This window comes from Formosa agariphila KMM 3901 (genome assembly GCF_000723205.1).
GTDB lineage: Bacteria > Bacteroidota > Bacteroidia > Flavobacteriales > Flavobacteriaceae > Formosa > Formosa agariphila.
In genome coordinates this window covers 3,751,507-3,809,177 of sequence record NZ_HG315671.1, presented here as the reverse complement: position 1 = coordinate 3,809,177, position 57,671 = coordinate 3,751,507, and the positions used below count along the sequence as shown (strand labels likewise).

53 protein-coding genes and 2 tRNA genes (1 of these 55 running past the window's edge) are annotated in these 57,671 nt (G+C 34.0%); 33 read left to right on the top strand and 22 right to left on the bottom strand.

Annotation, left to right across the window (positions count from 1 at the left end):
* Positions 1–281: the final stretch of a zinc metallopeptidase gene (locus tag BN863_RS16050; RefSeq protein WP_038532268.1), read on the top strand. It extends 415 nt beyond the left edge of the window; the window shows 281 of its 696 coding nt (coding positions 416–696); its start codon lies beyond the left edge, outside the window; its stop codon occupies positions 279–281.
* Between the two features lie 71 nt (positions 282–352).
* Here the strand turns inward: BN863_RS16050 and BN863_RS16045 are convergent, their stop codons facing one another.
* The 3 genes from BN863_RS16045 to BN863_RS16035 all read right to left on the bottom strand — a co-directional run bounded on the left by BN863_RS16045 (position 353) and on the right by BN863_RS16035 (position 2,972).
* Positions 353–973 carry a superoxide dismutase family protein gene (locus tag BN863_RS16045; protein WP_051774902.1) on the bottom strand — a complete coding sequence of 207 codons (621 nt, stop codon included), beginning with the start codon at positions 971–973 and terminating at the stop codon, positions 353–355.
* Positions 974–1,072: 99 nt separating this feature from the next.
* Positions 1,073–1,543, bottom strand: coding sequence for an Lrp/AsnC ligand binding domain-containing protein (locus BN863_RS16040; RefSeq protein WP_038532267.1), 471 nt, complete (start codon positions 1,541–1,543; stop codon positions 1,073–1,075).
* 64 nt (positions 1,544–1,607) lie between these two features.
* Positions 1,608–2,972, bottom strand: coding sequence for a saccharopine dehydrogenase family protein (locus BN863_RS16035; protein WP_038532265.1), 1,365 nt, complete (start codon positions 2,970–2,972; stop codon positions 1,608–1,610).
* A 98-nt stretch (positions 2,973–3,070) separates the two neighbouring features.
* Here BN863_RS16035 and BN863_RS16030 point away from each other — a divergent pair, with 98 nt between their 5' ends.
* Both BN863_RS16030 and pckA read left to right on the top strand, forming a co-directional pair.
* The gene (locus BN863_RS16030) at positions 3,071–3,466 is read left to right on the top strand and encodes a DUF423 domain-containing protein (RefSeq protein WP_038532263.1); all 396 of its coding nucleotides are present in this window, start codon (positions 3,071–3,073) and stop codon (positions 3,464–3,466) included.
* Positions 3,467–3,567: 101 nt separating this feature from the next.
* On the top strand, positions 3,568–5,184 hold the full coding sequence (gene pckA / locus BN863_RS16025) for a phosphoenolpyruvate carboxykinase (ATP) (protein ID WP_038532262.1): 1,617 nt from the start codon (positions 3,568–3,570) through the stop codon (positions 5,182–5,184).
* Positions 5,185–5,269: 85 nt separating this feature from the next.
* Here pckA and BN863_RS16020 read toward each other — a convergent pair whose 3' ends face one another.
* Together BN863_RS16020 and BN863_RS18345 are read right to left on the bottom strand one after the other, a co-directional pair.
* Positions 5,270–6,019 carry a uroporphyrinogen-III synthase gene (locus tag BN863_RS16020; protein WP_038532261.1) on the bottom strand — a complete coding sequence of 250 codons (750 nt, stop codon included), beginning with the start codon at positions 6,017–6,019 and terminating at the stop codon, positions 5,270–5,272.
* 24 nt (positions 6,020–6,043) lie between these two features.
* The gene (locus BN863_RS18345) at positions 6,044–6,691 is read right to left on the bottom strand and encodes a DUF4271 domain-containing protein (RefSeq protein WP_084817565.1); all 648 of its coding nucleotides are present in this window, start codon (positions 6,689–6,691) and stop codon (positions 6,044–6,046) included.
* Positions 6,692–6,799: 108 nt separating this feature from the next.
* Between BN863_RS18345 and BN863_RS16015 the strand changes: the two genes are divergently transcribed.
* Genes BN863_RS16015 through BN863_RS16005 form a run of 3 tightly spaced genes read left to right on the top strand, consistent with a single transcriptional unit; the run spans position 6,800 to position 9,337 of the window.
* The gene (locus BN863_RS16015) at positions 6,800–7,516 is read left to right on the top strand and encodes a polyprenol monophosphomannose synthase (protein WP_038532259.1); all 717 of its coding nucleotides are present in this window, start codon (positions 6,800–6,802) and stop codon (positions 7,514–7,516) included.
* A gap of 13 nt (positions 7,517–7,529) precedes the next feature.
* Positions 7,530–8,876, top strand: coding sequence for a dihydroorotase (locus tag BN863_RS16010; RefSeq protein WP_038532258.1), 1,347 nt, complete (start codon positions 7,530–7,532; stop codon positions 8,874–8,876).
* On the top strand, positions 8,873–9,337 hold the full coding sequence (locus tag BN863_RS16005) for a DUF4296 domain-containing protein (protein WP_038532257.1): 465 nt from the start codon (positions 8,873–8,875) through the stop codon (positions 9,335–9,337). Before BN863_RS16010 ends, BN863_RS16005 begins: the two co-directional genes overlap by 4 nt.
* A gap of 2 nt (positions 9,338–9,339) precedes the next feature.
* On the opposite strand, the gene BN863_RS16000 is transcribed toward BN863_RS16005, so the two are convergent.
* The gene (locus BN863_RS16000) at positions 9,340–10,347 is read right to left on the bottom strand and encodes an NAD-dependent epimerase/dehydratase family protein (RefSeq protein WP_038532255.1); all 1,008 of its coding nucleotides are present in this window, start codon (positions 10,345–10,347) and stop codon (positions 9,340–9,342) included.
* A gap of 86 nt (positions 10,348–10,433) precedes the next feature.
* Here BN863_RS16000 and tyrS point away from each other — a divergent pair, with 86 nt between their 5' ends.
* Positions 10,434–11,738 (top strand): tyrosine--tRNA ligase, encoded by a 1,305-nt coding sequence (tyrS, locus tag BN863_RS15995; protein ID WP_038532254.1) that lies wholly within the window; start codon positions 10,434–10,436, stop codon positions 11,736–11,738.
* Positions 11,739–11,972: 234 nt separating this feature from the next.
* Here the strand turns inward: tyrS and BN863_RS15990 are convergent, their stop codons facing one another.
* Positions 11,973–12,953: a LuxE/PaaK family acyltransferase gene (locus BN863_RS15990; RefSeq protein WP_038532253.1), complete on the bottom strand. Its 981-nt coding sequence runs from the start codon at positions 12,951–12,953 to the stop codon at positions 11,973–11,975.
* Between the two features lie 126 nt (positions 12,954–13,079).
* The gene (locus tag BN863_RS15985) at positions 13,080–13,412 is read right to left on the bottom strand and encodes a T9SS type A sorting domain-containing protein (RefSeq protein WP_038532250.1); all 333 of its coding nucleotides are present in this window, start codon (positions 13,410–13,412) and stop codon (positions 13,080–13,082) included.
* Between the two features lie 199 nt (positions 13,413–13,611).
* On the opposite strand from BN863_RS15985, the gene BN863_RS15980 reads away from it, so the two are divergent.
* Together BN863_RS15980 and BN863_RS15975 are read left to right on the top strand one after the other, a co-directional pair.
* Complete coding sequence (locus tag BN863_RS15980) at positions 13,612–14,286, top strand: response regulator transcription factor (protein ID WP_038532248.1); 675 nt, start codon at positions 13,612–13,614, stop codon at positions 14,284–14,286.
* Positions 14,286–15,329, top strand: a complete 1,044-nt coding sequence (locus BN863_RS15975; protein WP_038532246.1) for a sensor histidine kinase — start codon at positions 14,286–14,288, stop codon at positions 15,327–15,329. Before BN863_RS15980 ends, BN863_RS15975 begins: the two co-directional genes overlap by 1 nt.
* On the opposite strand, the gene BN863_RS15970 is transcribed toward BN863_RS15975, so the two are convergent.
* On the bottom strand, positions 15,312–16,358 hold the full coding sequence (locus BN863_RS15970; RefSeq protein WP_038532245.1) for a glycosyltransferase: 1,047 nt from the start codon (positions 16,356–16,358) through the stop codon (positions 15,312–15,314). The two genes, BN863_RS15975 and BN863_RS15970, sit on opposite strands and share 18 nt — an antisense overlap.
* Before the next feature lie 218 nt (positions 16,359–16,576).
* Here BN863_RS15970 and trmB point away from each other — a divergent pair, with 218 nt between their 5' ends.
* The 9 genes from trmB (at position 16,577) to BN863_RS15925 (ending at position 25,227) form a co-directional block, all read left to right on the top strand.
* Positions 16,577–17,251, top strand: coding sequence for a tRNA (guanosine(46)-N7)-methyltransferase TrmB (trmB, locus tag BN863_RS15965; RefSeq protein WP_038532244.1), 675 nt, complete (start codon positions 16,577–16,579; stop codon positions 17,249–17,251).
* A gap of 3 nt (positions 17,252–17,254) precedes the next feature.
* Positions 17,255–17,890: a LysE family translocator gene (locus tag BN863_RS15960; RefSeq protein WP_038532243.1), complete on the top strand. Its 636-nt coding sequence runs from the start codon at positions 17,255–17,257 to the stop codon at positions 17,888–17,890.
* Positions 17,890–18,237: an MGMT family protein gene (locus tag BN863_RS15955; protein ID WP_038532242.1), complete on the top strand. Its 348-nt coding sequence runs from the start codon at positions 17,890–17,892 to the stop codon at positions 18,235–18,237. The genes BN863_RS15960 and BN863_RS15955 overlap by 1 nt, the downstream gene beginning before the upstream one ends.
* A gap of 58 nt (positions 18,238–18,295) precedes the next feature.
* The gene (locus BN863_RS15950; protein ID WP_038532241.1) at positions 18,296–20,845 is read left to right on the top strand and encodes a M1 family metallopeptidase; all 2,550 of its coding nucleotides are present in this window, start codon (positions 18,296–18,298) and stop codon (positions 20,843–20,845) included.
* 210 nt (positions 20,846–21,055) lie between these two features.
* Positions 21,056–22,192 carry an Mrp/NBP35 family ATP-binding protein gene (locus BN863_RS15945; RefSeq protein WP_038532240.1) on the top strand — a complete coding sequence of 379 codons (1,137 nt, stop codon included), beginning with the start codon at positions 21,056–21,058 and terminating at the stop codon, positions 22,190–22,192.
* A 3-nt stretch (positions 22,193–22,195) separates the two neighbouring features.
* The gene (locus BN863_RS15940; RefSeq protein ID WP_038532239.1) at positions 22,196–22,435 is read left to right on the top strand and encodes a NifU family protein; all 240 of its coding nucleotides are present in this window, start codon (positions 22,196–22,198) and stop codon (positions 22,433–22,435) included.
* Between the two features lie 34 nt (positions 22,436–22,469).
* Positions 22,470–23,531, top strand: coding sequence for an NAD(P)/FAD-dependent oxidoreductase (locus BN863_RS15935; RefSeq protein WP_038532238.1), 1,062 nt, complete (start codon positions 22,470–22,472; stop codon positions 23,529–23,531).
* A 62-nt stretch (positions 23,532–23,593) separates the two neighbouring features.
* Positions 23,594–23,929, top strand: a complete 336-nt coding sequence (locus BN863_RS15930) for a 2Fe-2S iron-sulfur cluster-binding family protein (protein WP_038532235.1) — start codon at positions 23,594–23,596, stop codon at positions 23,927–23,929.
* Positions 23,930–24,030: 101 nt separating this feature from the next.
* The gene (locus BN863_RS15925) at positions 24,031–25,227 is read left to right on the top strand and encodes an IS256 family transposase (RefSeq protein WP_038527458.1); all 1,197 of its coding nucleotides are present in this window, start codon (positions 24,031–24,033) and stop codon (positions 25,225–25,227) included.
* Positions 25,228–25,368: 141 nt separating this feature from the next.
* Here BN863_RS15925 and BN863_RS15920 read toward each other — a convergent pair whose 3' ends face one another.
* The 5 genes from BN863_RS15920 to BN863_RS15900 all read right to left on the bottom strand — a co-directional run bounded on the left by BN863_RS15920 (position 25,369) and on the right by BN863_RS15900 (position 29,452).
* Complete coding sequence (locus BN863_RS15920; RefSeq protein WP_038532234.1) at positions 25,369–26,268, bottom strand: metallophosphoesterase family protein; 900 nt, start codon at positions 26,266–26,268, stop codon at positions 25,369–25,371.
* A 34-nt stretch (positions 26,269–26,302) separates the two neighbouring features.
* Positions 26,303–27,481, bottom strand: a complete 1,179-nt coding sequence (locus tag BN863_RS15915) for an acyl-CoA dehydrogenase family protein (protein ID WP_038533815.1) — start codon at positions 27,479–27,481, stop codon at positions 26,303–26,305.
* Between the two features lie 97 nt (positions 27,482–27,578).
* Positions 27,579–28,292 carry a tRNA1(Val) (adenine(37)-N6)-methyltransferase gene (locus BN863_RS15910; RefSeq protein WP_038532233.1) on the bottom strand — a complete coding sequence of 238 codons (714 nt, stop codon included), beginning with the start codon at positions 28,290–28,292 and terminating at the stop codon, positions 27,579–27,581.
* Positions 28,293–28,329: 37 nt separating this feature from the next.
* Complete coding sequence (rimM, locus tag BN863_RS15905; protein WP_038532230.1) at positions 28,330–28,860, bottom strand: ribosome maturation factor RimM; 531 nt, start codon at positions 28,858–28,860, stop codon at positions 28,330–28,332.
* 67 nt (positions 28,861–28,927) lie between these two features.
* Positions 28,928–29,452: a 30S ribosomal protein S16 gene (locus BN863_RS15900; RefSeq protein ID WP_038532228.1), complete on the bottom strand. Its 525-nt coding sequence runs from the start codon at positions 29,450–29,452 to the stop codon at positions 28,928–28,930.
* A 148-nt stretch (positions 29,453–29,600) separates the two neighbouring features.
* On the opposite strand from BN863_RS15900, the gene BN863_RS15895 reads away from it, so the two are divergent.
* From BN863_RS15895 to BN863_RS15870, 6 genes are all read left to right on the top strand, one after another.
* Positions 29,601–30,101 (top strand): DUF6252 family protein, encoded by a 501-nt coding sequence (locus BN863_RS15895; RefSeq protein WP_038532226.1) that lies wholly within the window; start codon positions 29,601–29,603, stop codon positions 30,099–30,101.
* Positions 30,102–30,236: 135 nt separating this feature from the next.
* Complete coding sequence (dnaE, locus tag BN863_RS15890; protein ID WP_038532225.1) at positions 30,237–34,625, top strand: DNA polymerase III subunit alpha; 4,389 nt, start codon at positions 30,237–30,239, stop codon at positions 34,623–34,625.
* A 132-nt stretch (positions 34,626–34,757) separates the two neighbouring features.
* A complete protein-coding gene (trxA, locus tag BN863_RS15885) occupies positions 34,758–35,075 on the top strand; it encodes a thioredoxin (RefSeq protein WP_038532223.1) in 318 nt (105 codons plus the stop codon).
* 83 nt (positions 35,076–35,158) lie between these two features.
* Positions 35,159–36,088 (top strand): DUF58 domain-containing protein, encoded by a 930-nt coding sequence (locus BN863_RS15880; protein ID WP_038532221.1) that lies wholly within the window; start codon positions 35,159–35,161, stop codon positions 36,086–36,088.
* A gap of 82 nt (positions 36,089–36,170) precedes the next feature.
* A tRNA-Asp gene (locus BN863_RS15875) sits at positions 36,171–36,244 on the top strand.
* A gap of 752 nt (positions 36,245–36,996) precedes the next feature.
* Positions 36,997–37,070: transfer RNA gene (locus tag BN863_RS15870), tRNA-Asp, on the top strand.
* Positions 37,071–37,355: 285 nt separating this feature from the next.
* Here the strand turns inward: BN863_RS15870 and BN863_RS15865 are convergent.
* The 5 genes from BN863_RS15865 to BN863_RS15845 form a co-directional block, all read right to left on the bottom strand.
* The gene (locus tag BN863_RS15865) at positions 37,356–37,544 is read right to left on the bottom strand and encodes a hypothetical protein (protein ID WP_038532220.1); all 189 of its coding nucleotides are present in this window, start codon (positions 37,542–37,544) and stop codon (positions 37,356–37,358) included.
* A 99-nt stretch (positions 37,545–37,643) separates the two neighbouring features.
* Positions 37,644–38,027 (bottom strand): DUF3037 domain-containing protein, encoded by a 384-nt coding sequence (locus BN863_RS15860; RefSeq protein ID WP_038532219.1) that lies wholly within the window; start codon positions 38,025–38,027, stop codon positions 37,644–37,646.
* Complete coding sequence (locus BN863_RS15855; RefSeq protein ID WP_038532217.1) at positions 38,014–38,799, bottom strand: HipA family kinase; 786 nt, start codon at positions 38,797–38,799, stop codon at positions 38,014–38,016. The genes BN863_RS15860 and BN863_RS15855 overlap by 14 nt, the downstream gene beginning before the upstream one ends.
* A gap of 86 nt (positions 38,800–38,885) precedes the next feature.
* Positions 38,886–41,132, bottom strand: a complete 2,247-nt coding sequence (tamL, locus tag BN863_RS15850) for a translocation and assembly module lipoprotein TamL (RefSeq protein ID WP_449404104.1) — start codon at positions 41,130–41,132, stop codon at positions 38,886–38,888.
* A 73-nt stretch (positions 41,133–41,205) separates the two neighbouring features.
* Positions 41,206–46,137, bottom strand: coding sequence for a translocation/assembly module TamB domain-containing protein (locus BN863_RS15845; RefSeq protein ID WP_242404044.1), 4,932 nt, complete (start codon positions 46,135–46,137; stop codon positions 41,206–41,208).
* A 320-nt stretch (positions 46,138–46,457) separates the two neighbouring features.
* On the opposite strand from BN863_RS15845, the gene BN863_RS15840 reads away from it, so the two are divergent.
* On the top strand, positions 46,458–46,796 hold the full coding sequence (locus BN863_RS15840; protein ID WP_038532214.1) for a cupin domain-containing protein: 339 nt from the start codon (positions 46,458–46,460) through the stop codon (positions 46,794–46,796).
* A gap of 56 nt (positions 46,797–46,852) precedes the next feature.
* Here BN863_RS15840 and BN863_RS15835 read toward each other — a convergent pair whose 3' ends face one another.
* The gene (locus tag BN863_RS15835) at positions 46,853–47,581 is read right to left on the bottom strand and encodes a DUF2490 domain-containing protein (protein ID WP_197539162.1); all 729 of its coding nucleotides are present in this window, start codon (positions 47,579–47,581) and stop codon (positions 46,853–46,855) included.
* 187 nt (positions 47,582–47,768) lie between these two features.
* On the opposite strand from BN863_RS15835, the gene BN863_RS15830 reads away from it, so the two are divergent.
* Together BN863_RS15830 and BN863_RS15825 are read left to right on the top strand one after the other, a co-directional pair.
* Entirely contained in the window at positions 47,769–50,660 is a 2,892-nt protein-coding gene (locus BN863_RS15830; protein ID WP_038532208.1) for a PEP/pyruvate-binding domain-containing protein, read from the top strand.
* Positions 50,661–50,662: 2 nt separating this feature from the next.
* Positions 50,663–51,925 carry a serine hydrolase gene (locus BN863_RS15825; protein WP_038532206.1) on the top strand — a complete coding sequence of 421 codons (1,263 nt, stop codon included), beginning with the start codon at positions 50,663–50,665 and terminating at the stop codon, positions 51,923–51,925.
* On the opposite strand, the gene BN863_RS15820 is transcribed toward BN863_RS15825, so the two are convergent.
* On the bottom strand, positions 51,922–54,771 hold the full coding sequence (locus tag BN863_RS15820; protein ID WP_038532205.1) for an NTP/NDP exchange transporter: 2,850 nt from the start codon (positions 54,769–54,771) through the stop codon (positions 51,922–51,924). The genes BN863_RS15825 and BN863_RS15820 overlap by 4 nt on opposite strands.
* Complete coding sequence (locus BN863_RS15815) at positions 54,749–55,786, bottom strand: serine hydrolase (RefSeq protein WP_084817564.1); 1,038 nt, start codon at positions 55,784–55,786, stop codon at positions 54,749–54,751. Before BN863_RS15815 ends, BN863_RS15820 begins: the two co-directional genes overlap by 23 nt.
* A 680-nt stretch (positions 55,787–56,466) precedes the next feature.
* Here BN863_RS15815 and BN863_RS18565 point away from each other — a divergent pair.
* From BN863_RS18565 to BN863_RS18540, 6 genes are read left to right on the top strand one after another with little or no spacing between them, the layout of a single operon-like run.
* Positions 56,467–56,616 carry a hypothetical protein gene (locus BN863_RS18565; protein ID WP_158409042.1) on the top strand — a complete coding sequence of 50 codons (150 nt, stop codon included), beginning with the start codon at positions 56,467–56,469 and terminating at the stop codon, positions 56,614–56,616.
* A gap of 56 nt (positions 56,617–56,672) precedes the next feature.
* Positions 56,673–56,822 carry a hypothetical protein gene (locus BN863_RS18560; protein ID WP_158409044.1) on the top strand — a complete coding sequence of 50 codons (150 nt, stop codon included), beginning with the start codon at positions 56,673–56,675 and terminating at the stop codon, positions 56,820–56,822.
* Positions 56,823–56,878: 56 nt separating this feature from the next.
* Positions 56,879–57,028 carry a hypothetical protein gene (locus tag BN863_RS18555; protein WP_158409043.1) on the top strand — a complete coding sequence of 50 codons (150 nt, stop codon included), beginning with the start codon at positions 56,879–56,881 and terminating at the stop codon, positions 57,026–57,028.
* Between the two features lie 56 nt (positions 57,029–57,084).
* Positions 57,085–57,234: a hypothetical protein gene (locus BN863_RS18550; protein ID WP_158409041.1), complete on the top strand. Its 150-nt coding sequence runs from the start codon at positions 57,085–57,087 to the stop codon at positions 57,232–57,234.
* Positions 57,235–57,290: 56 nt separating this feature from the next.
* Positions 57,291–57,440, top strand: a complete 150-nt coding sequence (locus BN863_RS18545) for a hypothetical protein (protein WP_158409041.1) — start codon at positions 57,291–57,293, stop codon at positions 57,438–57,440.
* Between the two features lie 56 nt (positions 57,441–57,496).
* Positions 57,497–57,646 (top strand): hypothetical protein, encoded by a 150-nt coding sequence (locus BN863_RS18540; RefSeq protein ID WP_158409041.1) that lies wholly within the window; start codon positions 57,497–57,499, stop codon positions 57,644–57,646.
* The last annotated feature ends 25 nt before the right edge of the window (positions 57,647–57,671 follow it).

Here is a 57,671-nt window from a genome sequence, read left to right as displayed (position 1 = left end):
GTGCAGCTGCTGGAGCAGGTTTAGGATTTTGGGTGTCTGTTGTAGGTTTGCTTATGATGGGTATGGCTACAATTTTTAGTTTTGTTACTTTACCTGTAGAATACGATGCTAGTAATCGTGCTTTGGCTTGGTTGAAAAATAAAAACATGTTAGCACCTAACGAATATGCTGGTGCAGAAGATGCTTTAAACTGGGCAGCAAGAACGTATTTGGTAGCGGCAATTGGAGCTTTAGCTTCGTTATTATATTGGGCTATGCAAATTCTAGGCGGTCGCGATTAAATAGAATATATACCATATAAAAAAGGTCGAATTTTTAAAATTCGACCTTTTTTTTGTGTAATTTTAGTTTGTTATTTTTCAATTTCTAAACCACCACAAGCAATACGTTTTCCAGCGTTACCAGTTGGTTGTGTCTTAAAATCGTCTTTACCTTGGTGTATTATAAGTCCTCTACCAGAAATAGTTCTAGTGCTGTCTTCGCAATCTAAACACCATTCGTCTGTTTTAAAAGTTACGGTGGCGTTACCGTTTTCATCACTAGTGAAATTTCCTATATCTCCACGGTGATACCCTTCAGAGTCTCCCCATTTTCCATGTTTAGAATCGGTAGGATTCCAGTGTCCTCCAGTAGATTTTGCATCATGCGAAGAACAATCGGCTGTTTCGTGCAAATGAATCGCGTGTTCGGTATTTGGTTTTAATCCTTCAAGTTCTCCAAGCATATTTACAGTGTCATCGACCTCGGTAAAAATAATTGTTCCAGAGACTTTGCTGTCGCTTTTGGCTTCTAAAACCACTTTAATTTGTGATGTGTTTGCCATATCTGTACTGTCTGTGTTGTTTTCTATGACACTTTCTATGTTAGGCGTGTGTGTAGGGTCGGACATTGGAGTGTTCTGCTTTTTTTTATCATCGCAAGATGTTAGTCCTACAGTGCATATGGCAATCAATGCTATTTTGTAAATGTTCATAATGTTGATTTTTAATTGTTTACGGTGAAATTAAAAAATCATAAGCATCTAGATTGATTGCATTACATATATAATTAACTCAAATCATAAGCAGTTTCGTTATATTGGAATTTGTCTGTCAATTTGTTGTTGTAGTGAAATGAAGGTTTCAGTTCTTGAAACACCTTCAATAGATTGAATGTCTTTATTAAGCAATTGCATTAAATGCTCGTTATCTCGACATAATATTTTTATAAAAATACTCCAGTTTCCAGTTGTGTAATGACACTCTATGACTTCTGGTATTTTTCTTAAGTGTTTTACGGCTTCAGGATTACTCATGGCTTTGTCTAGATAAATACCGATAAATGCCATGGTAGTGTAGCCTAAAATCTTAGGGTTTATGGTGAATTTAGAACCCGATATTAATCCAGATTTCTCTAATTTGCGTAGTCGCTGATGGATTGCAGCACCAGAAATGCCTACACCTCTTGCAATTTCTAAAATAGGTGTTCTTGCATCTCCCATAAGGGCGCGAAGAATTTCTTTATCGATACCGTCTATTTCAATGTTCTGATTTGTAACTTTCATAAATTAATGATTCTAAAATTGAATATAAAAGTACTGAAAGGGTTTTAAATTGAAACTATTAATGTTACAGAATTAAAGGATTGTAACCTAGGTAAGGCACTTCTTTTTCTGTGAATTTTATATCGAAGTGCTTGAGTTCTTCTAAAATAGGGGTGTAGACTTCTTTAGTAATTGGTCGTTGAACTCCAGGTGTTGTTATTTTTTTGTTCAATATGGCTAAGGCGGCAATAGCGACAGGTAAACCTACTGTTTTTGCCATTGCGGTATAGGTTTGGTCTTCGCCTTTGGTAACCATTGTAGCGTCTATTTGGTAATTTTTACCATCTAATTCGTATCCGAACTTATGATACATTACTATCATGTCTTTATCGTCTTGAGCTAAGGTCCAAGACTCCATTAAAATGTGTTGCAGTAGTTGTGCTGGAGTGCCGTCTTTAATTCCTGTTTTTTTATTCGGATTAAAAATGTCTAATTCTAAAAATTTGTTCCATACCACATCGTCTTGATCAATTTTTAACTGATGACGAAATTTAATTTCAACCGAATCTGAAGGGCTGTAAGGTAAAAATGCATTTACAAAGTCGCGATAACTTAAATGTTCGCTGTCTTCCATGATGTAGCTATCGTCTGTCATACCAAGCTGTACAAACATATTCCAAGCTCTGCTAAAGCCAACTCGTCGCATTGTGCCGCGATATAGTGTTTTAATATTATCTAACCCGTAGACACTTTGGTATTTTAAAGAATCTCGATTTGCATAAGCTTCAAATCGGCCGTAACCTTCAATTTCTAGAAATTCAGTACGTCTAAATAGACGGTTGTAAGGGATGTATTTAAACGTGCTTTCTTGAAGAAATTTAGCAACACCACCTTGACCCGAAATAACAACATTTCTAGGGTTCCAAGTAAATTTGTAGTTCCATAGGTTTGTGTCGTTTTCCGGAGCTACTAAACCGCCTGTAAACGATTCAAAAAGTATCATGTTTCCGCCTTTCGCTTTAATGCGGTCTATAACCTGCATGGCACTCATATGGTCTATTCCAGGGTCTACACCAATCTCATTCATAAATACCAATCCTTTTTTTATTACAGATGAATGTAAGGCTTGTAGCTCGTCGCTAATGTAAGATGCGGTTACTAGATTTTTACCAAATTCTAGGCAGTCTTTGGCGACTTCAATATGAAATCTGGCGGGGAGCATAGATATAATAATATCTGCATTTTTAATGCGTTTTCTGCGGGAAATGTCGTCAAAAATGTCGAACTTTATAGTAGATACATTAGCATGGTTTTTAGTCAGTTTTTTAGCGTGTTCTAGATTGATATCTGCAATGGTTAGGTGTATGTTTTCGGTTTCAGATTGGTCTAATAAATACCAAATAAGATACGATGTCGATTTTCCTGAGCCAATAACTAGAATGTGTCGCATGGTAGTAAAATTTAACTAGTTTAAAAAATACGCTAAAAGAGATAAGATTTATAAATATACTAAATAGTAAGTTTGAAATCTTCGAATACAAGATTTATATGGATAAAAAAATTGTGATAACTGCTGGAATATTAGGGCTTTTAAGTGTTGTTATTGGAGCTTTTGCAGCCCATGGATTAAAACCTTTAATTTCTGCAGAATCGATTACTACTTTCGAAACAGGCGTGAGATACCAAATGTACCACGCATTAGTATTGTTATTTGTTGGAAGTACAAATCTAATTGCGAGTAATAAAAAATCGATTATTTATTATTTTGTTTTAGCGGGCGTTATCTTGTTTTCTGGGTCGATTTATGGTTTAGCAACCAACGTGCTTACAGACTTCGATTTTAAAACCATTGGGTTTGTAACTCCTATAGGAGGACTGTTAATGATTATAGGTTGGGTAATTATGATATTATCATTTTTTAAATTAAAAAACGATAATAATTAAGAATATAATATGTAACTCAAGTTAATTTGTGTAAATATGTAAAATTTGTAATAGCGTTCTAAAATAAATTTTACATATTTGTACAGTAAATAAGTATTATTATGGCAAATAACATTCAAACTACGAAATCGATTTCGTTAGAATCTTACGGAATCAAAAATGCAGAAGTACAGTATCAATTATCCTCAGACGAATTACATGATTTAACTATTGACAGAGGTTTAGGTGTAGAATCTTCCTCTGGAGCCCTAGCTGTTAATACAGGCGAATTTACTGGACGGTCGCCTAAAGATCGTTTTATAGTAAAGGACGATGTGACTAAAGATTTAGTGTGGTGGGGTGATGTAAATATCCCTTTTAAATCTGAAGACTTTAATGCCTTATACGATAAGGTTGTAAACTATTTATCGGGTAAAGAAGTGTTTGTTAGAGATAGCTATGCTTGTGCTGATCCGAATTATAAATTAAATATTCGTGTTATTACAGAATTGCCTTGGAGTAATATGTTTGCGCATAATATGTTTTTAAGACCTACGGAGCTTGAATTGGAAAATTTTGAACCCGAATGGTCTATAGTTTGTGCGCCTAAATTTATGGCTGTTCCTGAAGAAGATGGAACACGACAACATAACTTCGCGATATTAGATTTTACTAGAAAAATTGCCTTAATTGGGGGTACTGGATATACAGGAGAGATTAAAAAAGGGATATTCTCTGCTTTAAACTTTATTCTTCCGGTATATAAGAATACGTTGCCAATGCACTGTAGTGCTAATGTGGGGAAAGATGGCGATACTGCTATTTTCTTCGGACTTTCAGGAACAGGGAAAACAACACTTTCTGCAGATCCAAATCGTAAGTTAATAGGAGATGACGAACACGGTTGGACAAACGAGAATACAGTCTTTAATTTTGAAGGTGGTTGTTATGCAAAAGTGATTAATTTATGTGAAGAAAACGAACCTGATATTTTTAACGCCATTAAACGCGGTGCCATTCTTGAAAATGTGATTTTAGACAAAGACGGTCAAGTCGATTTTGCAGATACATCCATCACTCAAAATACACGTGTAAGTTATCCTATAAATCATATTGAAAACATTCAAGTCCCATCTATAGGAAAGAACACTAAGAATATATTTTTTTTGACGGCAGATGCCTTTGGAGTGATTCCGCCGATTTCTAAATTAACGCCAGCACAAGCAGCTTATCATTTTATATCGGGATATACAGCAAAAGTAGCAGGAACAGAAGCGGGAGTAAAAGAACCTGTACCATCATTCTCAGCTTGTTTTGGAGCGCCTTTTATGCCGTTACACCCTGCTAAATATGCAGAAATGTTGAGTTTGAAAATGAAGGAATCAGGGGTAAATGTATGGTTAATTAATACAGGTTGGACCGGAGGCCCTTATGGCGTTGGAACCCGTATGAAGTTAAAATATACACGTGCTATGATTAATGCCGTTCTAAATGGTGATTTAGGATTATATAATTACCACGATTACCATATTCACTCTGTATTTGGAGTCGCACAACCACGAACTTGTCCAGGAGTGCCAACATCTGTTTTAAGTCCAAGAGCAACTTGGAATGATGATGAAGCCTATTATGCAACGGCATTTAAACTGACCAATGCATTTAGAAAAAACTTCGAGCAGTTTGAAAGTATAGCAAGCGAAGAAATAAGACGTGGCGGACCACAACGTTATAATCCTTAATGATCTAAGTTACCAAATCAAATTAAACCAAAAAAAAGGCGATTCTTTTAAAGAATCGCCTTTTTAAATGTAGTGTTAAATCAATCTATTTTCCTTTATTAGCTTTATCTATATACTTGTCTAAAGCCATGGTCATAGATGGCGTTTCTGGAGTTGGAGCAGATATATCTACCCTTAACCCTTTTTCTTCAACAGCTTTAACTGTTGTGTTACCAAAAACGGCTATTCTTGTGTCGTTTTGCTTAAAATCTGGGAAATTATGGAATAACGATTCAATTCCCGATGGGCTAAAAAACACTAAAATGTCGTAAGAGACATCAGCCAAATCAGATAAGTCGCTAATTACAGTTTTGTAAAATACAGCTTCTTTCCAATCGATTTTTAAACCATCTAAAATTTCTGGAACTTCAGGTTTTAATTTGTCTGTAGTTGGAAGTAAAAACTTCTCGTCTTTATATTTTTTTATTAAAGGCGTTAATTCAGAAAATGTACGTTTACCAACATAAATTTTTCGTTTTCTGTAAACCACATACTTTTGAAGATAATACGCTACAGCTTCAGACTGACAGAAATATTTCAATGAATCTGGGACTTTAAAGCGCATTTCTTCAGCAACTCTAAAAAAGTGATCTACCGCATTACGGCTTGTTAAAATAATAGCAGTGTAGTTGTTAAGATCTACTTTTTGCTGTCTAATTTCTTTAGCAGGAACGCCCTCTACATGAATAAAAGGACGGAAATCAATTTTTACTTTTTGCTTTTCTTGAAGATCAAAATATGGGGAATTTTCTATTTTAGGTTCTGGTTGAGAGACTAAAATTGTTTTCACTTTCATAAGCACTTTTTATTAAGGTGACCGCTAGTAAAGTGTAACAAATTTGTACAAAATTACATAGGGTGCGATTTCGAGAGTGCAAAGATACAAAATAAAATAAAAAAGGTTCGGTTTTATTAAACTTTGATAGCGTTTTAGTGATGTTCCTAAACTAATAATGAAAAGGACCAATAATATCGATAAAATGATATATAAAATTGTTTTAGAAGGTGTTATGCTATAGATTAAAAAAGCGTTTACAGGAACGAGTAAGATTCCGAAGAAGTTTTTATAGCTCGTTTTCTGAAATAGGTAATAGTCTATAAGTTTATCAATATTAAAAAGACTACCTAATAGGCGTTCAAAATGGATTTTTGTTACCAAAAATATACAGAGTCCTATTACAATTTTAATTATGGTATTAGGCTCTAATGTATCGTTTATGCCCAAGCCTTTGTAGAAAATGTAAGCAAAAATGGAAATCGAAATCACAAAATTTACAAAAAGTAAAGTATCAAACTTGTCGATAATCTTCTGATCTCGAGAATAGATGTTTAAATATTTTGAGTTTGCAAGTATGGCTGCAAAATCATTAAACCTATTGGTAAATGAAACTTTTGCCATTGTAATACAAATGAGTCCAACCATTATTAAAATGGTAAATATTTCGTTATATGGAACTTCTCGAAGCATGTGTCAAAATTATTTAAAATAATAATAGCCACATTGAATTATTAAGGAATATTTAAAAAAAAGAAATTGTGAAATAATGTACATTTGTAAACTTAATAGCAAATTTAAGTGAGAGACTCTATAGTCATTATCCCAACATATAACGAAATTGAAAATATAGAAACCATAATAAGGGCTGTGTTTTCAGAAGAAAAGGACTTTCATGTTCTAGTTGTAGATGATAATTCGCCAGATTTAACTGCTGCTAAAGTAAGAGATTTACAAAAGGAGTTTGCAGGACGTTTATTTCTAGAGGTGAGACAAGGTAAATCTGGTTTAGGGACCGCATATATACATGGGTTTAAATGGTGCCTGAAACATGAATATCAATATATTTTTGAGATGGATGCCGATTTTTCTCACAACCCTAAGGACTTAATACGACTGTATAACGCTTGCGCTGTAGATGGTGCCGATTTATCTATTGGATCACGATATGTAAAAGGTGTAAATGTTGTAAATTGGCCAATGAATCGTGTATTAATGTCGTATATGGCATCTAAATATGTTCGCGTTATAACGGGTATGAAAATTCATGATACAACTGCCGGATTTGTATGTTATAAGCGTGAGGTTTTAGAAACCATTGATCTGGATAAGATTAAGTTTGTAGGTTACGCATTTCAAATAGAAATGAAATTTAAAGCCTATATTAAAAAGTTTAAAATCGAAGAAGTTCCAGTTATTTTTACGGACAGAACTAAAGGGGAATCAAAATTAAGTTCAGGAATTATTTCGGAAGCTATTTTTGGAGTAATTTCTATGAAATTGAAAAGTATATTTTAAAGACAGCAATACTATGCAACCAAAACAAGTACTAATTAAAAACGCCAAGATTGTAAATGAAGGTGTTATATTGGAAGGCGATATCTTAATTGAAGGAGAATTCATTAAAGAAGTAGGGGAATCTATTAGTGCAAAATCTTCAGATGTACAAGTTTTTGATGCAGAAGGCAAATATGTATTACCAGGCGTTATAGACGATCAAGTGCATTTTAGAGAACCGGGCTTAACAGAAAAAGCTAATATTAAAACGGAATCTAGAGCAGCAATTGCTGGTGGTATTACCTCGTTTATTGAAATGCCTAATACCATTCCGCAAACCACAACTATCGAAAAATTAGAAGAAAAATTCGCTATTGCAGCAGAAACGTCTTATGCTAACTATTCGTTTATGTTTGGAGGAACAAACGATAATTTAGAAGAAATTTTAAAAGTTGATACAAAAAATGTAGCCGCTCTAAAATTATTTCTAGGATCGTCTACAGGGAATATGCTAGTAGATAATCCGAAGGTGTTAGAAGAGATTTTCTCTAAAGTAGACATGCTAATTGCTGTACACTGTGAGGATGAAGACACGATAAAAAAGAATTTCGAAATTTATAAAGAAAAGTATGGAGACGATATTCCTGTAAAATATCATCCAGAAATTAGAAGCGAAGAGGCATGTTATTTATCATCTTCTACCGCTATAGAACTTGCTAAGAAAACGGGAGCTCGATTACACGTGTTTCACTTGTCTACAGGAAAGGAAACAAAATTGTTTTCAAACAAAATTCCTTTAAAGGATAAGAAAATTACTGCTGAGGTTTGTATTCATCATTTATGGTTTACAGATGCCGATTATGAGAAAAAAGGTACATTAATAAAATGGAACCCTGCGGTTAAAACTGAAAATGATCGTGATTTACTTTGGAAAGCACTTTTAGATGGTAGAATAGATGTTGTAGCAACAGATCATGCACCACATACATTAGAGCAAAAACAAAATATTTACACCCAAGCACCATCAGGTGGGCCTTTAGTACAGCATGCGTTGCCTGCGATGTTAGAGATGCACCATCGTGGTAAAATTTCTATTGAAAAGGTTGTCGAAAAAATGTGTCATAATCCTGCAATTCTATTTCAAGTAGAAAAACGTGGGTTTATTAAAGTTGGCCATTATGCCGATTTAGTTTTAGTCGATTTAAATAATCCTTGGACGGTTACTAAAGAGAATATCTTATATAAATGTCAGTGGTCTCCATTTGAAGGTACAACCTTTAAATCTAGAATTACGCATACATTTTTAAACGGAGAATTGGTATATCAGAATTTTAAGTTTAATGATGTAAAAGCTGCAAAACGTTTAACCTTCGACCGATGAAACGTTTTATCTTAGGACTTTTAGTTGTATTCAGTATGGTAGCTTGCCATCAAGTAAAGCGGCCAGAAAAGCCGAAAAACCTGATTCCCGAAAACACCATGGCTAATATTATTTTAGATATGAGTCTGTTTTCGGCAAGTCGAGGTGTAGATAAAAATGCGTTAGACAAAAATAATATATCATTACAAACCTTAATTTACGACAAGTATAATGTAGATAGTCTTCAGTTGGCAGAAAGTAATGAATATTACTCTTATAGTATTGATGAATATGAAGCTATTTATACTAAAGTAAATGATAGTTTAACAATTCTTAAAGAAAAATATACAGCCGAAGAAGCCGAGGCAGAAGTAAGAAAGCGCAAGCAAGATTCAATAAATAAAAAACCTGTGAACGCGTTAAAACCTGATCAGATAGAAGAGATTAGAGGTTTAATTCTTGATGTTTTAAGATTTCCGTAATTTTATTTTTTGTTCTTAAACTGATAAGAAGTATTCTTAATACATTCTTCAAGAGGTGTCCATTTATAATCTAAAAGTGTCGCAATTTTTGCGTTGCTATACGTAGATTTAAAGTTTATGGTTTGTGCTAATTGTTTACTTAAAACACGTTTTTTTCCGGTTAATTTATTTCGTAACCAATCTAATCGCCATGCCAATTCTGCTTGCCAAGGTTGTACTTGCTTTTGTGGTACTTTAACGTCTAGATGTTTTGCAATAGTTTGTAATAATTGCTTAAAGCTCCAATGTTCTGAAACTAAGATGTAGCGTTCGTTTTTTGTTTCAGTAGCCATTAAAAGCGTCATGATATTTACAACATCTTCAACAGCAATAAAACCAGTTATACCATTTGTATAATATTTTGTGCCCTTATTAACACGTCTAAATAAATCTCCAGTACCTTGATTCCAGATGCCTCCTCCTAAAATAACACCTGGGTTTACAATAACGGCATCTAATCCTTCTTGTGTTCCTCTCCAGACTTCCATTTCTGCGCCATATTTTGTAATCGCATAAACATTATGGTCTTCTTCAGGATTCCAAAAAGTGTTTTCATTAATAGGAGCATCTGTTAAAGATTCGCCTAAAGTTGCAATAGAACTAATGTAGCACAGTTTTTTAACGTTATGAGATAAACATAAATTTACAATATTAGCCGTTCCATGCGTATTTGTTCGTTTTAAACTTACATAGTCGTTGGGGTCGAAAGACACCAAAGCAGCGCAGTGATACACCTGTGATATATCTTTAAACGTAACGGTTAAATCTGGAATATTTAAAAGGTCGGCTTTTACCCAATCAATACGATTGTAAAGCGAATCTATCTCGTTAGTGTAATACGAAAACACGGTTTTTACAACATCTAGTTTTTGTTCTGATCTGTAAATTGCTCTTATTTTCTCGTTATTACTTGCTAGTTTGTAAAGTAAATGTGCACCAACAAGTCCTGTGCCTCCTGTAACTAAAATCATAAAACTAAGGTAAAGAATTATTTAATATAGGTGTAATTATACCACGATTTTTATCTTTGCAACAGATTATTAAAATTTTAGAAATAATGACTGAAAATTTTGTGGAAGAATTAACCTGGAGAGGTCTGGTACATGATATTATGCCGGGAACCGAAGATCAATTAAAGAAAGAAATGACAACAGCCTATATTGGCTTCGATCCTACTTCAGATTCTTTACATATTGGAAGCTTAGTGCCAATAATTATTTTGGTTCATCTAGAAAAAGCTGGTCATAAACCTATGGCTCTAGTAGGTGGAGCAACAGGTATGATTGGTGATCCTTCAGGGAAAAGCGACGAACGTAATTTGTTAGACGAAGCTACTCTAGCAAAAAATGTTGCAGGTATAAAAGGTGTATTATCTCGTTTTTTAGATTTTGATTCTACTGCAGAAAATGCGCCAGTTCTTGTAAATAATTACGATTGGATGAAAGATTTCTCTTTTATCGATTTTGCACGTGATGTTGGTAAACGTATTACGGTAAATTACATGATGGCTAAAGACTCGGTTAAAAAGCGTTTTTCAGGAGAAGAAGGAAGTATCGGGATGTCGTTTACAGAGTTTACATACCAATTAATTCAAGGTTACGATTTTTATCATTTACATAAACACCACAACTGTTTGTTACAAATGGGAGGTAGCGACCAATGGGGAAATATTACTACAGGAACAGAACTTGTTAGACGTATGAATCCTGGTGTAGAAGCTAAAGCCTACGCGATGACGTGTCCGTTAATTACAAAAGCAGATGGGTCTAAATTTGGAAAAAGTGAAGGTGGAAATGTATGGTTAGATGCCGATAAAACATCTGTTTATAAATTCTACCAATTCTGGTTAAATACTACAGATGAAGATGCCGAAAAGTATATAAAAATCTTTACGTTTTTAGATAAGGCTACTATTGAAGCTTTAATTGCAGAACATAAAGAAACACCTCATTTAAGATTGTTGCAAAAGAAATTAGCCGAAGAGTTAACCACATTTGTACATTCTAAAGAAGAGTTTGAAAATGCTGAAAAAGCATCGAACATCTTATTCTCAAAATCGTTCAAAGCGGATATTAAAACGTTAGACGAGAAAACATTTTTAGATGTGTTTGAAGGTGTGCCAATGGCAGAAATAACTAAAGCTGAATTAGAAGATATCGATATGATAGCTGTACTTGCTGCAAAAACAAATTTCTTAGCCTCTAATAGTGAAGCTAGACGTGCGTTAAAAGAAAATGCAGTTTCGGTAAATAAAGAAAAAGTAAAAGAAGATTATAAAATTAGCGCAGACGACTTGATAAACGATAGTTATATTATTATTAATAAAGGAAAGCGTAATACCTATATTGTAAAAGTGGTTTAAACATAATGAAGCCGGATTATATTTAATCCGGCTTCAAAAAACCAACTAACCATTAAAAACCATCCTTGCTTTACTCCTAAAGCTTGGAAGTATTTCTATAGTCGCTATTTAGTTTGTATGCTTTCAATGTGTTTCGTGAAAAATGTGTTAAAGTTTTAAATAGTGCGAATTACTTTAAATCAAAGCTGTTTAAGAAGATGTACTATAGCTATTTTAAAAGCGTAATAGTTATATTTAAAGTGCCATTAAATTACAGCCTCGAATATCGGAATTGTCGAAACGTCCAATCACTTCAAAAGCATTATCTCCTGTAATTTTTCCTAAATCTTGAGTCGCTATAAAAGCACAAGAATTAACATTCGCTAAATCAATTACATTTATACCGCCTGTTTTTCCTGACGTCTGAATTGTTAAGGCATCCTCGGGATCGCGAGTTAATATTTTCATCCATGGCGGACAATTAAAAATACCGTGTCCTTTGGAATAGCCCTGACTTAAAAGCTCGGTCATGCCGTATTCACTATGAATTTCGTTTACACCAAAACCTGCTTTTAAAATAGCGTGTAATTCTGCGCGAATAAGTTCTTTACGTCGCCCTTTCATACCTCCTGTTTCCATAATTATGGTATGATTTAATTGAAATTTATGAGCTTCAACTAAATCTAATAACGCAAAAGAAACACCTATTAAGAGTACTTTTTGTCCGCGCGTATCTAACTCGATTAACTTCGATTTTAATTCCGATAAATTATTTAAGTAAAATCCGCTTTCTGGATGTTTCGATTGGATAATCATATCGTTAACCATATAGATTAAAGATGATCCACTGCGTTCTAGATATGAAGGTAATAATGCCAATACAACATAGTCTTGGATGTCTCCATAAGCTTCAGCAAATCCTTTTCTAAAACTGTCTTCGTATATAGAAATATCGGTAACCAAATGCTTACTAGTAATGCTTCCTGTAGTTCCGCTGCTTGAAAATGTATTCTGAACGGTTCCTGTAGAACTTAAAATGTCTCTACTTTTAAAAAATTCTATAGGTAAAAAAGGAATGTCTTTATAGTGCTTTACGTCGCTAGGATGAACGTACAGTAAATCGCAGAAAGATCTGTAAGTTCTATTATTTTTAAATTGAAACTGAAAGACCTTTAATGCTTGTTCATTAAATTGGTCTTCCGTTTTAATGTCAAAAATGGATTGAGTATCAGTCATAGTTATGTCGTAAAACGAGAACAAAAATAGTTAAAATAAAAAAGCACTGCCAAATAGCAATGCTTTTAAAATACTGTTAAATTATGTTTTTTTAAAATAGATTACAATAACTTATTAAAACCTACGTTATCGAATTACAAGTTTTCGTGTTGTAGAAATATTATTTTCTTTAATTTTAATAATATAGATACCTGCATTTAATTTAGAGATATTCATTTCTTTGCCAAAAAGGGTTGTCTGGAAAATTGATTTACCTAAAACATTGAAAATTTCAATCTCTTTGGTAAGATTGTTTTTTGTAATAATATACAACTTACCATTACTTACCGGATTAGGGTAAATAGATAGCTCTTCAATGTTTTGATTTGTGTCTGCATCTACGGCCTGAGCTTGCATAGAGCACGACATTGCAAAAAACAAAGAAAAAAATAATATAGTAAGAAAGTAGTTTTTTTCCATCGCATTAAAATAGTGTATAAAGATAATAAAAATTAGGAGCAAATTCTATGCCTTAATGTGTTAAACCGTAGTTTTACGTAGGCTACATTATTTTAGTGTAAGGTTCAGGTTACGTTATTGTTATTAAAAAATTGTTTTCTGTAATTGAATTTTATATATTTTATCTTTGAAGATTAAATAACACTCTAATAAAGTAAAAATGGATATAAAAATTTTGTTGGTCGATGATGAGCCTGATATTTTAGAAATCGTAGGTTATAATTTATCTTCTGAAGGGTATGAAGTCATTACAGCAGAAAATGGAATTGAAGCCGTTAAAAAAGCTAGAAAAGAAAAGCCACAATTAATCATTTTGGATGTCATGATGCCTGGAATGGATGGTATCGAAGCTTGTGAGCAGATTAGAAATATTCCTGAATTAAAAGATACAATTATCACATTTTTAACAGCTCGAGGAGAAGACTATTCTCAGGTAGCAGGATTTGATGCTGGAGCAGACGATTACATTACTAAGCCGGTTAAACCTAAAGTTTTAGTAAGTAAAGTAAAGGCATTACTTAGACGTTTAAAAGAAGAAACGGTTAACGAGTCTATTGTAAAAATAGGAAACTTAATAATCAATAGAGATGAGTATAAAATTGTTTTAGATGGCGAAGAAATTGTACTGCCTAGAAAAGAGTTTGAACTTTTATCTTTATTAGCCTCTAAGCCAGGAAAAGTGTTTAAACGTGAAGAAATTTTAGATAAAGTTTGGGGTAATGAAGTGGTTGTTGGTGGACGAACAATCGATGTGCATATTCGTAAACTTCGTGAAAAAATTGGCGACGATTGTTTTAAAACCGTTAAAGGTGTAGGGTATAAGTTTGTAGATTAATGTCGAAAACAATTAAGAAAACGTATAAGTTTGCATTTAAAACGGCATTCTTTTCAGCCCTGTTAGTTGCCTTTTTGCTTTGTATTTATTTATATGTATTTTTTACTATAAATATTCTTCATGTATTAGGGTTTAGTGTATTCTTTTTCGTAGTCGCTTTTGCTATCATACAATATCGTGTAGAGCGTTTTATTTATAAGCGTGTAAAGAAGATTTACGACGATTTAACTCTTCTAGAATCTACAAGTTTACGTAAAAAGCCCATTACTACAGATATGGCGACACTTACTCAAGAAATTGATAAGTATGCTAGAGACAAAAAGTTTGAGATTGAAACGCTACATGTTCGTGAAGAATATAGAAAAGAATTTTTAGGGAATATATCTCACGAATTAAAAACACCTCTTTTTACTGTACAAGGTTATATTTTAACCTTATTAGATGGTGCTGGAAATGATAAAAATATTAGAGAAAAATATTTAGATCGTGCTAGCAAAGGAGTAGAGCGCCTTATTTTTATTGTAAACGATTTAGATATGATTACCAAATTAGAAGTTGGTGATTTAAGTCTGCAAATGGAAAAATTTGATATTGTAGAACTTATTTCTAATGTGTTTGAAATGTTTGAAATGAAGGCTGCAAAAAAGCGCATAACCTTAACATTCGACAGAGATTATAATGACCCCATTTATGTATTCGCCGATAGAGAACGTATTTTACAGGTGCTTAATAATCTTATTGTAAATTCAATTAAATACGGTCACGACAAAGGGACTACCGAAGTTAGTATAGAGAATTTAATTAAAAATAAAGCAATTATTCGCGTAACCGATAATGGTGAAGGAATTGCTGAAAACCATATTCCGCGTTTATTCGAACGTTTTTACCGTGTAGATAAAAGTGGGTCGCGTAAAGAAGGTGGTTCTGGTTTAGGTCTTGCTATTGTGAAGCATATTATTGAAGCGCACGACGAAAAAATTTATATAGAAAGTGAATTAGGTGTGGGGAGCGAATTTTCATTCACCCTAGAAAAGTTTAAATAAATCTTTAAAATTGGCATTCGTATTTAAACCGTCTAAACCTTTGTATTCTTGAATGTGATCTAATTTGTCTATCGAGAAATCATCTTGTTTACAATACGGCACTAAATTTAATTCGTCTAATCGTTTCGCTAAATATTCTTGTTCAAACTGACCTGGTGTAGGGATAAAAAAGGCTTTCTTTCCTAAAACAGACAAATCCATAACAGTTGTATAGCCCGAGCGACAAAGCATCATACTGCTACTGTTTATGGCATCTTCTAGTTGTTGTCCTGCCATAAAATTGTAGACCGTAATATTCCCGATAGTTATTTTGCTTTGTGTTTCTTCAATCACACCTCTAACACACAAAATACGTTTAGTGCTTTGTTTATAGGCATCTAACAATTGGTTTTCTAAAAGGGTGCGCTGTGGTTCTGGACCAGATAATAATATCATTAAATCGTATAGCGGTTCAATTTGTGTTCTTTTAAAACGACTTAGCGGACCTAAATATTTAATAGGGATTTCAATGCCCTTCATATGTCCTAATTTTCCACTTAAACTAGGTTCGTTTTCGTGATCGGGAACCCAACATTCATTAAACTTTTCAATAACACGCTGATGCATTTTAGTACTCAGCCAAGTGGTGTTTCCGCTTAACACTTGTAATTGATGAGTAATAAATACAGATGGAATATTTTTACTGTGGACTCCCAAACGGTTGTCCGAAATAATGCCGTCTATGTTATAATTTTCAACAAGGTGTTTGGTTGCTTTTTTTTCGGCTTTAATAGCTTTTAGAAGTTTAGGTGAATCTTTTAAAAGTTTCAGTTTAAAAAAATGCCCTTTTTTAGCGTAGGTTACATCGTAAGCAGGAAGTTCAATAGTTTCAACCGTAGGAAATTCTTTTTTTAAAAGTGCCAACGCAATACCATCACTTGCAATTACAGGAGTGTAATTGTGTAAAATTAATTGGTTTATAATCGGGATACAGCGTGTGGCGTGACCTAGTCCCCAATTCAAAGGTGCAATAAGTATTCGTTTTTTCATAAATAAATAGAGGCTACCTCCTTTAATGTAATCAAATGCTATATCCTTAACCCTCGAAAGGATGTTTAAATATCTAAAAAAGGATTCAATTCAATATGTCTAAATGCTTATAAAACGGTTTTTAAATCATTAAATTTTAAAACTAAAGGCAAAAAAATTGTAAAGTGAAAGTCGTGTGCCGTATTTTTGAAGCTATTTTACAAGTAAATATATTTATAGTGGGGAGCAAAAATAAACTTAAACGATTTCAAGAAAACGAAACCTTTGATAATGTGTTTCAGCCAACGCGAGAAGAATTAGTCGATGGTAATTTTGAATTAAAAGGACATTGGAACGAAAAGGTGTTTAAAAATAACAACCCTTTAGTTTTAGAACTAGGTTGTGGAAAAGGAGAATATTCTGTAGGATTGGCTCAGAAATTTCCAGACAAGAATTTTATTGGAATCGATATTAAAGGTGCGCGTTTTTGGAGAGGAGCTAAAACTGCTGTAGAAGAAGGTATTCCAAATGTTGCATTTGTAAGAACCCAAATAGAATTGATTCAGCATGCGTTTGCAGAGAATGAAGTAGATGAAATTTGGATAACTTTTCCAGACCCGCAAATAAAATACAAGCGTACCAAACATAGAATGACAAATACTCACTTTCTTCAGAAATATAAGAGTATTTTAAAACCTGATGGTGTTGTAAATTTAAAAACCGATAGCGAGTTTATGCATGGGTATACTTTAGGATTGTTACATGGTGAAGGGCATGAAGTTTTATATGCAAACCACGATGTTTACAAGCAAGAAGGTAGCCCTGAGGAGGTTACAGAAATACAAACCTTCTACGAATCTCAATATTTAGTAAAAGGGAAAGCGATAACTTACATTAGATTTAAAATTAAATAAGTTTTGAATATTACGCTAATCTTCTTTTTAGGATTTATAGTGTCTTTTATAGGCGTTATTCCACCAGGACTGTTGAACATGACAGCAGCTAAAATTAGTTTAAAAGAAGGATATTCGCGTGGTATAATGTTTTCAGTTGGGGCCTGTATTATAGTGCTGGTTCAAACATTTATTGCTGTAATTTTTGCAAGATATTTAACTAAGCATCCCGATGTTGTAAATGTACTGCAGCGGGTTGCTTTGGTCATATTTATCTTGATTTCTGTGTATTTCTTTTTTATTGCAAAAGGCGATGGCGATGTGGCTAATAAAAACACGCCTGTAGCACGAAGTAAAAGGAGTCGATTTTTTCAAGGTATGCTTATGTCTGCTTTAAATATGTTTCCTATTCCTTTTCAGGCTTATATGAGTGTTACTTTAGCATCTTTTGGTTGGTTAACTTTTGAACAATCAGATATTCTAGCTTATGTTTTTGGTTCTGGTATAGGTTCGTTCGTCATGCTTTACTTGTATATGTTCTTTTTTGATAAGATTGAAAGCAAGCGTTTTAAATCGCAAAAGAACATGAATCGTTTTATAGGTGCTATTACTGCATTGGTAGCGTTAGTGACATTAATTCAAGTTATACGAGAAGGCTAATGAAACCAGAAACACTTCGTTTTTTCGATAAAGTTTATGAGGTTGTTAAGCAAATTCCCTACGGAAAGGTAACTAGTTATGGTGCAATTGCTAGGTATTTAGGTGCAGCCAAAAGCTCTAGAATAGTTGGGTATGCTATGAATGCTTCGCACAATATGGACGATGTTCCTGCACATCGTGTGGTAAATAGAAATGGGTTGTTAACAGGTAAATTTCATTTTGAAGGCACAAACCTCATGCAACAGTTATTAGAAAACGAAGGTGTGCCCGTTAAAAATAATCAGGTTCAAAATCTAAAGACCTATTATTGGGATCCTACCGAAGCCTTAGGCGAGTTAGAGGCATAGAAAAGCAACCACATTTGTAGTGGTTTTTATTATCTTGTAAGACTAATAAACGCTACTTATGAAGTTCAATATTGTTATTGCTTTAATTTTCTGTTGTCTATGGTCTTGCCAAAACAAAACAGACGAACAGTTTAAAACAGATCCCGGCGTATCTTGGGAGTTAGCAAAACATAGAAAAGAAACGCTATCTAATATTAATTATCATTTAAGTTTTAATCTTTCTGAAGATAAAACAGCTCCTATTCGTTCTAATTTAGAATTGCAATTTACACTTAATGATGTCGATGCGCCTTTAGTTTTAGATTTTAGTCCTAATAATGCAGAGGTACCTAAAGTCTTTATGGTCTCTGGAGCTATTGAGACTATCTATAAAGATGAGCATCTTATTATTCCACAACGCTATTTAAAAACAGGAGAAAACGCATTTAAAATTCAGTTTCAAGCCGGTGATCAATATTTAAATAGAAACGAGGAATATTTATATACGTTATCTGTGCCCGATCATGCTAGAGCTTTGTTTCCGTGTTTTGATCAACCAAACTTAAAAGCAACGTATAAATTAGAACTTGTTGCACCTAATAATTGGAGTGTGTTAAGTGCCACACATCCAGAATCGACAATTAAAACCGAAGCTCATACAACTTACGTTTTTAACACAACAGAGCTTATGAGTACGTATTTGTTTTCGTTTGTAGCAGGGAAGTTCGATGAGGTTTCAAGAGACAATCATCGGTTTATGTATAGAGAACAAGATTCGCTTAAGATTGCACAGAGTTTAGATCCCATTTATCAGTTGCATAAACATGCTTTATCCTTTTTAGAAGATTATACAAATTATGAATTTCCATTTAGCAAATTAGATTTTGCAGCCATTCCATTCTTCCCTTTTGGAGGTATGGAGCATGTGGGTGCAATTCAATATAAAGAATCTTCTTTGTTTTTTGAAGACTATATGCCGAAACTGAAACATTGGAACCGTGCGAATTTAATTTCGCATGAAGTTGCACATATGTGGTTCGGAAATTTAGTTACTATGGATTGGTTTAACGATGTATGGTTAAAGGAAGTCTTTGCCAATTTTATGGCAGCTAAAGTGGTAAATCCTAGTTTTCCAGAATTTAATTTTGAACTTTTAAATTTGGTAACTAAAGCGCCAAGTGCTTATGCTGTAGATCGTACTAAAGGTACCAATGCTATTCGCCAAAATCTGGATAATTTAAATAATGCAGGCAGTTTGTACGGCGGTATTATTTATAATAAAGCTCCGATTATGATGAACCAATTGGAGATGCTGTTAGGAAAAGAACAGTTTAAACTCGGACTTCAAGAGTACATAAAAACATATGCAAATAGCAATGCGACTTGGAACGATTTGGTAAGCATTTTCGATGCCAAGTCTAGCGCGGATATTAAGGCTTGGAGTGATGTTTGGGTAAATCAGTCTGGAAGGCCTGTCTTTACAAACGATATTGTTTATAAAGAAGACGTTATTCAATCGCTCACATTGCATCAAAAAGCAGAAGATGGAAGTGCGAATTTATGGCCTCAGCAATTGGAAGTTGCTTTAATATATTCAGATTCTATTGCAAAAAGGATAATTCATGTTCATGAAGCTTCACAAAATATTAGGTCTATTCAAGGGCTGCCAAAACCTAAGGCAATAGTATATAACAGCAACGGTTCTGGTTATGGCGTTTTTCCTATAGATGCAAATACGGCTCTAAATAGTTTTCAAATTCAAGACGATGTTGTTAGAGCTTCAAATTATATAAATACGTACGAGAATGCATTGTCTGGAAATATTCCGGTACAAACGGCATTACGTGCTTTCTTAAACGGATTGGAGCATGAAACCAACGAATTAATAATTAGTACTGTAAGTTCAGATTTTGGAAGCTTGTATTGGGATTTTCTAAGTGAAGCGGAGCGCGAAAAACTTCAACCAGAATTATCGAAAAGGTTATGGAACCGTTTAAATACAACTTTAACCACTTCGGTTAAAAAAAGTGTGTATGCTTCGTTTTCTAATTTAGCGTACCAAGACGAAAGTTTAAATCAGTTATACGCTGTTTGGAACAAAAATGTCACTATTGATAGTTTAAAATTAAACGAAAAGGATTTTACAAGTTTAGCCATGACATTGGCATTGTATGCACATCCTAAGCACGATAATATTTTAAATACCGCATACACTCAAATTACGAGTCAAGATGCCAAAGAACGCTTTCAGTTCTTGCGCCCTGCATTAGCGATACATTCTGCCGAGAGACAAGCCTTGTTTGAATCGTTTAAAAATGTTGAGAATAGAAAAAATACAGATTGGGTTTATACTGCAAATCAGTATATCCATCATCCATTACATCAAAAAGAAGCCATTGCGTATCTGCCTTTAAGTTTAACGTTGTTAGAAGATGTGAAAAATACAAGCGATTTATTTTTTCCGTTAAAATGGCTATCATCCACCATTGGTAACTATCAGTCCTCAGAAGCACAAATTATTTTAGATGATTATTTAAGTCAGAATCCCCATTTAAATCATCAATTAAAAGCGAAGCTTTTACAAGCTACAGATAATTTAAGTCGCTATCGAAACATGATTAAAAATTAAGTGTTTGTGCAGATTCAAATGAAATAGAAACTCAAGGGTGTAATTAACAAATCTTTGCCAAATAAGTGTTTCAATAATTAAACAATTCACAGTATATTTGTGACTTAGAATTAATCTAAATAAATAATTTCTGAAAATTACTGTAAGAGTGTCAATGTTAACTCTACTAAAAGCTTCTCTAGCTTATAATTTCACAAAGAATATATTAAAATGAAGATACAAAAAGAAGATGTTTTTAAAGCATTACAAACCATTACGGTTCCTGGTGAAGGACAAAATATGGTTGATAGTGGAGCTGTTAAAAATGTAATAGTTTTTGGTGATGAGGTTGTTGTAGATATTACCATTGCCAATCCTAGTTTACAAGCAAAAAAGAGAACTGAAGTCGATATTTTAAAAACCATTCACGAATTAGTTTATGAAAAAGCTAAAATTAAAGTGAATTTAAAAGTTGATGCTCCAGCGGCTAAACCTAAAAATGAAATTAAAGGGAAACAAATTCCTGGAATTAAAAATATAGTTGCAGTAGCGTCTGGTAAAGGTGGTGTAGGAAAATCTACAGTTACCGCAAACCTAGCTGTAACATTAGCAAAAATGGGCTTTAAAGTTGGTGTTTTAGATGCCGATATTTACGGACCATCTATGCCAATTATGTTCGATGTAGAAGCCGAACGTCCGTTATCGGTAACGATAGATGGAAAGGCTAAAATGAAACCTGTAGAAAATTACGGTGTAAAAGTATTGTCTATCGGATTCTTTACCAAGCCTGATCAGGCCGTAGTGTGGAGAGGGCCAATGGCTGCTAAAGCTTTAAACCAAATGATTTTCGATGCACATTGGGGCGAATTAGATTTCTTATTATTAGACTTACCTCCAGGAACAGGAGATATTCATTTAAGTATCATGCAGTCGTTACCAATAACTGGAGCTGTTGTGGTAAGTACACCTCAAAATGTAGCTTTAGCAGATGCTAAAAAAGGAGTGGCTATGTTTCAGCAAGAAAGCATCAATGTTCCTGTGTTAGGGATTATTGAAAACATGGCGTATTTTACACCAGAAGAATTACCAGATAATAAATATTACATCTTTGGTAAAGAAGGTGCTAAGCACTTAGCCGAAGATTTAAATGTGCCATTTTTAGGCGAATTACCTTTGGTACAAAGCATACGTGAAGCTGGAGATGTTGGTCGTCCAGCGGCATTACAAACAGCAACTATCTTAGAGAAATCTTTCGAGAAGTTAACTCAGAATGTAGTGGAAGAAGTGGTAAGACGTAATGATGATTTACCACCAACAGAAGCAATTAAAATTACCACGATGGCTGGTTGCTCATCAGTTAAAAAATAAGTTATGACTTCAGAAGAAATAAGATTAAATGTAGAGAAAGCGTTAGATGAGATTCGTCCTTTTTTAGAAAGTGATGGAGGGGATATTTCTCTAATTTCCATAGAAGATGATAAATTAGTACGTGTGCAACTTCAAGGCGCATGTGTTGGTTGTAGTGTAAACCAAATGACACTTAAGTCGGGTGTGGAAATGACCATTAAAAAGTACGTGCCACAAATAGAGCAAGTGATAAATGTAGAATAAAAAAGTAGGGATACTTTTTTTAAGATTATTATAAATGATTAAAACAGACATCTTAATTATTGGGGCAGGCCCAACTGGATTATTTACCGTTTTCGAAGCTGGATTGTTAAAATTAAAATGCCACCTCATAGATGCTTTACCGCAAGCTGGTGGACAATGTTCAGAATTATATCCTAAAAAACCGATTTACGATATTCCTGGATTTCCAGAAATTTTAGCGGGAGATTTAACTAAAAATCTTTTAGAGCAATCTAGACAATTCGAACCTGGGTTTACTTTAGGTGAACGTGCAGAAACGGTAGAGAAACAAGAAGATGGTTCGTTTATAGTAACCACAAATAAAGGAACAAAACACCAAGCACCTGTTGTAGCAATTGCAGGTGGGTTAGGAAGTTTTGAACCTAGAAAACCATTAATTCCTAACATTGCTTCTTTTGAAGATAAAGGTGTTGAATATTTTATTAAAGATCCAGAAGTTTATCGTGATAAACGTGTTGTAATTTCTGGAGGAGGAGATTCAGCCTTAGATTGGAGTATTTTCTTGGCAGATATTGCTTCAGAAGTCACTTTAATTCACCGTAGAAATGAATTTCGAGGCGCTTTAGATTCAGTAGAAAAAGTTCAGGAGTTAACGTCAAAAGGAAAGATAAAATTAATTACACCTGCCGAAGTTATTAACGTTATTGGTCATAATAAAGTTGAAGGTGTTGTGGTAGCGCAATCTCAGCACATCGATAAAGAATTTATTATAGAAACAGATCATTTTATTCCCTTATTCGGACTCTCTCCAAAGTTAGGTCCTATTGGAAACTGGGGATTAGAGATTGAAAAGAATGCTATTAAAGTAGATAACGCTTTAGATTATCAGACAAATATCCCGGGGATTTTTGCCATTGGAGATGTAAATATATATCCAGGAAAGTTAAAATTAATTTTATGTGGGTTCCACGAAGCCACGTTAATGTGTCAAGCGGCCTATAAAATTATTAATCCAGGTAAAAAATACGTGCTTAAGTATACAACTGTAAGTGGTATTGATGGGTTTGATGGTTCTAGAAAAGAATCACCAAAAGCTGTAGTTAAGGCTATTAAATAAAAAAATAAAAGTGTAGTTTTGGTCGACGTTTTATTAATCAACCAACCCGAGTAGTACAAACTATGGAAGAGCAAGATATAAATATAAAGATTACAGATAGAGACGGGGTAACACACGATGTTGTGGCACCTACAGATATGGCAATGAACCTTATGGAAGTGGTACGTTCTTACGAGCTAGCTCCAGAAGGCACAATTGGTGTTTGTGGTGGAATGGCCATGTGTGCATCATGTCAATGTTATGTGGAGTCTGATACAGAATTGCCGGAAATGCAAGACGACGAAGAAGCGATGCTTTCTGAAGCGTTTAATGTAAAAGACAATAGCCGTTTAGGATGTCAAATTCAAATGACACCAGAAATGGAAGGCTTAATTGTTACTTTAGCTCCAGAGAGTTAGAATAATTCGGCAGTATCTCATAAACTGTGTAAGTTTTAAAATCTCAGGTTAAATATTAATCTGAGATTTTTTTATTCATTAATTTTAACTTTTACACACTTATGAAACCAGAAGATTTATTAAACGAAGACTTTTTAAAACAATTCAAGAATGCACCAGAGCTAACATCCTTTTTAGAACAGTTGCACAAACGTGGTATTGAGAAGTTACTAGAAGGGGAACTAGATGCCCATTTAGACTACGATAAGCACAAAAAAAGTAAAGCAGCCAACCTTCGAAATGGTTACACTAAAAAGAAATTAAAATCCGTTTTAGGAGAAACAGAGATTCAAGTTCCTCGAGACCGTGATAGTTCTTTTAATCCTTTAATTGTAAAGAAAAGAGAAAGTACAACAGAAGGCATCGAAAATATTATTATATCGCTTTATGCCAAAGGCATGAGTAACAGTGATATTGAAGAACAAATACGTGAGCTGTACGATTTTAATATTTCTACATCCACTATTTCAAGGATTACAGATAAGATTACAGAAGATGTTATTGCTTGGCGGAACAGGCCTTTGGAGGCCACTTACCTAATTGTTTGGATGGATGGCATCGTATTTAAAGTTAGGGAAAACTCTAAAGTCATAAACAAGACTATTTATATTGCAGTAGGCCTGAGAACAGATGGCAAAAAGGAAGTCCTAGGATTATGGTTAGGTAAAAATGAATCTTCAGCCTTTTGGATGAGTGTTTTAACCGATATTAAAGCTCGAGGAACTCAAGATATACTTATCACAGCTACCGATAATTTAAATGGATTTACGGATACTATTAAAACTATTTTTCCGAAATCAACGACTCAAATTTGTGTTGTGCATCAAATAAGAAATTCGTGTCGTTACGTGGTCTGGAAGGACAAAAAGGAATTTACTCGTGACATGAAGCAAATCTATACTGCTCCTACAAAAGAAGCTGCCAAAGCTGCTTTAAATGACTTCAAAACTAAATGGGATTCTAAATATTCTTACGCCATTAAAAGTTGGGAAAATAATTGGGATGAGCTTACAGTATTCTTTGATTTTCCTATTGAAATAAGAACCATAATCTACACCACAAATCTTATAGAAAACCTAAATGGAAAGATACGGAAATACACAAAAAACAAACTCTCGTTTCCAACCGATGAAGCAGTTATGAAATCCGTGTTTTTAGCTTTGAGAGAAAGCACTAAAAAATGGACCATGCCAATCAGAAATTGGGGAGTGATACTAAATCAATTTTTAGCTATATTTGAAAACAGGATTAAGTTATAAATAACCTAACCCTGAAATTTTGAACTTACACACTTTTTAGGATAGTATCAATAATTCTTTCTGAATAAAAAATTAATACCCTAAATAGCTTATTTCAAAGTTGTTTAGGGTATTGTTGTATTGCAAATATTGAAAATACATTTAAGAAGTCTTATAATCTTTCAATTTCTTAGGTCCATCTAATACGGTTCTTACAATTCTAAAATAGCCCTCATCTGTTGTAGAGGTGTCCCATTTTATAAGCGAAATTTCTCCGTTTTCAATTTCAATTCCTGTAATGCTATGCGGATGTACACAGCTACCGTCATTAAAGAAGGCTATGTGTCCTGGATTAGGAAAACGTGGTCTGTGGGTATGCCCTGCAATTGTAATTAAGTTGTTTTTACTTTTAATCCACTTTTTTATAAGGCGCTCAATACGGATTAATTCGGTGTAATTTTTTCCAGGTCTTGTAGGGTCCGAAATTCCAATTACATTTAAAGGTTTCCACAACACTTGCACTAAAAACCGACTTAATTTCCAGCAATCGTAGTTCCACCAATCGGCTTGATGGCCATGCGTTAAAAAGATTTCTTGCTGCGTCTGTTTGTGTTTTAAAATGATGCCTTCATGAATCTTAATGTCGGTAAATAATGGGTGTTCTAAACCTGTTTTAGGGTCGAAAAAAGTACTTAAATGTTTCTCAACGTAGTTCGGTTTACGGTAAACCATATCGTGATTTCCCCAAATTAAATCTAAACGGTTTTCGTCGTAAAAGGCCTTCATAACCATATACACATTTTTATGTGCTTCGAATATGGATTTAAAGGAAATGTTTTCCCATAATTCGTCTCCATCTCCTAGTTCACAGTAATGAAACCCGTTTTTAAAGTATTGTTGTAAGGCGTGGTAATAGGTGTTTCTGTTATGAGCAAAATCGTCGGCAATACTGTTATCACCACGATGGCAATCGCTAAAGAAAACAAATTTAGACGTGTCATCAAATTCAATAACTTTAGCAGTATTATAAGCGCGATCTAATCTTTTTTGAGATGAAAACATACCCTAAATATACATGAAAAAACATATTTAAATATTACTTAAAAGCATTTAAACCTGTAATGTCTAATCCTGTAATTAAGAGGTGAATGTCGTGAGTCCCTTCATAAGTAATTACACTTTCAAGATTCATAGCATGACGCATAATGCTGTACTCTCCAGTAATCCCCATGCCGCCAAGCATTTGTCTTGCATTTCTAGCAATGGTAATCGCCATGTCTACATTGTTGCGTTTAGCCATAGAAATTTGAGCAGAAGTTGCTTTATTTTCGTTTTTTAAAACCCCAAGTCGCCACGTTAATAATTGTGCTTTGGTGATTTCTGTAATCATTTCGGCTAATTTTTTCTGTTGAAGCTGAAACTGACCGATAGGTTTTCCAAATTGCATGCGTTCTTTACTATAGCGCAAGGCTGTATCGTAACAATCCATCGCAGCACCAATAGCTCCCCAAGCAATACCATATCTGGCAGAATCTAAGCAGCCAAGCGGCGCACCTAGTCCGGATTTATTTGGTAATAGATTTTCTTTTGGAATTTTTACATTATCGAAAATTAATTCGCCTGTTGCTGAAGCTCGTAACGACCATTTGTTATGTGTTTCTGGAGTGGTAAAGCCTTCCGTGCCACGTTCCACAATTAAACCATGTATACGACCAGTTTCATCTTTTGCCCAAACCACAGCAACTTGTGCAAATGGCGCATTCGAAATCCACATTTTGGCACCATTTAAAAGATAGTGGTCTCCCATATCTTTAAAGTTGGTAGTCATTCCAGACGGATTAGAACCATGGTCTGGTTCTGTTAATCCAAAGCATCCAATCCATTCGCCACTCGCTAATTTTGGTAAATACTTTTTGCGTTGTGCTTCATCTCCATATTTCCAAATGGGATACATTACCAAGGACGATTGTACCGAAGCGGTACTGCGAATACCAGAATCGCCACGTTCTATTTCTTGCATGATTAAACCATACGAGATTTGATCTAATCCGGCACCTCCATATGCTTCTGGTATATAAGGGCCAAATGCACCAATGTCTGCCAATCCTTTAATAAGTTGTTTCGGAAATTCTGACTTCTGAGCGAAGTCTTCAATAATAGGAGAGACATCGCGTTTTACCCATGATCGTGCAGCATCTCGAACTAATTTATGTTCGTCGGTTAAAAGTTCGTCTAGGTTGTAATAGTCTGGTGCTTCAAATACATCTGGTTTCATAAAGCGCATGTTTTTAGATAAAAGCGAGTTGCTTTTGTCTTTTTGTGGAACAATCGTCAATCTAATTACTCAAATTTAACGATTACTCGGCAGAACATTACATCTTTAAATAGAAATCTTTAGTAAGGTTAATGTAGTCTTCAGTATAATTATGACGTTCGTTTTCAATAATTAAAGTGTTTGTTTCAATAGCTGTTTTTGAAAATGAAAATTGCATTAAACTGCGCTTAATTTCTGAATTTGGATTGCCTTTAACATGTAGAATTTTGTTGGGAAATAAGTCTACTTTTGAGGCTAAATCAATCATATTTGCTTCCTCTTTAAAAGGGACAATCACACAAAACACACCATGTTTAGATAATAATTTTGAGGTGCTTTCTATTAAATGATCAAACGGAAGCGCATCTGCAAAACGTGCTAAATCACGTTGTTCATTATCGGTTTTAAAATCTTCAGAGTAGAATGGCGGGTTTGAGACAATCAGGTCGTATTTGTCTTCAATTTCATCAACAAATTCTTCTAAGGCAGCGTGATAACAAAATAGGCGGTCTCCCCAAGGAGCGTTTTCAAAATTATCTACACATTGTTCGTAAGCTTCATCATCAATTTCCATTGCATCAATGAGTTCTGCCGAACTACGCTGGGCTAGCATAAGTGCAATTACACCTGTTCCTGCTCCAATATCAAGAATAGAAAACGGATGATGGTCGATGCTTGCCCATGCACCAAGTAACACGCCATCTGTGCCAATTTTCATGGCGCAGCGGTCTTGATTAATGCTAAATGCTTTGAATTTAAATGGTTTGCTCATAGTAAAAGTTGTAGTGCGTCATTCTAAAGAATGACATTTAGTCTTCTAAATATAAATCAATTAAACCTTCGGGAGTTTCAACAAAAATTGTTTTGTTAGGCTTGTCTACTTTCGAGATAAATTCGTCGTTCATCGGAATTAAGATTTCAATACCATCGCGATCTATTTCAAAAAGTGCTTGAGCAGTAGAATCGTTAATTGATTTAATGATACCTACTTTTCCAAAATTATTATCTTCGACAGTAAAGCCTATAATTTCGTGGAAATAGAATTTATTACCTTCTAATTCGGGTAAAAAACTAAGCGGTAAATATAAATCTGATTTCAATAAAGCATCTGCATCTGCTTCAGAATCTACATCTTCAAACTTTATACGGAGTAATTCTGATTTGTGAAGTTGAGACGATTCGATAAAAAATGGTACTAAATTGTTTCGTAAATCAATAAACACCGAATCCATATCTTCGAATAATTCAGGTTCGTCTGTATCTAGTTTTATAAGAAGTTCACCTTTAAAACTATATTTTTTTACAATCTTTCCAAGAAAGAAACAGTCTTCTTTTTTCATAATATTTTAAATAAAAAAAACCCGACAACGAGTTGTCAGGTTTTAAAAGTATAAAAAAATTAATTTTTTATTCCTCTTCGTTAGAAGTTTCTTCTGCAGGTTCAGCATTAGCAGCTTCTTCAGCAGCTTTTGCTTCTGCTTCAGCCTCAGCGGCAGCAGCAGTTCTTGCATCATTAACAGCTTTTTCAGCATCTAAAGCTTTTGCTTTTGCATCAGCTTCAGCTTTTGCTAAACCATCTTCCTTAGAAGTTACTTTAGCAGCTTTTTCTTCAACCCAAGCAGTAAATTTAGCTTCTGCTTGCTCTTCAGTTAAAGCACCTTTTCTAACACCACCAGCAAGGTGATTTTTAAGCATTGCACCTTTGTAAGATAAAATAGCTTTTGCAGTATCTGTAGGTTGTGCACCGTTTTGTAACCAAGTTACAGCACCGTTTACATCTAATTCGATAGTTGCAGGGTTTGTGTTTGGATTGTAGATACCTAATTTTTCTAAGTATTTACCATCTCTTTTTGATCTTGCATCAGCTGCAACGATCCAGTAAAAAGGTTTCCCTTTTTTACCATGTCTTTGTAATCTAATTTTTACTGGCATAATAATTAATTATTTGAGGTTCTCGACCTCTGTTATTAATAAGGGCGCAAAGATACTATAAAAATTTAATATTCAATAACTTAATTTAAATGAAATGATAAGCATTATTTGTCTTATTTTTGAATCCCTAATTCAAAGATTTTATAGTATGAGAACATGGCTTTTAGTGCTTTTAGTGATGCTAACGTGTTTAGGTTGCGAAGAAAATATAGAATTTAATGCTCCTGCACTTCAGGCGAATAAAGACGGAGAGTTTTGGAAATCAATTTCTCAAGGTGTTTCAGAATCGTCTAACGTGTTAACTATTTCTGCACGTTTAAATGGGGAAGTAATTACACTTGAAGTGCCCTCAAATGGCAACGATACTCTCTTTGAATTGGGAGCAGGAAAAACACCAAAGGCCACATATTTAGATGCGAATAATGTTATGTATACTACACTATTTAGTGCCGTAAATGACACTTTAACAACTAATATAGACGAAAGTGTTATTTTTCATTCAGAAGGTCAAATAGAAATTGATGATATTAATAACACTGAAGGATTTGTGAGTGGTAAATTTTGGTTTACAGCTTATGATTCATTAGGATTAAATAAGGTAAATTTTAATAATGGCGTGTTCTACCAAGTGCCATTTTCTACAGAATAAAGTTAATTTTTTAAGTCTAATATTAAGCAGCACATGATGTTGCTTTTTTTGTTTATAAAAGGTTGTTAAGAGCGGTCGAAAACCCCTTAATTATTCTTACTTTTAACCTCCTCATTTTTTAGCACAAAAAATTTTATGTACTTAATATTCGATACCGAAACTACAGGTTTACCAAAGCGTTGGGATGCCCCAATTACCGACTCAGATAACTGGCCAAGATGTATTCAAATTGCATGGCAATTACACGATGAGCTAGGAAATTGTATCGAGCATCAAGACTATTTGGTGAAACCAGAAGGTTTTAATATTCCTTACGATGCAGAAAAAATTCATGGTATTTCTACAGAATTAGCCGAGGAGCAGGGTATTACGTTAGCAGAAGTTTTAGAGAAATTCAATATTGCGCTTAGTAAAACAAAGTTCGTTGTAGGGCAGAATGTCGGATTCGACCTTAATATTATGGGAGCCGAATTTCATAGGGAAGCTGTTGCTAATCAGTTACAAGAACTTCCGGTATTAGATACGTGTACAGAACTTACTGCTAAATTATGTCAGATTCCTGGAGGACGAGGAGGTCGATTTAAATTACCAACATTAACAGAACTGCATCAGTTTCTGTTTAATAAACCGTTTGGTGAAGCACATAATGCCACTGCCGATGTGGAAGCAACGACGCGTTGTTTCTTTGAATTAATCCGAAGAAAACAATTTACAGTTGAAGCCTTAGATGTACAGTCAGATTATTTCGAGCGTTTTAATAAGGCGAATCCGCAAGAAATTCAGTTGATAGGTTTAAAACACATCAACTTAAAAAAGGCAAGTGCTAAAATTAATGAGCGTTTACAAAAAGCACAAGCAACAGATCTTTCTGCTGCCGAAATCAAGCAAAACATATCGGAGTTATCCGATGTTAATTTCGCACATTTACATAATCACTCACAATTTTCGGTATTACAGTCTACTATAAGTATCCCCGATTTAGTTGGTGCTGCTGCGAAACAAAATATGATTGGAGTAGCACTTACCGATCATGCCAATATGATGGGAGCATTTCACTTTGTTAGAGCTGTTATCAATCATAATAAAGGTGTTCAGGCTAAAAATGAAGAAGCTATCGCAGCAGGGAAAGAGCCTACTTTAAATGAAATGAAACCTGTTTTAGGGTGCGAATTTTTTGTTTGCGAAAATCATTTAGATAAATCGAGAAAAGATAATGGATATCAGATTGTCATTATCGCAAAAAATAAAAATGGGTATCATAATTTGGCAAAATTATCGTCTGCAGCATTTACAGATGGATTTTATTATGTACCAAGAATTGATAAAAAATTAATCGAACAATATAAAGAAGACCTCATTGTTTTTACAGGAAACCTATATGGTGAAGTGCCAAGTAAGGTTTTAAATGTAGGTGAAAACCAAGCTGAAGAAGCCCTAATTTGGTGGAAAGAGCAGTTTGGAGATGACCTTTATATCGAGTTAATGCGTCATAATCAAGAAGACGAAAATCGTGTTAACCCTGTATTAATAGAGTTTTCTAAGAAGCATAATGTAAAATTAATAGCGACAAATAATACGTATTATGTAGACCAAAAAGATGCTAATGCACACGATATTTTATTATGTGTTCGCGATGGAGAAAAGCAATCTACGCCAATAGGTCGTGGTCGTGGTTACCGTTATGGTATGCCAAATCAAGAGTATTATTTTAAGTCTTCAGACGAGATGAAGGCGCTCTTTAAAGATGTTCCTGAAGCTATTAGTAATATTCAGGAAGTTGTCGATAAAATTGAAGTTTTCGAATTAGCTCGAAATGTATTATTACCTAAGTTCGATATTCCAGAAAAATTTCAACACCCCGAAGATGATATCGATGGTGGAAAGCGTGGAGAAAATGCTTTTCTAAGAGATATTACATATAAAGGTGCTAGAATCCGATATGGTGAGGAGCTTTCACCCGAAGTAATTGAACGATTAGATTTTGAACTATCGGTTATTGAAAAAACAGGGTATCCTGGGTATTTCTTAATTGTAGAAGATTTTATCCGTGAGGCACGAAAAATGGATGTGTCTGTAGGTCCGGGGCGTGGTTCCGCCGCAGGATCTGTAGTCGCGTATTGCTTATGGATTACCAATATCGACCCGATGTTGTACAATCTGCTTTTCGAGCGTTTCTTGAATCCCGATCGTGTGAGTATGCCCGATATCGATATTGATTTCGATGATGAAGGTCGAAGTCGTGTTATGGATTATGTGATTGAAAAATACGGAAGTAATCAGGTTGCACAAATTATTACGTATGGTACTATGGCGGCAAAGTCGTCTATTCGAGATACCGCACGTGTATTAGATTTACCACTTTTTGAAGCCGATAGAATTGCGAAGTTAATCCCTAATATGTCTAAGCTTCATAAAATATTTGGACTAGATGAAAAGGGGTTAAAAGAAAAGTTTAAAGCAGAAGATTTAGAGAAAGTTAATGAGCTTATAAGTCTAGCTGAAGGGAATAATCTTGAAGCAGAAACCTTAAACTTAGCGAGACGTTTAGAAGGCTCGGTAAGAAATACAGGGATTCATGCCTGTGGTGTAATTATTACGCCAGACGATATTACCAAGTTCGTTCCAGTGTCTTTGGCAAAAGACTCTAATTTGTATGTTACTCAGTTTGACAACTCGGTTGTGGAAGATGCAGGGTTACTAAAAATGGACTTCTTGGGGTTAAAAACGTTAACCCTAATTAAAGACACTGTTAAAATTGTAAAAGCAAAACACGACATCGATCTTGATCCGGAGAATTTTCCGCTAGACGATGTTAAAACATATGAGTTGTTCCAACGTGGGGAAACGGTTGGGGTGTTCCAATACGAATCTCCTGGAATGCAAAAACACATGCAGGCGCTAAAGCCCACTGTTTTTGATGACCTTATCGCCATGAACGCCTTGTATAGACCAGGGCCAATGGAATATATCCCGAGCTTTATTAGTAGAAAGCATGGAGATGAAGAAATTGAGTACGATTTACCAGCGATGGAAGAGTACTTAAAAGAAACCTACGGTATTACGGTTTACCAAGAGCAAGTAATGCTTTTATCGCAAAAGTTGGCAGATTTCACGAAAGGTGAAGCCGATGTCTTGCGTAAGGCGATGGGTAAAAAGCAAATTGCTGTACTGGATAAAATGAAACCTAAATTCATTGATCAAGCAAGTGCAAAAGGTCATGATGCTAAGAAATTAGAGAAGATTTGGAAAGACTGGGAAGCCTTTGCGAGTTACGCCTTTAACAAATCGCACTCGACATGTTATGCTTGGATTGCTTATCAGACCGCTTATTTAAAAGCGCATTATCCTGCCGAGTACATGGCCGCTGTATTATCGAATAATATGAACGATATTAAGCAGGTTACCTTCTTTATGGAGGAATGTAAACGTATGAAGTTGGATGTACTTGGTCCCGACGTAAATGAATCGTTTTATAAGTTCTCTGTAAACGATGATTATGCTGTACGTTTTGGTATGGGAGCTGTAAAGGGTGTAGGACATGGCGCGGTAATGACAATTGTAGAGAATAGAGAAAAAGACGGGCATTATAAATCTATCTTCGATTTTGCTAAACGTATCGATTTACGTGCAGCGAATAAAAAAGCATTCGAAAATCTTGCGTTGGCGGGAGGTTTCGATTGTTTTGCAGATACGCATCGTGCTCAGTATTTCCAAGATGAAGGCGATGGCATCACGTTTTTAGAAAAAGCGGTTAAATACGGAAATAAGCATCAGGAAAATGAAAATTCTGCGCAAGTAAGTTTATTTGGAGAAGCAAGTGATGTTCAAATAGAAGAGCCTCTAGTGCCGCCGGCAGAAGAGTGGGGAACTATGGAGAAGCTAGCTCGAGAAAAAGAAGTTGTTGGTATTTATATATCAGGGCATCCTTTAGATGATTTTAGAATTGAAATGAAGAATTTCTGTAATGCGAATTTAAGTATGCTCAGAAATTTAGAAGCCTGTTTAAATGCCGAACTTACTTTTGGAGGTGTTATTACAGATGTGCAGCATCGCGTTAGTAAGATGGGAAAAGGTTGGGCGATGTTTACTATAGATGATTATAACGACAGTTTTGAGTTTAGAATTTTTGGTGAAGATTATTTAAAATTCAGACACTTTTTTGTGGTAAATAGCTTTGTGCATGTTAAAGTATTTGTGCGTGAAGGTTGGGTAAATAAAGATACCGGAAAGAAGAGTGAACCGCGAATACAATTTAATAGTTTTCAGTTGTTGCACGATGTTATGGATCAGTATGCTAAAAAGCTATCTGTACAGTTAAACGTTGCAAATTTAACCGAAACTAAAGTCACCGATTTAAAACAATTGTTTGATACGCATATTGGAACTAAACTGTTGAATTTTTTAGTTTATGATTTAGAAGATAAAGTAAAATTACCAATGGTAAGTCGTACGCAAAAGATAACCATATCGCAAGAATTATTACATGCGTTAGAAGATCGCGATGTATTTTATAAGTTGAATTAATTAAACAACGATTAAAAGCATCAATTAAGACAATTTAGCAATAAAAAAAACAAATAGTAAGCATGTAAGGTTTCGCAAAATTTTTGACTAATTTTGCATAATAACAAGTAGAACTTTTAAAATATAAATATAATGGCATTAGAAATAACAGACGCGAATTTTGAAGAAACTGTATTAAAAAGTGATAAACCTGTAGTGGTTGATTTTTGGGCAGCTTGGTGTGGACCTTGCCGTATGGTAGGACCAATTATTGATGAAATTAGTACAGAATACGATGGTAAGGCTGTAGTAGGTAAAGTAGATGTTGATGCAAATCAAGACTTTGCTTCTAAATATGGTGTACGTAACATTCCTACTGTTTTGGTGTTTCAAAACGGAGAAGTTGTTGGTCGTCAAGTAGGTGTTGCTCCTAAAAAAGCATACACAGACGCTATCGATGAGCTTTTGTAATAGAAATAAACATATAACATGTAATTAAAGGTTTGGCTTAGTGCTAAACCTTTTTTATTTTTAGATGGTATTAAAAACAATTCATGGATTTAAAAGAAGAGTTACAACATGTAGGCGGATTTGTTAATCTGGAATTGTTGGCAAAACAAGTTGTTGAAGGCTTTATAGCTGGTATGCATAAGAGTCCGTTTCATGGATTTTCAGCAGAGTTTGCCGAGCATAAAATTTATAATCAAGGGGAAAGTACAAAGCATATCGACTGGAAGTTGTTTGCTAAAACCGATAAATTATATACCAAACGTTACGACGAAGAAACCAATTTGCGTTGTCATCTTATCATTGATAATAGTAGTTCTATGCATTATCCAGATGTTAAGAACTTTTCACTCAATCATCTAAATAAAATAGCTTTTTCATCTTTGGCTTCGGCGTCTATTATGCATATGCTTAAACGGCAACGAGATGCTGTAGGCTTAAGTATATATAGCGATACTTACGAGTATTATGCGCCAGAAAAAGGAAGTGATAGACATCGGCATATGCTAATTAATGAATTAGAACGTGTGGTTGTATCCAATCCTAAGGAGAAAACAACAGATACCTATACGTACTTGCATCACATTGCAGAAAATTTACATAAACGGTCTTTGGTTGTTCTTTTTACAGATATGTTCCAAGAGTCGGCAAAAGATGATCAATTATTTGAAGCCCTTCGTCATTTAAAATATAATAAGCACGAAGTGGTGCTGTTTCATGTGTTTGATAAGGATAAGGAATTGCATTTTAACTTCGATAATACACCTAAACGGTTCTTAGATGTTGAGACAGGTGCTTATATAAATGTCTATGCCGGCACTATTAAAGCGAATTATGAAACTGAAATTTTAAAGTATTTTGAAGCTTTAAAGTTAAAATGTGCTCAGTATAAAATAAAATATGTGGAAGCCGATATAAATAAAAATTTCGATAACATATTGACAACCTTTATGGTAGAGCGTTCTAAGTTCTTGTAGTGAATAGAGCGACGAAAAAAAACAAATAAAATGTTTGTGTATTTAAAAAAGGAGTGTATATTTGCACTCGCAATAACGCAACGGTCTGGTAGTTCAGCTGGTTAGAATACCTGCCTGTCACGCAGGGGGTCGCGGGTTCGAATCCCGTCCAGACCGCAATATTGCTAAAAGCCTCAAGCAATTGAGGCTTTTTTTATGCAATACAAAGTAGTTGTGTTGTTAGATAAATGTAATGTTTATCTAAGGTTTAAGTTGTTAAACCAATGAAAGGCTTTCCTTTTTTCAAACTTGAAAATTGGGATGCTTTTTTATTTTATGGGTATTTTGTTTTCATGTTGATTTACTTTGGATTATTCCTCTTAGTTGTGTTTATGCATATATTGTAGTTTATCTAAACAGAAAAAAATCTATATTTCTTTGTTCTCGACTTCGCTCGAACATCCTAGAGAGATATCATGATTTTACTGTTTTGCTAATAATATAGAAGAGAGGTTTAGAGATTAAATACCGTAAATTTAAATGGTATTTAAGCAAAGTCATGTATCTCTTATGATAATCCTTGACTTAGGATACAATCAAACTGTTTTTTAATTTCACTTACTTTTTAGGTGGAGTGCATATTGGTTTAAATTCAATAATGCGTTTTTTTGTTTTCGACTCCACTCGAACACTTTAGGGAGATGTCGTGATTTAGCTGTTATATTAATTATCTAGAAGAGATGTTGAGATATTACCCGTATATCATAGAAATTATAGACTTTGTATCGCAACGTTTTTATTGTAATTAGTTGTTTTATATTGTATTATGATTCTCGTTTTTTAATACTTAATTTAAATATTAAAATTTTTCAATAATTATAGTTGTAATATAAAAAAGGGATGTATATTTGCACTCGCAATAACGCAACGGTCTGGTAGTTCAGCTGGTTAGAATACCTGCCTGTCACGCAGGGGGTCGCGGGTTCGAATCCCGTCCAGACCGCAATATTGCTAAAAGCCTCAAGCAATTGAGGCTTTTTTTATGCAATACACGATAGTTGTGTTGTTAGATAAATGTAATGTTTATCTAAGGTTTAAGTTGTTAAACCAATGAAAGGCTTTCCTTTTTTCAAACTTGAAAATTGGGATGCTTTTTTTATTTTAAAGCAGTTTGACTTCTAGTCCTTTTTAAAAATCATTCAATTTTAATAGGTTTCAGGAAACCATCATTAAATGTGTAGAAAAGATGGTGTAATTATATAGTATAAATGTAGCTATATTTGTAAAATTAGTTTAAAAATATAGCAGTAATTGCCACAGCCGCAATGAGTATTAAAAGAAAAATAATAACAACAAGACTAGTACGTTTTGTGGTTTTATCTTTTTGAAAAATATAATCGCGAGTAGGATTGTTTTCTTCTTTTACAAAGGCTGTATCTAAATTGTTTTCTTTATTTTTTCTGCTTTTAGGTTCCATAATATTCAGTTTTTTTAATAGACATAAACTTAAATATTACTTCTCAACCATCTTAGCTTAAATGCATTAAATGGTAATGCAATGCATCGTATTATAAAATCATAAAACTAATTCTTCAAATAAACGTTGGGCCGTTTTTTCTAAATCATGACACATGCCAGGATGTGGTCTTGAGGTTTGTATGGCAGAACTTCTAACCGCTGTTAGCCATCTAAACCGAGAAGGAATATCCATTTCTGCTATTGGGCCACCAGCTGTTGTTCCATCGGCCGTAGCTTCAAAAGCTTTTATGTTTTTTTGAAGTTGTTCAATATCAAAATCTTCAGAAAATAGTTTTATTTTTTCAGTAGGAATAGCGTGTAAAACCGTTATAAATTTATGGCGTTTACTAAACAGTATAATACCAATATTTATAAATTCTTCACGCTCTAATTTCGGAACAACCCGAATTATGGCATATTCGTATAATTTAAGCTCTTGCATGTTCAATTTCATTTACAAATAGTTCAGAATGGGCTAGACGAGTAGTTAGGAAGTTAAAGTACACTTTACGAATGTCGTCTGCAGTTTCGTTTATATCTTCCCATTGTAACCATACATCAGGTATAGTATCAACTATACTTTTTAATAGTTCAGGAGTTAAAAGTGCTTTAAACTCGGCATCTACAGCTTTTATTTTTGAAGCTTGTGGCAATAAAACATGGTCCTTAATGAGTTTAAACGGACTTTTTGCCGATTGTTCCCAGTTGCTCCAGGAATGATGAAAATATAAACATGCACCGTGGTCTATTAGCCAAAGTTCTTTATGCCAAATGAGCATATTGGTGTTTTTAAATGTACGGTCTACATTAGTGATAAAAGCATCAAGCCAGACAATTTTAGAAGCTAAGGTTTCATCTACAATAGTAACTGCAGGATCGAAAGTAATGGCTCCAGATAAAAAATGTAAAGCGAGATTTAAACCTTGGCTACCTTGTAAAAGATCTTGAATTTCTTCGTCGGCTTCTGTGCGCCCAAAAGCTTCGTCTAAATGCGCAAAAACCAATTCGGGTAATTGTAAATTTAAGGCTTTGGCTATTTGTCCGCCAATCAGCTCGGCAATTAATGCCTTGGTGCCATGTCCTGCGCCTTTAAACTTTAAAACGTATTTAAAATCGTCGTCGGCTTCGGCTAAAGCAGGTAGCGAACCACCTTCTCGTAACGCCATCATGTAGCGTGTAACGTTAACGTGTCTTAATTCAAAATTGTGTGTCATACCTAAAAACTAGAATGCAAATTTAGTGATTAAGTATGGTTTAGTTTCTGTTTTTATATTAAACCATTTTAAGTTTGTAGATGGAATTAAAACGGATAACCAATAGCGAAATTAAATCGCGTTTCGTCATACTGAAAATCCCAGCGTTCTCCATCTTTTAAGGTAGGATCGTGAAGGGGTGCTGCGAAATCGAATCGAATTACAAAACCTTGTACGTCTACACGAATTCCGACACCAACACCTATTCCTAATTGTTGCATAAAATCTGAGCTAATTTTTCCGCCAGGTAAAGCATCATTTTCTTTAGAATTCCAAACGTTTCCTGCATCTGTAAATAGAGCGCCTTTAAAGAATGAAAAGAGCGGGAAACGGTATTCTAAGTTAGCTTCTAATCGAATATTTCCGGTTTGATCAACAAAATCGTTGTAGGTACCATCATCTACACCTTCATAAGTTCCTGGTCCTAAAGAACGAATTCGAAATGCTCTAATACTGTTTGGTCCACCAGAATAGTATTGTTTAATATATGGCATTAATTCAGAATTTCCATATGGTAATCCATATCCCGCAAAGAGTCTTGTGGCTATTTTCTGGTCGTTGCTAAAATTAAAGTGATATCTAAAATCGACATCTAATTTGGCGTATTGCGCATACTCTAATCCTAGAAAGGTTTCTGTTTTAGAATCTGAATTATCTTTACCAAATAAGCTTACCACATTTCCTGCTATATCGACAGTAGTATTAACATAAATTTGATGTGTTTTATTCACATCGACCATCTCATTATATATAAAGGAATAGTTTAATCCAGCAATAAATTCTTGGTCGAAACTTTCCTGTAAAAACGGATTGTCCTCGAGTATAATGTCGAATTCAGGAGTGGTTTTAATTAAGTTATTATAGTTTATAGAAATCGGATTAAGTTCGTGGGTCGTATACTTGTTTTCATTCCACACATATCCAAATTCTGCAGTTCCAGAAAGTAAGCGATATAAATCTGATCGGTTTAAATAATCGATACTCAAACTGGTTTTTGTTTTTGGAATAGAATAGTCGAAGAAGCTGTCGCTAATTTTAAACGGAAAAAGCACTTTAGGAAATAAAATTTCTCCTTTTATACCAATAGACGTACTACTTGCGCTAGGCTCGTCCGAATCCGTTCCCATTTGAAATTCGTACCCTAAATTGGTGCTTAAACTAAAAATTTCACCACCTTTAAATAAATTTCTGTTGCTGTACGAAAACTCTAAAGCAGGCCCAGCGAAACTATTCGATTTTGTGACCGCCTGCAACTCGGCTTTTAAAGACCGTTTATTTAAAGGCGATAAGTAAATATTGGCATGTAATACGGCTGTAGAATCTGTTAATAATGAATCTTTTTCTTCATATTGAATATTAACATATTTGTAAGTTCCGATTGTAGAAAGGCGTCTTGCTGTGTTTCTAGATGCTCTAGGATTGTAAAAATCACCTTCTTTAAGCGTTATAAATGGGTCTAAGTCTTTTGGATTGAAATACGATTCCGTTTCGATAAAGTTTTTATTATTAAATCGGATTGTATCATTTGTTATAGAATCATTTTCGATATCGTAATTAGAAAAAATATTGATTTGTTCTACTCTATAAGGCACAAGTGATTTTTTGGGAACACCACTCTTTAATCTTAAATATAAATCGAATTGTCTAGAGCTGTAACGTGTGGTATCTGCTTCGAAAATTAAGAAATCGGAATTAAAATTGTAATAGCCTTTGCTCTTTAAATGATGGTCGATACGTTGCCGTTCCGTTTTTAGAAAATCTAAATCGAATCGTAAACCTTTTTTAAATTCTGATCTATTAACACTCCTTTGAATGCTAGTGTATATGGGTTCTTGTAAGCTGTCTAATTGATAACTTGCTAAGGTATATGGCTGCTTTATGGAAACAGAATACATAGCTTTAGCTATTTTGTCGTCTTCATTTTTATCTAGTGTTGAAGCCGAACTGCTGTAAAAAAAACCGTGATTTTCTAGTCTGTTTATTATGATATCGTCTACTTCGTATGTTTTAACATCCGATGCGTAAATAGGTTCTTCTCCAATCTTTTCATAGAGCCATTTGTTTATAAAGCCAGGTTTTTCACGCTGGTTTATATAGTAATAATATAGTCCCGGGTAAACCCCTAAAAATTTAGTGTTTGGTTCGGGTCTTAATATGGCTTCTAACTCATCCTGAAGTTGTTCCTCTTCCGCAATAATAGAGTCTGTTTCTATGTTAACTTCGCCTCCTCTATAAAGTAATTCATCTTCTGGAATATGCTTTTTAATACTACAAGATGCCATGATAAAAAACAATAAAAGTAAAGCAACGGCGCTCAACCTATTCTTTAGCAATAAACCTCTGCGAGTGTTTTTTATGTGAGTATATTTAATCAATGTTTTCTGATTTTAATTCCGCTTTTTCATCTTCTTTTTTCTCTTCAGCCAATTCCTTTTCTTTTCTAAACATCGCATCCCATAGTTCTTGAAATTCATTAAATTCTTGAGTGAAAATTAATGCTAAGCCACTTACAATAGTTTGTCCATCGATTACCGATTCGAATTCGTTTTTCTGAAAAGCTTTTAGACGATATTTTCCCGAGGGAGTAATTAAATATTCTAAACTTACATCGCCTATTAAAGGCGCTTCTTCTCCGGTAGGATCGCTTCCTTCAATATCTACAGCGCTTCCAACACGCACAATGACACGGTCGTTAAATAATTTTTTCTGAGCCGCTATATCTAGTTGTGTACGCTGTTCTGAGCTGTCGCCCTGATAATCTGTAAAGCTGTTTAATCCGAAATCTAATTCTAATCCAGAGTTTCCCATAAGTTTATCCGAAAACATATTTAACTGGTCAGATAAGGCGTCGTTTAAGTTGTCTCTGGCTATAGAGGCAAAACCACCATCGCTACCATCGCTTCCCGATTCTGGATAAAAACGATTCATGACTAATAGAGAAAATACTTGTCTGTTTAGTTCTCCTTCATCCTGATTTACCTGCTGAAGTGTACCGTAAACTTGTCCGCTAATAGCACCTTGTTCTTCTTCGGGCATATCTAAGTTGAAGGTAATTTTAGGATGTAATAACTCTTCTTTTATATTTAAATACACTTCAAAAGGTAATACTTGTTTGTATTTATTTTGAGTTGTAGGGTCGGAGCCAGATGTTTGAGACGCCATTAATGAAGATGCTGAGGTTTCTATATTGTATAATGCTCTGACATCTAATGTAGCATCTAAAGGATTTCCAGACCATGAGATTCTACTTCCTGAAACTAATTCGAACTTACGATTTACAACCTCGTATAAACTCATTTCGTAATGTCCACCAGAAACGGTATATACACCAGATAAGTTCATGCGGCCGTTAGTATCCATAGTGAATACAAAATCGCCTTCTCCAGAGGTTTGAAAATTATCTCCCGTAGACTCGTCTAAAACTAATGTAATAACGGCCTCTTTGGTAATGGACAGGTTAGTATGTAGGTCTATTCCTGTTACTGTAGATTGTTGTTCTTGAGTTCTATTTAAAATGGCATCGGGATTGTCGCGATTTACGAAAAGGACAACACCGTCACGTTCTTCGATATTTACTGCCGACGATGGCATAACATAGGTTACATTGGTTTTAGGATTTACATCTGCATCTAATTTAATTACAGGAACATTTAAATCGCCTTTAATTGTGCCGTTAGCATTAAATGACACGAACCCATAAACCATATCGTTTTCTTCTTCTGTAGCATTTAAAACTTGGAAATCGTCTGCGTTAATTTTTAAATCGAATGTTGGATTTGTAAACGATTCAGTTCCTACTTTACCATCGAGTACAAAAGCACTTTCATCTTCGTCTCTTATAGTAAAATTAGACATGCTAATACCGCTATTATCGATATTTAAAGTCTCGTTAGTTAAAACGAAAAAACTATTTAGTTTAGTGACTTTGAATTTTGAATCTTTAAACACTAAATCGCCATCGTACTGCAAATTATCTAAAGCGCCGTCAATTTTAAAGGTTCCGCTAAAGGCTCCAGAAGATTCAGAAATTTCTCCAAGCGAAAGTCCTTCGATGGCTTTCATCTTAAATTCATTAATGGCAAAATTGACATTTAAATTCGCATTGGTTTCTATAGCGGTATAATCTCCTATAATATCGATATCGGCATCACCATCTTTTGTCGAAAGATTAAAGGTGTAATTATTAGCAGTTTTAGAATCGCCTTTTAGGGTTAAGGTTCCAAAATTTGTATCGATAACATTTAGTTCGTTTATCGTTAAATCGGCGATATATCCGCGGTTTTCAAACGGATTTTGAACAGTAACCATACCGTTTAGTTGGCCTTGAGCTAATTCCTTTTTAGGATTTAAATAGGCGAGAAAGTCTTCAATTTTAAAGTTTTCAAAATTTATAGAAATTTCATCTTTAGCATTTTGTTCTGCAGTAGCACTTAAAAAAGTTACTGATTTGTTGGCATTACTAAATTTGAAATGTTCAAATTCTAAAAGATTAGTACTATACGTTAATGCATTGTCGTCTGGTATTTGCCAAGTTTCCTTATTTAAGATGAGACTTTCTGGTAATACATGAATGATTAATTGCTTGTCTTCTCTTTTGATTTTAGATTTTAACTGCATCAACACATCAGCCTCATCATAAGAAACCATTGTAAAATCCATCTCTTTATTTAGTAGATTTCCATTAAAATTTGTCTTTTTTATCTGAATAGGTCCAGCAAGAATTTCATTAAAACCAAGGTCGAAATTGAATTTTTCTACATCCGTATTTAAAGTAAAAGCCAAGCTGTCTATTTCGTTCCCTCCGTAATTAATATGCGGTGCCGAAATGTTGGCTTTTAAAAGTTTTTCAGTTTGATTAAAGTCTACAGCAATATCTATGGTATCTAAATTTTCTAGATTAGGAACAAATACATCACTTATTATGGGTGAATCACTTAGTTTGGCTCGTAGTTTTACCTTTACAGGTTTAGCAGAGGTTGTATGGGTAGAATCGACATTAAAATAACTAGAAATATGCTGGTCTATAGCGTTGCTAAATGTTTCCGGATTGGCGTTAGATGCTAGTTCTAAACTCAATAATTTATTAGTGACACTCACATAGGTCGTATCTACATCGACATGAGCGTTGGCTATAATATCTCCAAGTAAATAGGTTTTATTATCGTAAACTATAGTGCCTTCGTTTACACTACTTTTTAAGTCGAAATTATCTGCATTACCTTTAAAATCTGCGTGTAATTTTAATCCTGCCCTAATGTCTTTTTCTACAACGCCGAGTGCTTGAAAGTCGATTCCAATAATATTTAAATCGGCGATTATTTCTGGAGAAATACTGTCTAAAACAAGTTCTGTGTTTAAATCTAGATTTATGTTTTTGTCTTTGTAAGCAGATGTAATACGACCCTTACCATTTTCAATACTACCTGTTATAGGCAAGTTTATAATGTCGTAATTTTTCAGTCTAAAACTGGAAATCATGGCGTCTAAATTCGCATCTAAATCGTTTATGGTTTTTCCGCTACCATTAGCGTTAAGGGTGACACTTAAAGGACCTAAATCTTCATTCTGTAAAAGTTCTTGTAATTTAAAGTCAATAATCTCTAAGTCCGATGTAAAGGCCAATCCATTATTGTCTTTATAACTCGCGGTAAGGTTAGCAGCACCTTGAGAAGAGGTTAATGTTGCTTTGGTTTTAATATCTGTTAAAGTACCTGCAAGAGTTCCCGATAACACAATACTATCTGGTAAACTTAGGCCTAATGCTTTTTCGTCTACAAACTGAAGTAAATCTGATTTTAGAGTTTGGGCTTTAAACGGAGAGATGTTTAATTTTAAACTATCGGGATTGGTGGCGTTTTCAATCAATCCGGTTGCCGAAATACGTGTCGTCTTTCCCCAATTTAAATCGGTGTTTTGTAATGCGATTGAAGATAAATATCCGCTAGCATTTAATTTTCCTGTTACCAATTTCTTACTTAAACTATCTACATACGGATTGGTCTTTAAATCGGGTTGAAAACGATAAGCGTCTTTAACATCTAATTGTATAACCGGTATTTTTAAGTCTATTTTAGAATCTTGTGGTGCATTTGCCAATGCTGATAGGTTTGGATAATCTAAACGAGATTCTCCTTTAATTTTATTGTTGTTAAGTGCAATGTCTAAATTGGTAAGTGTTAAGAAATTGTCTGTAGCTTCAATTTTTAATTGCCCTTTTTTAAGATGTAAACCAGACGCTTCATTAAAAGAAAAAGCAACTAAATTTAATCCTGCGGTTTGGTCTTTTAAATATATGTTTTCGGCATTTAAAATAAAATCACTCAGGTTAATTGCATTGGCGTTGAACGTGTTTGTTACAGGTTTTGCATTATCAACGGCGTATTTTATACTGTTGTTTTTTAGGTCGATAGCATTAATGTCTACTATAAATGCTGGCCATTCTATTTTAGTTATGGAAGTCGATGTGTTTTCAGTATTGGCTTCAGAATCCTTAGTTGTTGTAAGAAAAACAATGTCTGAGTCTTTTAAACCAATATCATCAATAGTGAATTTACTTTTAGGTAAATCGATAGTTGCATCTTCAATATAAAAATTAGAAATGGACGTGTTTAATTCAATACCATCTTCGAGTGCAATGTAGTGTGCTTTTGTGTTTTCAATTTTAAAATCTTCGAAAAGCAGATAGGGTAAAGTTGTAGTTGTTGTATCTTTAGAAGGAGGCACAGGACTTTGAATGTAGTTGATGTCGGAATTAGAAACGAGAACTTCAGACGTCCTAAAATCCATGGCGTCTAAATCGAACGTATCGAACTCTAGCTCTACTTGACCAATTTTAAAGTGACTATCAATACCCAAAACGGCATCATTAAAAACGATATTAAAATCTTTTAAATGAATAGCTCCAACAATAATGTTTAAAGGGTCGCTTGGTGCTTCTGTCTCTGGTACTGGAATGGTGTCTGAAGTGGCAAATGCATCGATTAAAAACTGAAAATTATAACCAGAAATAGAATCTTTTCTAATCACATTAGCACGTAAACCTTCCCAATCTAAATCTTCTATACCAATGCCTTTTCCTGTAATGGCTGGCCATAATGGTAAATCGGCTTCAACAGATTTAGAATAGACTAAAGTATCTCCGTTGGTATCTTCTAAATACAATCCTTTTAATTTTATATCGCCACCAAACGTGATGAAAAGATTGTCTATTTCGACTTTAGTTTGCGTTTTATCTGATACGAAAGACGTCGCATAATCTACAATAAGATTTTGTCCCCACGGACTTCTTATAAATAGCACGATGCTTAGAAAAAGGACAAAAAAGACGATGAAAATGGTTCTTAAGATTTTAAAAATCTTAAGCCTAGTAGATAGTTTCGTTTTTTTTTGTTGTTGTTCTTCCAAAGTCAAAGTTGAATAGGCGCAAAAATATTATAATTATTTTACTAAAATTAACTCAATCTAAATCAATATTGAACCAAAATTGAATCAAATGTAATCATTCTGAAAGGCTAATTTGAGTAGTTATTAAAGATTTAAGCTAATAAGTTTGTAACTAAATTTTAATATCTTCGGTAAAAAGCAGTATTCCACAAACAAACCCTTTTAATACATTAACTATGACTACAAATAATTTATACGATAATTTAGAATATAACGCCGATAAGCCGGCTATTAGTGTGCTTCTACAAACGGCATTTAGTAAAGAAATACGGATTTTATTAAAGAAAGGTCAGTTAATGAAAGAGCACAAAGCCCCAAAACCTATAGTTGTTGAAGTGTTTGAAGGTGAAATTGATTTTGGTGTGGACGGACAAACTCATGCCTTAAAAAAAGGAGACCTTTTAACATTAGATTCTAATGTGCCTCACGATTTATTTGCAAAAGAAAATAGCATTGTACGTTTAACGCTTTCCATTCAAGATACTGTTGAACGTGTGGAAAAAGTGGTGGAATAATTTACCAACCAGCCTTTGTTGGTGTAATAAATAATATATTTAGATGTCTATAACAATTAGATATGATGGAATAAGCTCAATACAAATTGGTTTTTACTCCAGGTAGAAGTGTTTTGTCTAAGAACTCCAAAGGTGCTTTTTAAATGTTGTGAAATAATATAACCCACTCCAAAATACACGCGATTTCTATCGAAAAGATCAACTTGCTTGTTATTCCCAATATCTTTTTGTCCGTTAATAAATATTTCGTCATATGCCGAAATATACCATGTTTTAGGTATTAGTAATCTATTGTTAAGTGGTACATCTATACTAAATGCATATCTAAAACGGGTTCTGAAATCTTGATTTTGCACCATGCGTTGCTCAAATCGAAACCGATGACCTAAGTAAATACGCCCACCTAATTTTTGTGGCATTTTAGCTTCTTGGTAAATTCTGTTTTCATGGTTTTGTATTTCGCTAGAGTCGTAATAACTAGATTGAATATAGGCATATCCTGCAGTAATTTTAATCTTGCTGTTTTTTGGTGTATAATGTACGCCACCTCTTAAAAGTAATTGTTCTAGATCGCCCGAAACATTCCAGTTTCTATGTTGAATATCTCCTTGAAAACCCCATTGGCTATCGGTTAGTTCGGCATTAAATGCATACATATACCAACTACCCATTTTTTTATCGTTAAATTGAGAATAGATATTTCCTGAGAAAAATAATAGAAAAACAATAAGAGAAAGTTTAGAAAGAATAGGCATTTTTAGAATGTCTTTTAGAGTAGTTTTCAAAAATAGAAAAAGTAGCAGAATAAAAAAACTGAAGGTGTTATTCTTAGTATTCAGGCATGCTTATTTCAAATTAAACGTATTCATTAAGTGTGTTTTAAGAGGTGTGTAGAATTTTAAATTTTTAATTAATTTCTGAAGTTATTAACCGAGATTTATATATTTTCGTAGTAAACCATTTCTACTTATTATGAACAAATTATTTGTTTCATTTGCTTGTTTTTTAATTACTTGTGCGGTCTATGCACAAGATAAATCGGCAATAGATAATTCCAGAATAAAGGAATATATCTCAGACTTTAAAAAAGATATTCGAGGCCCGTATCGCGATATTCGTTGGTTTTGCGACGATGGTACTATTAATATGCCAAAAGAACCTTGTGAGGATGGCGGTGTACAACATGCCCGTTACAAGGACAATGTTATCGCTTTGGGTGAAAAAAGCCATGTGTATTTAGGACAAATTTTGGCGTCTACGGCGAAAGCAGATTTTTGGGATCAGACCAATGCTCAATCGCGTTTAAAACAATATATCGTTGAAAAATATTTGAAATCGGTAGATGATGGTTGGATTCACAGACGCTCACAATATTATCGAGGAGCCATTCAAGTAGAGGATGAGCAAGCTTGGGGAAAAGACTTTTTTTCTTGGTTACTTAAAAACGACGACTATATCGCAAAGCAGTTTTATTTAATTCGTCAAGCGGTTAAAGATATTCCGCATTCTGAAGATACAAATGTTGCGCAACTTATGCGTAGTCAATCTAAAGTTTTAGCAGAGGAATTCGAGCCTTTCATGAATTTAAGAATTAAAATTCATGGGCAACCCGAACCATCGGATATTGAAAAGGTGAAAGAGTTTAAAGCTAGTCAAGCAAGTAAATTAACTCCTGGTTTAAATAAGCAATTAGACGAATTGGTAGACACTATGAGTGATTATTTCGAGCCGGTACATATTGAAAGTTTATCGGCTTATGTTTCGGCACTTACAAATACAGAAATTAAAACGAAGTTAAATGAATTTATAACCGTTTACCAAGCAGAAACTACAGCGACTAAAATTGAAGGCTCTGCAGAAATTATGTGGTTTATTCGTCAGAATATTTTAGAAGAGAAATCAGCAGAAGGCCGTTTAGCTTTATTCGATTTATCTTTGAAATTGGAGTTGTTAATTACCAAACAAGTTAGTGATTATCCTGCAGACACATTAGAAGATTTAATTGGTAAAGTGTGTTACTTAAGTACAGCATCTGCAGCGTCTGGATATACAGAACTATGGGAATGGCAAGAGATAAATGGCTATTTAGCAGAAACTGAAAATTCAGAATTAACATTAGAAACGTTACATTCAATTTTAGAAGCAGCGCGTAAACAATTGGAGTGGGGAACAGGAAAAAATAGTGCTGTTTTCGGTGATGTTGTTACGCTTTATGAAGGATTCGAACCTTTGGTTCATGGGTTTTTAGACGATAGAATTCGGGGTTCTGTGGCGCTTCCGTTAGGGAATAGTATCGGGAAATTAGGCACGTTTATTTCTGCCGAATCGGCTTTAAGTAATCGTGTTTTAAATTTAGATAATCAAAGTCATATTCACGGTTTAAATCCGGGTTATGCCAAAGGGAAATTAGTGGTTGTTGAAGGTTCTGGTGAGGGCATGGATGTGGACCCTAATAATATTTACGTTTTCGATAGACCGCCATCAGATTTAAAACCTATAGCAGGTATTTTAACCGTTTCTGAAGGGAATTTAGTATCGCATGTACAATTACTTGCTCGTAATTTAGGAATACCTAATGCGGCAATTTCATCAGATAATATTCGTGAATTTAAAAAGTACTCTGGAGAAGTTGTTTTTTATGCCGTGTCGAATAAAGGAACGGTGATTATGAAGCAAGAAAGCGAGATGACAGCAGACGAACAGTTTTTATTTTCGAAAACAGAACAAACACATGATATGATTACTGTTCCTGTGGAGAAAATAAGATTAGACAGGACTACCATTTTAAATCTAAGAGAAGTTAATGCCAAATCTTCAGGAATTTATTGCGGCCCAAAAGCTGCTAATTTAGGAGAATTAAAAGAAAACTTTCCAGACCATGTGGTTGAAGGATTTGTAATACCGTTCGGAATCTTTTTAAACCATATGAAGCAAACCATTCCAAACGAAACCACAACGTATTGGGACTATTTAAATAGCATTTTTAATGATGCTAGGCAAATGGAAAAGGATGGCAAACCAGCAAAAGATATTGAAAATTTTCAGCTAACAGAGTTAAGTAAGTTGCGAAAATTAATCATTGAGATGCCACTTCTAGATGGTTTTATTTCAGATTTAGAAGGGAACTTTCAATCTGTTTTAGGAACAGAATTGGGTGAAACCTCTGTGTTTTTAAGAAGTGATACCAATATGGAAGATTTAAAAAGTTTTACAGGCGCTGGTTTAAACCTAACATTATTTAATGTGTTAGAACGCAACAAAATTATTGAAGGTATTAAAACCGTTTGGGCATCGCCATATACAGAACGTAGCTTTAAATGGCGTCAGAAATACTTAACTAATCCCGAGAATGTATATCCTTCTATTGTAGTTATTCCTGGAGTTAACAACGATTTTTCCGGAGTTATGATTACCAAAGGAGTTTCTTCTGGTAACACAGACGAAATTACCGTAGCGTTTAGTCGCGGTGTTGGTGGCGCTGTAGACGGGCAAGCTGCAGAAACGTGGACCATTAAAAATAATGGCAATCATCATTTAATTTCCCCATCTCGCGAACCGTCTTATTTGTCGTTGCCCAGCACAGGAGGTACGAAACGCAACAGAACGACTTTCGAAACTCCGATTGTTAATTCTAAAACAATAGCAACAGTAAATGCCTTTAGTAAAGAATTAGTTGAAAAAATGGAGAAAAAAGGTATTGAAGGGCCATACGATGTAGAACTTGGTTTTAAAGAGGATAAGTTATGGTTATTTCAAGTGCGTCCGTTTGTTGAGAATAAAAAAGCCAAAAGTTCAACCTATCTCGAATCTATTACCCCAAAAGTCGATTTGTCTAAAAAGATTTCTAATAGCACCGCCTTATAATTATGAAAAAATTACTCTTACTTATTGTTGTTTTAGCATCCTTCGGGTTTACAGCTAATCATTTTTATCCTATAGATGGTTATGCCTTAACGGGAATTAAACGTTTGGCTTATTTAGAACGTGTAAAAAGCGGTGAGATTAAAAGTCATCGTATTCCACCAGGCGCTTTTAGACCTTTAGACTCTATCGGATTAAATTTAAAAGATAGAAAAAGTGAACTCGGAGCTGTTCCTCAAATAGATGAAGCGCTTCAGGGGCGTATAGAACAATTATTTAGAGGTTTGGATAAAAACTATTCTATAGCTGTGTTAGATATGACTAAAGGGCAACCTATCCGATATGCGCAACATCGTGAGTCTGTAGGCTATCAGCCAGGTAGTGTTGGGAAATTAGTGGTGTTGTCAGCATTTTTTAATCAATTATGTCAGATTTTACCAGGAGGCGATTTCGAAGAGCGTCGTCAGTTATTAAAAGATAAAATAGTTAAAGCAGGAAATTGGGCATTGTATGACCATCATACAGTTCCTATTTACGATTTAGACACGCAGAATTTGGTTAAACGAACCATTCGTGCTACAGACGAATTTACGTTATACGAATGGTTGGACAATATGGTTTCTGTTAGCAATAACGGAGCCGCTAGTGTGGTTTGGAGAGAAGCTGTATTAATGCATGTGTTTCAGGGTGAGTATCCGAAATTAACTTTTGAAGAAGGTGAAGCCTATTTTAAAAAAACGCCTAAAAGTGAATTGTCCGAAATGGCGATAAACCTAGTAAACGAACCGTTACGAGAACTCGGAATTACTGAAGAAGAATGGCGTTTAGGTAAGTTTTTTACTAACGGAGCAGGGAATTATATTCCTGGGAGAGATGGAAGTATAGGGACGCCAATTGGATTAATAAAGTTTGTAATCGCACTTGAAAAAGGCGAGATTGTAGACGAAGCGTCTAGCCTGGAAATGAAACGCTTGTTGTATATGACGGATAGACGTATTCGTTACGCAGCCTCAAAACGTTTAGATAGTTCTGCTGTATATTTTAAGTCAGGAAGTTTTTATAAATGTGATAAAGACAAAGGGAAGTGTGGCGATTATGCTGGAAATGTTTATAATTATATGAACTCTGTTGCCGTTGTAGAAAAACCTAACGGAACGCGTTATGCTGTTTGTTTAATGTCTAATGTATTACACAAAAATTCTGCTTACGACCATTTAATGTTAGCTTCTAAAATTGATGCGATTATGGATGATGAACAAGACGATTAATTACCTTGTTGTAAAATGTCTAGAGTTTGTTTGGCTTGGTTTCTTATGCTTTCGCTATGATCGTTTAATACCATTTGAACAAGAGGAATAAAGGTTTTGTTATTCACTTTTTCTATTAAATACAACACGGCATGCTTTATTTTCAAATCTTGTCGTTGCAATAAAATTTTATAGCATTCTGTTTCCGAGTATACTTTTAAATCTAATTTTTTAATGATTTCACTAGAAAGCTCATTATGCAAAAAGGCAGATTCTGCAATCGGTATAAGTTCGCGTTTTAAATGATAATCTAAAATGTTATCTAAAAATTCGATGGCATTAATACGTTGTTCTTGTTCACCATGAATAATTACATCTAAAATAGGGTCTATATCATTTGGTGGATATTTAATGCCTAAAAATTTAAATATGCGGTGTAATTGACGGTCTAAACGTTGCTCAAGAATACGCATCAATCCGTTTCGAGCTTCCTCTACTTCTTTGGAATTGATATGATCATGTTTCTCTTTGTAATTTACAATGATTTGAGAATGAATAGAGGATAAGGTTGTTTGGTAAACCTGACACTCGTCTAATATTTTATCAATTATAAAGGCGTCTTTTATTTTCAATGATGGGTAATTCCATTTTAAATATTTAAGACTATCTATCACTTCAATAGTTACCGAATGTTCGGTAGTGTCAATTAATTCAATTAAAGCATGTATGGCTTTCTGAGAGTGAAACGTTTCAATTACAGACGGAATAATATTGGCGTCGGGTAAATCATAATATTCATCTTTAGTTTTTTGTACCAATTCTTCAATAATATCCTCGTCGTATTCATGAAGTGCTGCAATAGCTTGCTTTCTTGTTTCTTTTTTAGAAAGCCAAGTTACTATGGCGTCTGTAAATTTTGGATCCTTAGTTTTTCCAGCATTTTCTAATGCGACATTTACAATACTAAGGTCTGTGCCTTGAAGTTCATTACTAATAATATAATAAAACGGCTTAGCATGAATATTACCAATGGCTTCTAAAATCGTTTTTATTTTAGTGGATTTATAATCCGTGTCCGAAGAAGTACTCCAATCATCAATCGCTTTTTGTAACCAGCGGTTAACATTAAAATGATTTTGTAAAATAGGATTGTCTTTAAGTTCTAAAGATAATGCGATTAGAGTAGCGTTTTTTATAGACTCGTCGTTGTTATTTAAATACGATTCGAATATTTTTAGAGTGTTGTCTTTGCGTTTATGAATTAAGTATTGAAACGCGCTGGTGGTTAACTCTTGGTCGGGATTGTAAATTAAAGGTTCAATTTCAGCCGAAAGGTCTTGGGTTTTTAAGAAGTATAAATTTTCAATAGCTAAAGATTTTACTTTATCCGATTCATGATTAAGTAAACCTTTTATAGAATTAAATAAACGCTCGTCGGGAGCATCTAAAGTTCTATTTAACATATGAATGATTTGGTTTTTAGAACCGTTTTCAAAGACATCTTTTATACTGTGAATTATCGATTTTACAGGACGCTCTTCTTTTTTTAATTTTGATTTATCGGGGTCTTTATACGAAGACGTGTCTATTAATTTCTTAAAAGCATCAATATAGGCTACACGCAATTTAAATATCAGAACAATCCAGACTATAATTAATAAGATGGTTATGATACTTACATAAATAGAATGAATATTTAATCCGTTTATAAAGAATATTAAAATAAGTCCCGCTAATCCTGTAGCGATACTATCTATTACAACATCAATAAAAGTTTTAGTCTTTTTCTTAACATCCATAGGAATTGGAATCGATAACAATTCTGTAGCCGATTTATTAACAGATTGTTTTAAACTTCCATCTATAATTTTTATGAAGACGATAACTCCTAATTCTGGAATAAAAAGTAAGACAATAGAGCCTAATAAAATACCAGAAGGCAGCCATAATAACGATTTCCCTACTCCAAAAGTCCCCACTATATATTTGGTTAAGAACAATTGAATAAGCAAGGAAACAACACTTAGTGTTGAAAACCAAAATGCGAAAAAAGACGTTAAGTCTTCAGGGTCTAATATCATTTCTGAAGCAAAATGGCTATATTGATAATCTACTAATTTTGCAACCAAAACACTTAGGCCAATAACAAATGCCATTAGTGTAAGTAATTTAGATTGTTTAATGAGTTGTATCGCAGATTCTCCTTTATGAGCGTGTGTTTGTTTTCTAGGAGTTAAACCTTTTTCAATTACATTTTTTTTCCAAATAAATCGCGTTATTGGTAAGCAAAAAAACAGTAAAAAAGCGGCAACAAATAATAAGTTTTCAGAATCTATAAAACGAGTTAAAACAGAAGTTAAATATCCACCAAAAATACCTCCTGCAATGGCACCAGCACCAATAAATCCGAATACGCGTTTTGCTTCACGAATGTTGTAAACTAAGTTTGCTAAAATCCAAAATTGAGAAGTTGTTAGTAAACCATAAATGGCTACCCAGATGTAAGGAATGTATAATAAATATCCCAAATCTACTTTAAGATTTAAGGCGATTCCAAAAGCAATAAGTGTGAACAAGCACCCCAGTATAGTAAGTTCAATAACCCTATTTAAAGGAAAACGTTCTAAAAAGCGGTTGTAAAAATAGGAGCCAATTACGGCAGATATAGCTGTAAATATATAAGCCAATGGCAATGCATTGGCTGTAAGTCTTGATAAAAATAACGAATTTATTGTAGGTTTAACTACCAGTAGTGTAGTTATGAGTAAAAATATATTCAGCTGTAATAACAGCGTTTTTTGCAACTCATTTTCATTTAAGTCAAAAACCTTAAGTAGGTAGGTTTTAACTGGTTTTAATAGTTGCATTTGGTTTTATATTTATAGCTTTTTCTATTGGGTCTACTAAATTACGAATAATTTGTTCTCCATTTTCATTTTCTATTAAAGCTACTAGTATATATTTTCTTTCAGCATCCCAAACCAAAATAGAATCTGAATGCCAATTTTTCCAAGATCCAGATTTTCTAAATAACCGAGCGTTTGGAGCTAGTTTTTCCAGTGTATTTACAAATTTATGATGTAACTCTGGATTCTCCATCATGTCTAACATATGCTTAGAACGTTTTGGGCTTACAAGCTTTCCGTGAAGCATTAAATAGTAAAATCTACAAACTTGTTCTGCTGTCGCAGCATGACTTAAATTTTTTAAAGGCTCTCTATTAGTTGCGCCTGCTGCGGCATAACGTTTTCCAACCCATAAACCGCCACCTTGATCTTTATCGTATAAATGATATTTTTCTGATGTTAAAACATCCTCAATTTTTTGAAATCCAACGCGGTCAATCATTCTCGTAGTCGCTTGATTATTCGATTTGCTAATCATTAAGCGCATGTCACTTTTAACCTCAGGCGTATCTTTTAATTCGCCGTGTTCTATGGCATCTTCTGCGGCTAATAGTACAGCAATTTTAGGTAAGCTAGCAGCATACATCATCTCGTCTCCATTAATGTTTGCAAATCTTGGAGATTCGGGATTCGTTAAATCGATAACGCCAACAGCCATTTTTTTGCTTTGAATAAGATGTTTCCAATTCGAATTTTTAAATAGTTCTTCTTTAAGTGAAGCTGAGAAAAAATCGTTTTTGTATAAATCTAAAGGTCTAAAATCTTCTGCAGGTGCAGTAAATGGTAAGCTGGAGTAATTGTCGTCTGCAAAACTGTTTAAATCTCCTATAAATTCACTATTTGAAGCTAAATGATTAGCATTCACTTTGTATTTTGCTAAGGTTTTGGTTCCTAGTATTGAAGAACCGATTATTACAATGACAACAAGAAGATATTTGTAATTTTGATGTAGACGTTTTGCGTTTTCTTTTTTCATATATGCTCTAACTCATTAAACACGAGTGCAATATTAATTTAAATTGATGTAATAAAATAAATATTTAACTTAAAATTTATCAAAGCGAGGCACTAAGATTTAAAAGTATAAGCTAATAAATTAAATGATTCTATGTTGTGTAACGTTGCTAAAGTATTCTTTGGTATTACGAGTTTTAAATTTAACAGTTTTATTTTAAAATTAATGTATAATTAGTTCGATTTAAAGTGTCTACTGTAGGTTTTGTTAAGTTTGTTTTCAAAGCTGATTCATCAATAAGAACCTAGATACCCAACAGTATTTCAATAATTTAAGCGTTACTTTTTCAGTCCCAAAAATTATCATAATAAACTCTAAATAAGTATTGATATAGGAGTCAGTGAATTAGAAAGAATAATGGATGCATAATTTATTTTGAATTAATATGGATTGTTAATAAAAAAGGATAAATTAATGTAATTCATCGATAAAGTTTGCATTTTGTCTTTTAAGTGCTTGGATATTATGTTAAATTTAGCATATATTAGCCGTGTAACTAATTCATTTAGTTGTGATTAAAAAATCTGTTTTTCCATTCGAAATTTTAAATTTTTTGAAAGGCGAATTCATTAAAACGATGTAAACATTATAATTAACTCAAAATATTAAAATCATTAATTAACCCTAACACCTTTATCATTATGAAAACATTAAAACTTACAGCCTTAGCCCTTGTATTATTTGGATCATTAACCGCTTGTGTAAATGAAGAAATGGATGACGACATGCTAGTTTCACCAGAGCACGTTGAATCAGGAGTTCTAACCGGAGGAGGAATAGACGAAATATAAAAGATAATATCACTAGATAACTAATTTTTAAAAATCCCCCTAACACCTTTATCATTATGAAAACATTAAAACTTACAGCCTTAGCCCTTGTATTATTTGGATCATTAACTGCATGTGTAAACGAAGAAATGGATGACGACATGCTAGTCTCACCAGACCACGCAGAATCAGGAGTTCTAACCGGAGGAGGAATAGACGAAATATAAAAGATAATATCACTAGATAACTAATTTTTAAAAATCACTCTAACACCTTTATCATTATGAAAACATTAAAACTTACAGCCTTAGCCCTTGTATTATTTGGATTATTAACCGCTTGTGTAAATGAAGAAATGGATGACGACATGCTAGTTTCACCAGAGCACGTTGAATCAGGAGTTCTAACCGGAGGAGGAATAGACGAAATATAAAAGATAATATCACTAGATAACTAATTTTTAAAAATCACCCTAACACCTTTATCATTATGAAAACATTAAAACTTACAGCCTTAGCCCTTGTATTATTTGGATCATTAACTGCATGTGTAAACGAAGAAATGGATGACGACATGCTAGTCTCACCAGACCACGTAGAATCAGGAGTTCTAACCGGAGGAGGAATAGACGAAATATAAAAGATAATATCACTAGATAACTAATTTTTAAAAATCACTCTAACACCTTTATCATTATGAAAACATTAAAACTTACAGCCTTAGCCCTTGTATTATTTGGATCATTAACCGCTTGTGTAAATGAAGAAATGGATGACGACATGCTAGTTTCACCAGACCACGTTGAATCAGGAGTTCTAACCGGAGGAGGAATAGACGAAATATAAAAGATAATATCACTAGATAACTAATTTTTAAAAATCACTCTAACACCTTTATCACTATGAAAACATTAAAACTTACAGCCTTAGCCCTTGTATTATTTGGATCATTAACTGCATGTGTAAACGAAGAAATGGATGACGACATGCTAGTCTCACCAGACCACGTAGAATCAGGAGTACTAACAGGAGGAGGAATAGACGAAATATAACAGATGATATAAACTTTAATATTTA

Coding starts and splice junctions, on each gene's coding strand:
- BN863_RS16045 (WP_051774902.1), bottom strand. CDS start 973: ATGAACATTTACAAAATAGCATTGATTGCCATATGCACTGTAGGACTA.
- BN863_RS16040 (WP_038532267.1), bottom strand. CDS start 1,543: ATGAAAGTTACAAATCAGAACATTGAAATAGACGGTATCGATAAAGAA.
- BN863_RS16035 (WP_038532265.1), bottom strand. CDS start 2,972: ATGCGACACATTCTAGTTATTGGCTCAGGAAAATCGACATCGTATCTT.
- BN863_RS16030 (WP_038532263.1), top strand. CDS start 3,071: ATGGATAAAAAAATTGTGATAACTGCTGGAATATTAGGGCTTTTAAGT.
- pckA (WP_038532262.1), top strand. CDS start 3,568: ATGGCAAATAACATTCAAACTACGAAATCGATTTCGTTAGAATCTTAC.
- BN863_RS16020 (WP_038532261.1), bottom strand. CDS start 6,019: ATGAAAGTGAAAACAATTTTAGTCTCTCAACCAGAACCTAAAATAGAA.
- BN863_RS18345 (WP_084817565.1), bottom strand. CDS start 6,691: ATGCTTCGAGAAGTTCCATATAACGAAATATTTACCATTTTAATAATG.
- BN863_RS16010 (WP_038532258.1), top strand. CDS start 7,530: ATGCAACCAAAACAAGTACTAATTAAAAACGCCAAGATTGTAAATGAA.
- BN863_RS16005 (WP_038532257.1), top strand. CDS start 8,873: ATGAAACGTTTTATCTTAGGACTTTTAGTTGTATTCAGTATGGTAGCT.
- BN863_RS16000 (WP_038532255.1), bottom strand. CDS start 10,347: ATGATTTTAGTTACAGGAGGCACAGGACTTGTTGGTGCACATTTACTT.
- tyrS (WP_038532254.1), top strand. CDS start 10,434: ATGACTGAAAATTTTGTGGAAGAATTAACCTGGAGAGGTCTGGTACAT.
- BN863_RS15990 (WP_038532253.1), bottom strand. CDS start 12,953: ATGACTGATACTCAATCCATTTTTGACATTAAAACGGAAGACCAATTT.
- BN863_RS15985 (WP_038532250.1), bottom strand. CDS start 13,412: ATGGAAAAAAACTACTTTCTTACTATATTATTTTTTTCTTTGTTTTTT.
- BN863_RS15980 (WP_038532248.1), top strand. CDS start 13,612: ATGGATATAAAAATTTTGTTGGTCGATGATGAGCCTGATATTTTAGAA.
- BN863_RS15975 (WP_038532246.1), top strand. CDS start 14,286: ATGTCGAAAACAATTAAGAAAACGTATAAGTTTGCATTTAAAACGGCA.
- BN863_RS15970 (WP_038532245.1), bottom strand. CDS start 16,358: ATGAAAAAACGAATACTTATTGCACCTTTGAATTGGGGACTAGGTCAC.
- BN863_RS15955 (WP_038532242.1), top strand. CDS start 17,890: ATGAAACCAGAAACACTTCGTTTTTTCGATAAAGTTTATGAGGTTGTT.
- BN863_RS15950 (WP_038532241.1), top strand. CDS start 18,296: ATGAAGTTCAATATTGTTATTGCTTTAATTTTCTGTTGTCTATGGTCT.
- BN863_RS15945 (WP_038532240.1), top strand. CDS start 21,056: ATGAAGATACAAAAAGAAGATGTTTTTAAAGCATTACAAACCATTACG.
- BN863_RS15940 (WP_038532239.1), top strand. CDS start 22,196: ATGACTTCAGAAGAAATAAGATTAAATGTAGAGAAAGCGTTAGATGAG.
- BN863_RS15935 (WP_038532238.1), top strand. CDS start 22,470: ATGATTAAAACAGACATCTTAATTATTGGGGCAGGCCCAACTGGATTA.
- BN863_RS15930 (WP_038532235.1), top strand. CDS start 23,594: ATGGAAGAGCAAGATATAAATATAAAGATTACAGATAGAGACGGGGTA.
- BN863_RS15925 (WP_038527458.1), top strand. CDS start 24,031: ATGAAACCAGAAGATTTATTAAACGAAGACTTTTTAAAACAATTCAAG.
- BN863_RS15920 (WP_038532234.1), bottom strand. CDS start 26,268: ATGTTTTCATCTCAAAAAAGATTAGATCGCGCTTATAATACTGCTAAA.
- BN863_RS15915 (WP_038533815.1), bottom strand. CDS start 27,481: ATGAAACCAGATGTATTTGAAGCACCAGACTATTACAACCTAGACGAA.
- BN863_RS15910 (WP_038532233.1), bottom strand. CDS start 28,292: ATGAGCAAACCATTTAAATTCAAAGCATTTAGCATTAATCAAGACCGC.
- rimM (WP_038532230.1), bottom strand. CDS start 28,860: ATGAAAAAAGAAGACTGTTTCTTTCTTGGAAAGATTGTAAAAAAATAT.
- BN863_RS15900 (WP_038532228.1), bottom strand. CDS start 29,452: ATGCCAGTAAAAATTAGATTACAAAGACATGGTAAAAAAGGGAAACCT.
- BN863_RS15895 (WP_038532226.1), top strand. CDS start 29,601: ATGAGAACATGGCTTTTAGTGCTTTTAGTGATGCTAACGTGTTTAGGT.
- dnaE (WP_038532225.1), top strand. CDS start 30,237: ATGTACTTAATATTCGATACCGAAACTACAGGTTTACCAAAGCGTTGG.
- trxA (WP_038532223.1), top strand. CDS start 34,758: ATGGCATTAGAAATAACAGACGCGAATTTTGAAGAAACTGTATTAAAA.
- BN863_RS15880 (WP_038532221.1), top strand. CDS start 35,159: ATGGATTTAAAAGAAGAGTTACAACATGTAGGCGGATTTGTTAATCTG.
- BN863_RS15865 (WP_038532220.1), bottom strand. CDS start 37,544: ATGGAACCTAAAAGCAGAAAAAATAAAGAAAACAATTTAGATACAGCC.
- BN863_RS15860 (WP_038532219.1), bottom strand. CDS start 38,027: ATGCAAGAGCTTAAATTATACGAATATGCCATAATTCGGGTTGTTCCG.
- BN863_RS15855 (WP_038532217.1), bottom strand. CDS start 38,799: ATGACACACAATTTTGAATTAAGACACGTTAACGTTACACGCTACATG.
- BN863_RS15840 (WP_038532214.1), top strand. CDS start 46,458: ATGACTACAAATAATTTATACGATAATTTAGAATATAACGCCGATAAG.
- BN863_RS15830 (WP_038532208.1), top strand. CDS start 47,769: ATGAACAAATTATTTGTTTCATTTGCTTGTTTTTTAATTACTTGTGCG.
- BN863_RS15825 (WP_038532206.1), top strand. CDS start 50,663: ATGAAAAAATTACTCTTACTTATTGTTGTTTTAGCATCCTTCGGGTTT.
- BN863_RS15820 (WP_038532205.1), bottom strand. CDS start 54,771: ATGCAACTATTAAAACCAGTTAAAACCTACCTACTTAAGGTTTTTGAC.
- BN863_RS15815 (WP_084817564.1), bottom strand. CDS start 55,786: ATGAAAAAAGAAAACGCAAAACGTCTACATCAAAATTACAAATATCTT.
- BN863_RS18565 (WP_158409042.1), top strand. CDS start 56,467: ATGAAAACATTAAAACTTACAGCCTTAGCCCTTGTATTATTTGGATCA.
- BN863_RS18560 (WP_158409044.1), top strand. CDS start 56,673: ATGAAAACATTAAAACTTACAGCCTTAGCCCTTGTATTATTTGGATCA.
- BN863_RS18555 (WP_158409043.1), top strand. CDS start 56,879: ATGAAAACATTAAAACTTACAGCCTTAGCCCTTGTATTATTTGGATTA.
- BN863_RS18550 (WP_158409041.1), top strand. CDS start 57,085: ATGAAAACATTAAAACTTACAGCCTTAGCCCTTGTATTATTTGGATCA.
- BN863_RS18545 (WP_158409041.1), top strand. CDS start 57,291: ATGAAAACATTAAAACTTACAGCCTTAGCCCTTGTATTATTTGGATCA.
- BN863_RS18540 (WP_158409041.1), top strand. CDS start 57,497: ATGAAAACATTAAAACTTACAGCCTTAGCCCTTGTATTATTTGGATCA.